The organism is Algibacter lectus (assembly GCF_900112395.1).
Taxonomy (GTDB): domain Bacteria; phylum Bacteroidota; class Bacteroidia; order Flavobacteriales; family Flavobacteriaceae; genus Algibacter; species Algibacter lectus.
Genome location: NZ_FOLN01000010.1, coordinates 1 through 57,671, shown reverse-complemented (window position 1 = coordinate 57,671; position 57,671 = coordinate 1). Strand labels below are relative to the sequence as shown.

The following is a 57,671-nucleotide window of genomic DNA, read 5'->3' as shown; positions in this document are numbered from 1 at the left end:
CATTAATTTAAAATTATTCAGAGTTGAAGTCTTTGTTTTTGAAGATAAGCTTGAAGAAGCAGACCTTTTATTAGATCGACTTTACAGCCTAGATCCTCAAAACGAAGAAATATACATTCAAAAAGCCAATATTTTTTCTAAAAAAGATAATCACGAAAAAGCAATAGAAGTCTTAAAACAAGCTCTAAAATTAGCTGACGATGTAGTTGACCTATACTCGTTAATAGGAATGGAATACTTGTTTTTGGATAAATTTGAAGAGGCAAAAATCAATTTCATGAAATGCTTAGAAAGTGATATTGAAGACTATTCATCACTTTACAATATTATATATTGCTTCGAATATTTAAATCAAAATGAAGAGGCTATCACTTATTTAAACACCTTTTTAGATAAAAATCCATATTGCGAAGTCGCATGGCACCAATTAGGTATTCAATATTTTGCACTAAAAAAACTAAAAAAAGCATTAGCAGCGTTTGATTTTGCAATTATCTCCGACGATACCTTTATTGGAGCTTACATCGAACGTGGCAAAGTATTAGAGAAATTAGGGCGCTATGAAGACGCCATCGAAAATTACTCAATCACTTTAAAACTAGACGACCCTACCTCATTTGCTCTATTACATATTGGTAACTGCTACGAAAAATTAAAAAAGGACGATTTAGCCCTCCAATATTATGATAGAACTGTACACGAAGATCCTTTATTAGATAAAGGATGGATAGCTATTACTAAGTTTTATAATAAACGAAAAAACTATCAGCGTGCTCTCTATTTTATAAATAAAGCTATCAATATAGACTCAGAAAACGTGATGTATTGGAAGCTTTATGCGCAAATAAACGAGCGTTTAAATTTTTATGAAGAAGCAGAACGCGGATACAAAAAAACGCTAGAACTTGGCAATTACGAGCTAAACACTTGGTTAACCCGAGGCGATTTACTTATTAAATTAGGTGAAACAGAAGCAGCTATTGATAATTTTGAACAAGCTGTAGAGTTTTACTCAGATAGCGCAGAATTAGAGTACCGCTTAGCTGGATTGTATTTAGCACTTCACGAAACGGATAAAGGGACATTTCATTTAAAGAATGCTCTAAATATTAATGAAGATTATAGCTTTATTATTGAAGAACTTTTCCCTGAAATCTATAAGAAAGTTGCAGTACAAAGCTTGCTAAAACAAAATTCGAAGTAAGTTTTATATTCTATATAAACATTTTCATTAAAATACATACCTTTGGTTTTTTACGTAAAAAATCAAAAGATGCAAAGACATTTAAAAGACTATTTAATTATTTCGCTTAAAGGCCTTGCTATGGGAGCTGCCGATGCTGTTCCAGGTGTTTCTGGTGGAACTATTGCCTTCATTTCAGGTATTTACGAAGAATTAATAAATTCCATAAGTAATATAAATGCCGATTTAATTAAATCACTTTTCACTAAAGGTATAAAGCCTTTTTGGCAACAACTGAACGGTAATTTTTTAATAGCGCTATTAGCTGGTATTATGGTCAGTTTTGTATCTGTAATGCGTTTAGCAAAATACTTATTAGAAAATCACCCTGTACTTATTTGGTCTTTCTTTTTTGGTCTTATTGTGGCAAGTATTTTTTTTGTTGGAAAACAAATTCAAAAATGGAACTTAGCCGTAATTATTAGTTTAATTGTTGGTGCCTTTATAGCCTTTTACATTACAACACTTCCTGCTTCATCTAATAATGAAAATCCTTGGTTTCTATTTATCGCCGGAGCTATCGCAATTTGCGCTATGATTTTACCAGGAATTTCGGGAGCCTTCATTCTAATAATTTTAGGCGCATACAAAGCTTTAAGTGATGCTTTTCATGATTTTGATATCAAGAAAATATTAATTTTTGCTACAGGAGCTCTTGTGGGTCTTTTAAGTTTTAGTCATTTATTAAAATGGTTATTCAAACATTATCATAATATCACCTTAGCAGTGCTTACAGGTTTTATTTTTGGATCCCTAAACAAAGTTTGGCCTTGGAAAAAAACATTAACATGGCACACCAATTCCGAAGGAATTAAATCTGCCGTTTTACAAGAAAGTGTTTCACCTTTTTCTTTCGATGGAAATAACCAATTACTTTTTGCCATTACCTTAATGATTCTAGGATTTTTAACTATTTTTATTCTTGAAAAAGTGGGCAATAAAAAACAATAATGGAAAGTACCAGAACACTTACCGATAAAATTTTTCTAATCCTAAAAGGATTAGGAATGGGTGCTGCCAATAAGGTACCCGGAATTTCTGGTGGTGTTGTGGCTTTTGTTGCTGGTTTTTACGAAGAGTTTATTTACTCACTAAAAAAAGTAAACGGTAAAGCTTTTAAACTCCTAATTAATGGGCGCTTTAAAAGTTTCTACAATTATATAAATGGTAGATTTTTAAGTTTACTTTTCTTCGGTATGATAGTTAGTTATTTTAGTATATCTAAAATTCTAGATTATCTTATCAAACAATACGAATTATATGTTTGGAGTGTTTTCTTCGGAATGATTATAGGCTCAATTTACTATATAAATAAAGATTTTAAAGACCGTAATTATCAAACCTATCTATCACTAGCTATTGGTATTTTACTAGGTGTTGGTATTAGCTTTTTAAATCCTGCTAAGGAAAACGATAATCTTTGGTTTGTATTTTTCTGTGGCATTATAAGTGTTTCAGGCATGACCTTACCTGGGTTTTCAGGTTCATTTATTCTCATTTTACTTGGTAACTATGTACTCCTTTTAGTCGATTCTGTAAACGCTCTTTACGATACTTTTTCAGAAATAATTAGAAATGATTTCGGTTTTACCAACAATCCAGAACGTTTAAGAATGCTACAAGTGCTCGCTGTGTTTACTTTAGGCTCAATTGCAGGTTTAGTAACCTTTTCTCATTTATTAAGCTATATTTTAAAACGCTACAAAAGCATTACCACCTCATCAATATTAGGGTTTATTATAGGTTCTTTAGGAGTTGTTTGGCCTTGGAAAAAAACAATCTATAAACTAGACCAAAATGGTGGTTTTCTATTCGATTCTACAGGCTCTAAAGTAGTTCACAACTATCAACGCTTTTTCCCTGAATTAAACACCGATACTTATTTAGCTATTGGCTTTATATTACTAGGCATAGCATTTGTTTTAGGCTTAGAGTGGTACGGACAAAAAACAAGACATATACAAGAATAATATAAAAAATTATCAAGTGAAAAAATTAGGACTTTTAGGCAAAGATATATCATATTCATTTTCAAGAAATTATTTCAAAAATAAATTTGAAAATGAAAATATAACAGATACAAGCTACGAAAATTTCGATTTAGAAAACATCGATCTATTTCCCTCAATTATAAAAAACACAGAAAACATAAAGGGTTTAAACGTGACTATTCCTTATAAAGAAGCGGTTATGCCTTTTCTTGATAAAATAAATAAAAAAGCGAAAGCTATTGGAGCGGTTAACACCATAAAAATCACAAAAAAAGGAAAACTTGTTGGCTATAATACAGACTGTTATGGTTTTAAAAACACACTTAAACCTTTCGTGAAACCGCATCATAAAAAAGCTTTAATTCTAGGTACAGGTGGTGCTAGTAAAGCGGTTGCTTTCAGTTTAAAAGAATTAGGAATAGATTATAAATATGTTTCTAGAAAACACTCTAAAGGTGTCACTTTTACCTACGACGATTTAACAGAAACCATTGTTGCAGAACACGAAGTGATTGTAAACTGCACGCCATTAGGGACATTCCCGAACATTGAAGTTTGCGCAAATATTCCATACAACGGTATAACGGATAAACATATTCTATTCGATTTAATATACAATCCAGATCAAACTAAATTCCTAAAACAAGGTAAGGATAACGGTGCCACAACTATTAACGGATTAAATATGCTTAAATTACAAGCAGAAAAATCGTGGGCCATTTGGGATTTATAAAAAATATCCACGCCTAAGCCTTTGTTAATAATAGACTTGTTAGTATCTTTAAAGTCTATAGTAAAAACTACGAACCTAAACATTTTATAATGTCTGACTTAAATAACCCTAACGCAGAAAACGCAGATCATGCTAATCCTGTAAACAGTGAATCTATTACACCAGAAACCACGGCTCCGGAAGCTGTAACTCCTGATGATTCACAAACTTCTGAAACACCAACCACTGAAGTACAAACAGAAGATACTGTAGCCGCTACACCTGCCCCTGTAAAAGGAGACAGTGAAGATGATGAAGTTCTAAATGAAATTGAAGAATCTAACGCAGAAGATGCCGAAGATGAAGGAAACAAAGATAGGCACACCATTGAAGTTAAGGAATATGATAGCATGTCGCTTGAAGCTTTAGCCATTGAGTTAGAAAAACTTGTTCAGGGACAAAAAGTACAGGCTATAAAATCTCATGTAGATGGTATTAATGCCGAGTTTAAAACAAAGCACCAAGCCTTAGTTGAAGAGAAAAAGGAAGAATTTTTAAATGAAGGAGGAAATGAAATCGATTTCTACTACGCCTCTCCTATTGAAAAACGTTACAAAGCAGCTTACAAAGAATACCGAAATAAGCTTAACGATCACTATAAAAGTTTAGAAAAAAACTTAAAGCAAAACTTAACCGATAAGCTAGAAATAATTGAAGAACTTAAAGGTTTAATTAATGTTGAAGAGAATATAAATACAACCTACAAGCATTTTAAAGAATTACAAGAACGTTGGAGAACAACCGGACCAATTCCGAGAGATAAATACAATAACGCTTGGAATAGCTACCATCACCATGTGGAGTTATTTTACGATTTTTTACACCTTAACAGAGATTTACGCGATCTAGATTTTAAACATAATTTAGAGAAGAAATTATTAATTATTGAGCGCGCTGAAGAGTTAGCCCAAGATGATAATGTAATGCGATCGTTTAGAGAACTTCAAGAATTACACAAAATGTGGAAAGAAGAGCTCGGCCCTGTTGGTAAAGAACATCGTGAAGAAATTTGGGATCGTTTTAAAGCTGCAACAAAAATTATAAACGATAAACGCCAAGTTTATTACAAAGAAATTGATAAGGTTTACGATAAAAACCTAGAAACTAAATTAGAAATAATTGCTAATATTGAATTTGTTGCTGCACAACCTGCAGGCTCGCATAGTGAATGGCAAAAGCGTATTAAAATTATTGAAGATTTAAGAAATCAATTTTTTAATGCCGGAAAAGTACCTTTAAAAGTTAACGAAGATACTTGGGCTAAGTTTAAAGATGCTGTTAGAACTTTTAACAGAAACAAAAACGCTTATTACAAAGATTTAAAAAAGGAACAATACACTAATTTACAGAAAAAATTAGAGTTAATAAAAATTGCTGAAGACAACAAAGAAAGCGAAGATACTGCGGTAACAACGCCTTTGATGAAAAAAATTCAGAACGATTGGAAAAAAATTGGTCATGTTCCAAGAAAAGACAGCGACAAAATTTGGAAACAATTTAAAGCTGCCTGTAATCACTATTTCGATAAAGTGCATGCAAAAAGAAATGCTGTAAGTCAAGAACACGTTGATGCTTTCAATAAAAAATCTGAATTACTAGAAACTCTTAAAGCTGTGACACCTACAGATGATAAAGACAAAGATGTTGAAATCATTAAAGGACATATTAATACTTGGAAAGATTTAGGACGTGTACCAAACGACAAACGTTTTATTGAAGATAAATTCCAGAAAACCATTGACGATTTATTATCTAGTTTAAAAATGGATAAAACAGAAATCGAAATGATTAAGTACGAGAACAAACTTGATAGCTTAACTTCTTCTGATGGTGATACAAGAAATTTAGATAACGAACGCTTATTCATTCGTAAAAAAATGGATGAAGTAAAAGCGCAAATTAATCAGTTAGAAAATAATTTACAGTTTTTCACGAATGTAGATGAAGATAATCCGCTAGTTAAAGATGTGCACAACAACATTAAAGGCCACAAAGATTCTCTTGTTCTTTTAAAAGAAAAACTAAGAAAAATTAAAGAGCGTTATTAATTTGTAACACTATTTATTACAATAGAAAAAAGGCAGCTTAGAAAAATTCTAAGCTGCCTTTTTAGTTTCATGTCGTGTTTTCTAAAACACTAAAATATTAAACACGAACATGGCCGTCTCCAAAAACATAATATTTATTGGTAACAAGCTCCTTTAACCCTAATGGTCCGCGATGGTGTAATTTATCTGTACTTATAGCAAGCTCTGCTCCTACACCTATTTGTCCGCCATCGGTAAAACGTGTTGATGCGTTTTGATATACCACAGCACAATCTACTTGTTCCATGAATTTCTTAGCAATATCTGTATTAGTCGTCATGACTGTAGCAGAATGTCCACCAGAGTATTCGTTTATTTTTTCAATAACATCAAAAACCGAATTTACGGTACCAATACAACATTTCATTTCAAGAAATTCTTGATACCAAATGGAATCATCTGTTATAAGTTTTTCATCACTTAAAATAGATTTTGTTTCTTCATCAACTAAAACCTCTACACCACTGTCTTTTAAAATTTCATTTAAATTTAAAATTCTACCTGCATAATCAGGAAGTTTTTTACTTACTAAAATTTTATCTAAAGCATTACATGCCGAAATTTTTTGAGTTTTAGCATTTAAAATCACCTCTATGGTTTGTTTCCAATCGGCAGCCTCATCAATGTATAAAAAGTTATTACCACGTCCGCTCACTAAAACAGCACACTTAGCATGCTCTTTTACAAACTTTATAAGCTGCTCGCCACCTCTAGGCACTATTAAATCGAGTTGCTCGGTAGGGTTTCTTAAAAAAGCTTGAGTTTCTGCTCTATTCATGGTTAACATTTGAATATAATCGGTGCTCAGATTATGCTCTTCTAATGCCATATGCCAAAGTTTTACAATAGCTGTGTTACTGTGTACGGCTTCTTTACCTCCTTTAAGCAGTATTTTATTATTAGCTTTAAAAGCAAGCACTGTAGCCTCTACAGTTACATCTGGTCTAGATTCATAAATAATCATAATAGTTCCAAATGGTGCTGTTTTATTCACAACATCCAAACCGTTATCAAACTGTTTTCTGCTAATTATTTTATTCACAGGATCCTCTTGTTCACGCACTACCTGTATTGCGGTAATCATACCATCGACCTTATCTTTATTAAGAATTAAGCGATCGTACATGGCTTGATCTTCTTGATTAAAAGCCGCTATATCTTTTTTGTTTGCATTTAATAAAGTATCCTCATGTTCCTTTAAAAGAACCTCCATACTTTTTAAAACACTATTTTTTATTTCTTCTGATAATAATTCCATTTTCTCTCTTTTTTTAAAGTGACACCTTAGTTCCTACAGCTTTTCCGTCTATAATATCGATAATGGTGTTATCACTTTTTCCATTAGCAATAAAAGTTGGAATGTTGTTGGCTGCAGTTTGTTGCGCATAATCTAATTTAGATCCCATACCACCACGGCCTTCTCCTTCACCTTTATTATTGTCCTGAATATATTTATTAAGATCGTCCCCCGGATCTACATTTTTTATTAAATCGCTACTTTCCGCTTCCGGATGCCCTGTATAAAGACCATCTATATCGGTTAGAATAATAAGCTTATCTGCGTTAATTAGCTGAGCAATTAAACTCGCCAGCTCGTCATTATCAGAAAACATAGACATGGTTACCGATACGGCATCATCCTCATTAGCAATAGGAATAACACCTTCTGAAAGTAAACCTTCACAACAGTTAATCATATTTTGCCTGTGTACTCCTGGGCTAAAATCTCGCTTTGTAGGTAGTACTTGCGCACACTTCATTCCATAATCATGAAAAATATCATAATAAAGACGCATCATTCTTGGTTGCCCAATAGAAGAATATACTTGGCGCCGTACGGTTTTATCTTTAATTTTAGATTTCCCTAAAACTTCTTTTCCTGCAATGGCAGAACCAGAAGAGACTAATATCGTCATGATATCACGCTCGTAAAGCTCTGCTATTTGTTTTACCAATCGTCTTAAAACTGGTCTTACAATTCTATTATCTTTGTTGGTCATTACATTAGTACCAACCTTAATCACTATTCTTTGTTTACACATTTTAGTGTTCTTTTCCCATTTCTACTGCACGACTAAATGCAGCAAAAGCGGCTTCTTTAATTAATTCATTAACATTATTATCTTCCATAGAGTCTAGCGCGGCACGTGTAGTGCCTCCTTTAGAAGCTACTCGATCCATCCACGAGTTTGGAGATAGATTAGATTGATTAAAAAGTTCTACAGCACCTGTAAAAGTTTGACTTACCAATACTGTAGAGTCGTTTTTAGAAAAGCCCATTTGTAAAGCCGCTTCCATCATACTTTGCATAAAATAGAATACATAAGCTGGTCCACTTCCCGAAATACCTGTAGAGGCATCTATAAAGTTTTCGTTAGAAACTCGCATTGATTTACCTGTGGTATCCAATAAACTTTCTACCGTTAGCATTTCTATTCTAGAAATTTCTGGTGATGTTACGTAAGATGTTAAGCCTTTACCTATTTGTGCCGGTAAATTAGGCATAGCACGTACAACTTTTTCTAAACCTGTTAGTTCTTTTATAGAGGCTATTGTTACACCTGCCATAATAGAGACAATAATTTGTTGTGAGTTTACCAATTTGTTGATGGCTTTAAAAACGCCTTCAGCATGGTATGGTTTTACTGCAATAAAAATGATATCTGCTTTTGGCACGCAGTCTTCAAGCTCTTTAAATGCATCAAAATGTGATATTTGGTTGAGCTCCTCCAATTTCTCTTCAGATTTATCCAAAACCATAATATTTCTCTTTTTAAGCAGTCTAGATTTAGACATGCCTTGTGCATAAGTAAGCCCCATGTTTCCTGCTCCAATTACCAGTACTTTCATTTAATATATATTTAAATTAATTATTAAAAATTTGGTTAAACAAAAAGAATACAATCTTTGTAATCTTTAACTTCACCATAATATGTTTCACGATATTTATGAAGCGTTTTTATAGGTAAACCAAACAAGTATTTTCTAATGTGTGTTACTTTACTTGTAAGTTCGCCCATTTTTACGCTATGTATTTTCTCGTAAGATGTTTTTCTCTTTATTTGTATAATCTTCATGTTCTGTGTGTGTTTTTTAAAATGGATTATCGAACTAATCGCATTTCTATATTTCTTGCTTTAAACCCTTGTTTTTCGAATAATTCTATAACTGGGTTATCTTTATTTACGTGTATAGCGATATCGCCATCACAATATTTTATGGTATGTTCTATTAACTTCTGAGCAATCCCTCTACCTCTATACTCGGTTTTAACAGCCATATATACCAATATGTTTTCTGCTAAATACTCGTTCATACCTGTTCTATTAACAACTATGGCTCCTAAAATTTCTTGTTTCTTTTCCATAATAAAAACATAACCGCCAAGTCCTGGAACTTCTTTTGCAGCATACATAATTGATTTTTGGATGGCACTTTTGGTGTCTGTAAACTCACCAGAATATTCATGCAAAAACTTGGAAATACGTGATATATCATTGATTGACAACCTAGAAAAGGCATCAAAAGTCGTAATAGTCATTAAATGATTATTATTTGTGGGTATACCTAAATTTAGGTAAACATAAAAATGAGGTAAACGCAAAAAACTATTCACTTATAAACTAATAAGTAAATAATTAACGTTTAAAAATTGAGTAAGGAGATTGGCTGAATACTAGAATGCAGGAGGAATGAATTTATCCGACTGATTTCTAAAAACTAGAAAGTTGAAGTTAAAGATTCTGATATTTCTTTTCTCATGTATGCCTTTTACCATGATGCAAATTTAAATAAAATGAACCCCAATAGCAAATTAACCATGTTAAGATAAATACAATTCGTAAAAAACGCTTGTTTTATAATATTATAGTTTTTTGGCTTCTTCCCAAAACACATCCATTTCGGCAAGCGTCATGTCTCTCAATGGTTTATTTAAACTTTTAGCTTTTTCTTCTAGATATTGAAAACGTTTAGTAAATTTTTTATTAGTACGTTCTAGAGCATTTTCTGGGTTAATATTTTTAAAACGTGCATAGTTTACCAGCGAGAACAAAACATCTCCAAATTCACTTTCCATAGCATCTTGGTCGTTTACTTCAACTTCTACTTTAAACTCATTAAGCTCTTCTTCTACTTTTTCCCAAACCTGAGAAGGTTCTTCCCAATCGAAACCTACACCAGCTACTTTTTCTTGAATTCGTCCTGCTTTTACAAGTGCAGGCAAACTTTTTGGTACGCCTTCTAAAACACTAGATTTTCCTTCTTTAAGTTTTAAGTTTTCCCAGTTTCTTTTAACATCTTCTTCGTTTTCAACTTTTACATTGCTATAAATATGTGGATGTCTGTGTATCAATTTTTCACAGATAGAATTACAAACATCACCTATATCAAAATCTTTAGTTTCGCTACCAATTTTAGCGTAAAATACAATATGCAAAAGCACATCGCCTAGTTCTTTTTTTACTTCCTCTAAATCTTTATCCAAAATAGCATCACCCAGCTCATACGTTTCTTCTATGGTTAAATGACGAAGCGTTTCCATGGTTTGCTTTTTATCCCATGGGCATTGCTCACGAAGCTCGTCCATAATAGTTAATAATCTATCGAATGCTGTTAGTTGATTTGCTCTAGAATTCATGAGAAATTGAAATTGTATTCTTTTTTGTAAAAATACAGTTTCTACTAATTATAATTTTAATTTACAGGAAGAAAATAATGCTGGGGTTCATATTGATATTAAAAGAATTGGCGGTAACCTAATACTAATATACAATCAAGCTTACAGTTTAATTTTCTCGCAAAAACGATATAAATTATCTTAATAATTAAAATTTACTTCTACTTTTTATAAAACCTCGACAAAAAACATACACGTAGTCGAAAAACCACTATTATTGTCAGAATTTTATTTTATTTTTTATTATTTTAATCGAATCTTTCTCCCGAAGATCAACCAAAACAAAATATCATGAGGAAATTACATGCTATATTCCCTGTATTATTATTCTTACTGTCTACAGTATCATTTGCCCAAGTAGGAATTGGCACCACTAGCCCCGAAGCTATGCTAGATGTAAATGGTACACTTAAAGTAAGAAGTACTGTAAACGAAAACGATATAGAAGTTATACAAGATTCTATTTTAGTTATTTCTAAATCAGGCATTGTTAACACGGTACTTGCCAACGATATTATAGATGCTGCATTACCAACAATAGTTAAGGCTTCATTTTCTAGTGGAGGCCCTCAAACCTTATCACTTACTCTTGGAAGCTCTAAAATAACATTTGATAGTGAAGAAGTAGACAATAACGATGAATTCGATTTAACTACAAATACATTTACAGCTAAACAGGAAGGTATATATATTATTAACGCGCAAATAAAAGTAGATCCTACATTAATTAGTGTAAGTACAGATTACGGCATCGGTATTTACAAAAATAATATTTTAATAGCTGAGCAAAGTTATACTAGTGTTGTTGTCTCCGTACCTTTAATATTAACAGATGTATCAACTTCGCCGATTAGATCCGTAACCGCTACCACCGATTTAAGCGTAGGTGATACTATTGAATTCAAATTAACATCTTCGCGATTACTCGGATTACCAGCTATTTTAACTGTCGATGTTCTTGGAGGAAAAACAGATAGTAATTTTTCCATCTACCAAATAAGATAGCCCACAACAATATTTAAGTTCTTTTTAAAGAAACTTTTTAAACCATTTTAATATAACTATCGGAGCCAGAACTAAATCTACAAATAAGGTTATAATCACAATAAGCCCTACCAATAAACCGAGTATAAAAATTTCTAACGATCCTGAACTCATTAAAATAAAAAAGCCACCAACCAGAATAATACTGGTAGCCAAAATAGCTTTTCCGCACTCTAAAACCGCCGTTTTTATAGCATAGTCTACAGAGCCTCCCTTTTTACGTTCCCATTGAAATTTACTTAAAAGGTGAATGGTATCATCTACAGCAATAACAAAACCAACTGTAAAAATTAGTGCAATTTCTGCTCTTAAATCGACTTTAAAAAACCCCATAATTCCAGCCGTTATAATCAACGGGATTAAATTAAGGAATACAGCCAAAATACCTAAAGCCATATTTTTATAAACTATTCCTAAAGTAATAGACACAATTATTATGGCAATCAAAAGTCCGAAAAATGTATTTTCTATACTTTTCTCTTGAGATATATCGATAAGCATATCGATACCAGATAGCCTTGCTTCTATTGGTTTATTAGCAATTAAACTATTTACATGTGCCAAAATATCAGTATGGATGGCATCAATATCATGCTTTCCAAAATCTTTCATCTGGGCATTAAATTTAAAAATAGTTCGGTTTTTATTAGCTAAATAATCTTTCTTTAAAAGTGAAGCTAGTTCCTTTTCATATTTTTTAATAGTCTTAATATCTAGAGGTAACGGTCGTTCTTTATAGGTATTTGGATAATACGCCTGACTCATAATTTGATAATAATTTACAGGTGATTTTACATCGTTTAAATTAGGATGTTCCGCTAGGTAATTATCAATAGCATAAACCGTTTCTAAAAGTTCAGGCTCATTTAATTTCTTTTCATTTTTAGATGAAAGCACAAGCTCGAACGTACGAGAACCTCCAAAATTATTTTCGAAGAATTTATAACTGCTGTATAAATCTGTTTTTTCAGGAAACGAATAATGACTCCCATTTGTACTAATTAAAGTCATTCCATAACAACTCAGAGCAAGAACTACAGCAAACCCAACAAGTACCGTATTTTGATATTTATAAATTAAATCTAGCTTTTTAAACAGCTTCGTAGATAATGCCGTAAACGGTTTACTGATGGTAAATAAATTTCTCTTTTTTAGACCACTAAAAAATATAGGCAAAAAGATAAGCGTTAAAACAAAGGTTAAAATCACTAAAATAGCCGACTCAACTCCAAAATTTCGCATTGCCTGCATGGGAGACATATACAATACTAAAAAACCAACTGCTGTTGTAAACGATGTGATTAAGGTTGTAAACCCAATTTCGCTTAACGCATTTTTGGTTGCTTGCTTAGATGATAATCCTTTTTTAGCTTCAATATCATATTTTATGCACAAATGAATAACATCGGAAACCGCTACAATTAAAATAATAGTTGGAAATAAATTAGACATGGTACTTATAGGTCTCCCCAAAGTAACCATACCTCCCAAAAACAAAATAATAACCACAACAACCAACACTATGGGAAATAAAATAGCTGCTGGTTTTTTAAATATGAAAATTAAACTCAAACATAAAAAAATAGAAATCCAAAAACTAAACGTCAGTATCTCTTTAATAAGAATGTTTTTAAACGAAACATCAATAACTTCTCTTCCCCATAAAAACGTGGTAAGTTCGCCGTAATCGGTTCTTAAGGCATTAACATCTCCTATTAATTTATCTAAGGGTTTAGTCTCTAAGTTTGGCTCGGTTTCTATCCATAAAAACAACGCATCGCCTTGTCTATTAATAAAGCTTTTAGGTAACTCATCGCCTAAAATTTTCTTTTTATTATAGGCTAATTTACCGCTATCTTCAATTTTTAAATACGGTACCCCAATAATACCAAACATACTTTTTATTGGGTAAGACAGCGTTAGCAAGCTATTTACCTTTTTTATATTCGGAATCTGTTTTAAGCTATCGGTTAGCGCTTCTATTTTATTAAGAAATTCCAAATTGAAAACAGAATCTTGATGTTTAACGCCTAATAGAATTAAATTATCCTGACTAGAGAATTCCGATTTCATGTCTTGATAAAAAGTGTAATCGGCATCATCTTCATGAAAAAACTGAGATATATCGGTATCTACCTCAATATTCGGCGCTTTTATTGCTGCAAATACTACAAGTAAAATTAATATGACTATGTAGATATATCTGTATTTTAAGAGTTTTTCAATCATATGTAATTGCCTCTATTTAGCTTAGAGCATACAAGATACGAAGCACAATTTTACTTTAATAGCCTTTTACTCTATTCTACTTAAAATAGCAGAAGTTTTGTTGAAAAGAAACCAATAGATTGTTCTAATTTTGAAGCTTAATTTAAATCATGTTATCAAGCAAATGGATATTTTTCTATAACAAGCTTGCAACAAATAAATAATAGTAAAATGATAGAATTATTATTCATAATTAAATTATTAGTGGCTATCGCCTTTGTTATCGGCTTATCAATACTAGCTGAAAATGTAAGCCCAAAAGTTGCTGGTATTTTATCGGGATACCCAACGGGATCTGCTATCACTTTATTTTTCTTTGGCTTAGAAGTTAGTCCTGATTTTGCTGCAAAAAGCGCTGTTTATAATATGATGGGCTTAACGGCTGCTTTAACTTTTGTTTATGTGTATTACATAGCCTCTAGATACTTTAAAAGGTTTAATATTTTGCTATCTTCTTTATCGGCTATAACGGCTTACTTTGCTGTAGTTTCGCTATTACACCTTATAGAAATTAATAAATATATAGCCATATTAATCCCAATTACTTTCTCATTTTTGTTTATTCGTCTTTTTAAAAGTATTGAAAATATTAACATAAAAACTAAGGCTAAACTTAATTATAAAATTCTTTTTGTGCGCGCCTTTTTTGCTGCTTTAATTATTTTAGTAATTACGAGTGTCCCCAAATTTGTTGGTCCAACTTGGGCAGGACTTTTCTCTGCATTTCCGACAACTTTGTTTCCGCTTATGCTAATTATTCATTTTACATATTCTAAAGAACATGTGCATACGGTGATAAAAAATGTTCCTATTGGTATGTTTTCATTAATAATTTATTCGCTTGTTATTTCTATAGTTTATCCACTTCATGGAATTTATGTTGGTACTCTTATTTCGTTTGGAGCAGCTACAGTTTATCTTCTTGTTTATAAGAAAATAAGAAGTGTTTTGGATAAGCGTGAATTAAAAAAAACAGCTATTGAAGGTGAATAAAACTTCGACTAATAAATCCTTTTGGCTAATACGCCCGCGTTAGGGATTGCAGAGAAAAGCCCACAGCCTGACGAAGGAAGTGCGAGGACTTGCAACGGAAAGCCCGACCTAGGTCCTGATTTTTTTTTCAGGACCTAGGTAACGCCCAAATACCAATTCTAAAACAGGAAACCGTTTTAAAACAAAAAATCCAGCTAGAAAGCCGGATTTTTATTTTTTATGATTTTAGAAAACTATGCTCCGTTTTCTTTTTTAATTAAGTTTAAGGCAGAACCTTCGTTATACCAATCGATTTGCGCATCGTTATAAGTGTGATTCAATTTAATAACATCTTTACTGCCATCGGCATGAACTACCTCTAAGGTTAATTGCTTGTCTGGTGCAAAGGCATTTAAATCTGTGAAGTTGAACGTATCATCTTCTTGAATTAAATCGTAATCGCTTTCGTTAGCAAATGTTAAACCTAGCATCCCTTGTTTTTTAAGGTTTGTTTCGTGAATACGCGCAAACGATTTTACAATTACAGCGGCAACACCTAAATGCCTTGGCTCCATGGCTGCATGCTCACGAGAGGATCCTTCTCCGTAATTATGGTCGCCCACAACAACAGTTTTAATTCCTGCGGCTTTGTAAGCACGTGCTGTATCTGGCACGCCACCATAATCTCCTGTTATTTGATTTTTAACAAAGTTTGTTTTTTGACCAAATGCGTTAACGGCTCCAATTAAGCAGTTGTTTGAAATATTATCTAAGTGCCCACGGAAACGTAACCATGGCCCTGCCATAGAAATATGGTCGGTGGTACATTTTCCAAAGGCTTTTATTAATAGTTTTGCACCTGAAATATCGTTACCAAGCGGTGTAAATGGCGTTAATAATTGTAAACGCTCCGAATCTTCGGCTACTTTTACTTGTACGTGGCTACCATCGGCTTCTGGTGCTAGGTATCCATTATCTTTTACTTCGAATCCTTTTGGTGGTAATTCCCATCCTGTTGGCTCATCGAACATCACTTCTTCACCATTCTCATTAATCAACTTATCTGTCATTGGATTGAAGTCTAAACGACCTGCAATGGCAATGGCTGCAGTAATTTCTGGAGAAGCTACAAAGGCGTGTGTATTTGGATTTCCATCGGCACGTTTAGCAAAGTTTCGGTTAAACGAATGTACAATGCTGTTTTTTGGTGCGTTTTTTGGATCGCTATATCTTGCCCATTGTCCAATACATGGTCCGCAGGCATTTGTAAATATTTTTGCATCTAGATTTTCGAAAATCCCTAAAATACCATCACGATCTGCTGTGTAGCGTACTTGCTCTGATCCTGGATTAATACCTAGTTCCGATTTCATTTTTAAACCTTTATCTAAGGCTTGTTGTGCTATGGATGATGCACGAGATAAATCTTCGTAAGATGAGTTGGTACAAGAACCAATTAAACCCCATTCTACTTTTAAAGGCCACTCGTTAGCGGTTGCTTTCTCATTTATATCCTTACCAACTGGCGTAGATAAATCTGGCGTGAAAGGTCCGTTTAATAATGGACTTAATTCTGATAAATTAATTTCAATAAGTTCATCGAAATATTGTTCTGGGTTTGCGTATACTTCAGCATCTCCCGTTAAATGTTCTTTAACGGCGTTTGCAGCATCTGCAACATCGCTTCTATCGGTTGCACGTAAATAACGCTCCATAGACTCATCGTACCCAAAAGTAGAGGTTGTAGCGCCTATTTCGGCTCCCATATTACAAATGGTTCCTTTACCTGTACACGACATTGATGTTGCTCCAGGTCCAAAGTATTCTACAATAGCTCCAGTTCCTCCTTTTGCAGTAAGAATTCCGGCTACTTTTAAAATCACATCCTTTGGCGCTGTCCATCCTGATAATTTACCAGTTAACTTAACACCAATTAATTTAGGGAATTTAAGTTCCCAAGCCATTCCGGCCATAACGTCTACCGCATCGGCTCCACCAACACCAATTGCGACCATACCTAAACCACCAGCATTTACTGTGTGGGAATCGGTACCAATCATCATTCCTCCTGGGAATGCATAATTTTCTAAAACGACTTGATGAATAATACCGGCGCCTGGTTTCCAAAAACCAATACCGTATTTATTTGATACAGATTCTAAGAAATTAAAAACTTCGCTACTCACAGAGTTGGCGTGTTTTAAATCGGTTGCTGCACCATCTTTAGCTTGTATTAAGTGATCGCAATGCACCGTTGTTGGTACAGCGACTTTAGTTTTTCCGGCTTGCATAAATTGCAAAAGAGCCATTTGTGCTGTTGCATCTTGGCAAGCAATTCTATCTGGCGCAAAATCTACATAATCCTTACCTCGCGAGAATGCTTTGGTAGGGTTTCCGTCCCACAAGTGAGAATATAAAATCTTTTCAGAAAGTGTTAATGGTTTACCTACAATGCTTCGTGCTTTGTCTACACGTTGAGCCATTTTGGTATAAACCTCCTTAATCATGTCGATGTCAAATGCCATAAAATATTTGTTTTTTTGTTATTTGAATTTTAATTACTACAATGTACAAAATATTGAATTATTACAATCATATTTTCACATTTTGATAACGTTTAATAATTTCTAAGACCATCATCGCTTTTCGAATACTTAACTTCAAGAATTAATAAATACAAGGTGATGTACGTCTTTTGATATAATTTCGAAATTACCACTTTTACGCTTTTGAACTTAACTTGAAAAAAAATATAATTAACTGTATTAAACAAAAAAATCCCGAGTCTAAAGACTCAGGATTTTAAGATATTATAATAAAACCTTTTAATTAGCTTACTAGTTGCTTTGTAGAAGGTTTAAACTTCGTTAATACAATACCGTCAACAGCAGCTTCATACTCTGCCATAGTTGGTGTTCTACCTAAAATTGTAGATAGTACTACAACTGGTGTAGATGATAATAAAGATTCACCTTTTTTCTCGCCAGTATCTTTTACAACACGACCTTGGAATAAACGTGTAGATGTTGCCATTACCGTATCTCCTGGTTCTGCTTTTTCTTGGTTACCCATACAAAGGTTACAACCTGGACGCTCTAAATACAACATGTTTTCGTATTTAGTACGTGCTAAACCTTTTGGTGCGCTATCATCAAACTCAAATCCTGAGTATTTAACTAAAACATCCCAGTCGCCTTCAGCTTTCAACTCATCAACAATATTATATGTTGGAGGGGCCACTACTAAAGGTGCTTTAAATTCAACTTTACCGTGTTGTGCTTCAATGTTTTTCAACATTTGAGCTAATATTTTCATATCCCCTTTGTGTACCATACAAGACCCTACGAAACCTAAATCTACTTTTTTAGTTCCTCCGTAGAAAGATAATGGACGAATAGTATCGTGTGTATAACGTTTCGATACATCATCATTATTTACATCTGGATCGGCAATCATTGGTTCAGCAATTTCGTCTAAATCAATAACAACATCAGCATAATAGTTTGCATCAGCATCTGGTTTTAAAGCTGGTTTAATACCTGTCTTTAATTCCTGTATTCTAGCATTTGCTTTATCAACTAAACCTTGAAGTACTTTATTGTCATTATCCATACCCTTATCAATCATGATTTGGATACGACCTTTTGAAATTTCTAATGATTCAATCAATGTTTCTTCTTCTGAAATACAAATAGAAGCCTTAGCTTTCATCTCAGCAGTCCAATCTGTAAATGTAAAAGCTTGATCGGCAGTAAGCGTTCCAATATGAACCTCAATGATTCTTCCTTGGAATACGTTTTCTCCACCAAACTGCTTTAACATTTGTTGTTGTGTAGCGTGTACCACATCACGGAAATCCATGAAGCTTCTCATTTCACCTTTAAAAGTAACCTTTACAGATTCTGGAATTGGCATAGTAGCCTCACCTGTAGCTAATGCTAAGGCAACAGTTCCTGAATCGGCTCCAAAAGCAACACCTTTAGACATACGTGTGTGAGAATCTCCACCAATAATAATATCCCAATCATCAACAGTAATATCATTTAATACTTTATGAATAACATCGGTCATCGCGTGATATTGTCCTTTAGGATCACGTGCAGTAATTAAACCAAAATCGTTCATAAAACTCATTAATCTTGGAATGTTAGCCTTAGATCTATCATCCCAAACAGAAGCTGTATGACAACCCGATTGGTAACCCGCATCAACAATTGGAGAAATGATAGTCGCTGCCATCATCTCTAATTCTTGAGACGTCATTAAACCTGTAGTATCTTGAGACCCTACAATGTTTACTTCAACACGCACATTAGAACCTGCATGTAATGTTTTACCTGGAGTATTTCCAACGGCATTTTTGTTGAATATTTTTTCAACAGCTGTTAAACCTTGTCCTTCAACAGATACTTCTTTAGAAGGTGCATATACTTGAGGAATATCGATTTCTAATATTTTACAAGCTAAAGTTTGTAATTTTTTACCAAAAACAACAGCGTAAGATCCTCCTGCTTTGATAAACTCCATTTTTGGTGGCGTTAATGCAGCTGAGATATCTTTTAACTCTTTATCTCCGTTATATAATTTTTTTGTTTTTGTATTAATCGTTAACACCGTACCTGTAGCTACAGAATACACTTCTTCTAAAACTGGTTCTCCATCAGCATCTACAACAGTATTACCTTCTGCATCTTTCTTTTGTACCCAGTTTTTTAAATCGATACCAATACCTCCAGTTACTCCAACAGTTGTTAAAAAAATTGGCGCAATACCATTTGTACCAGCAATTACTGGCGCAAAATTGATAAATGGCACGTAAGGGCTAAAAGGAACACCAGTCCATAACGCTACGTTATTTACACCAGACATTCTTGAAGATCCAACTCCCATAGTACCTTTTTCGGCGATTAACATCACACGTTTATCTGGGTGTTGCTCTTTTAAAGCTAACAATTCGTTTTGCATGTCTTTGTTATGCTCAAACATACATTGACCGTGTAATTCACGATCTGATCTTGAGTGTGCATCTGCACCAGGAGATAATAAATCTGTAGAAATATCACCTACACCTGCGATGTAAGTTACTATTTCTATTTTTTCTTCAACATCTGGTAGTTTTGTAAAAAACTCAGCTTGCGAATAACTTTCTAATAATTCTTTGGCAATTGGGTTTCCTGCTTTGTAAGCATTCTCTAAAAGCGCCATATCTGCCTCGTATAAAAACACTTGTGTCTTTAAAACTTTTGCAGCATCTGTAGCAATAGCAGCATCTTCACCTAAAGCTAAATCAAGTAAAACTTCAATAGAAGGTCCACCTTTCATGTGTGATAATTGTTCAAAAGCAAAAGCCGGTGTAATTTCTTCTACAACAGATTCACCAAGAATAATTTCTTTTAAAAACTTAGCTTTTACAGCAGCAGCACTCGTGGTTCCAGGTAAAACATTATAAATAAAGAAATTTAGAGAATCTTCTCTATATTCATTATTTACATCTTTAATTTGCGCAATAATTTCGCTAAGTAATTCAGCGCCATCTATTGGCTGTGGGTTAAGCCCTTGACCTTTTCGTTCTTCGATCTGCTTAATGTAATCCTTATAAGTATTCATGAAAGAAATATTTACGGTGTTAGTTTAGGCTCGAATTACCAAATTCAGAGCCGGATAGTTTATTTAAGTTTATTTTTTTAAGTCTTGCAAACTTAAAAAATTTAAAGCAAAGTTTTAAAAAGAAACAGCGTAATACAACAACTAATTATAGTTAATTATTATAATACCATTTTAAATTAATATGACTATTTATTTTTCACGTATTTAATAAAAAAAATAGCAATATCTTAAGTAATTAACAAAAATACTTATTAATAAATCGTGAATTCCTAAAAGTCATTATCGGTTTTTCGAAATACGTATAAAGTAAATAAGAAAAAAAGAATGATGCTCCCCAGTAGAACACTAAAATCATCACTTTTTCAATGCTTGAAAAGGTTTCAACATTAAATATTCGCTGTAGCGGAAGTAAAATTAAAGAGTAATTTAAAAGATAGAGCGCGTAGGAAATTAAACTTATAAAAGTAATTTGTTCTTTGAGTAAGAGACCTTTTTCCCAATTAGAAAAAACAGGAAATAATAAGAGTAAGCTTATAGATAAAAACGGTAAGTAAAAAACCGTGTAAAATAATGGATGCGTTTGTGGTTCACTATTAAAAATAAAGATAAAGCCATGCATAGAAAAAAACAAAATAAGCCCACAAATAAAGGCGCTTGTTTTATACCGATTCCATAATAAACGCCCTTTAGTGAAAAAATAAGCCGCTAAAAACCCGTAGTAAATACTATCAATTCTATAAATAACAACCTTTCTAACTTGATGGCTCCATGTTTTATAAGATGTTATATCATTATCAAAATAAAATAACAAACGCGCTAAAAATACGGCAAAAATAACGCCCAAAGTTACTAGGACAAACAATTTAATTTTCGAAGCCGTTTTACTAAAATGAATAGCCGCTAAAAGTAAAACAGGCACCAAAAGATATGCAAACTCTTCTATAGATAAACTCCACGATTCTGTAAAAAAGTCGGGCATTTCTGTTTTAAAATTTTGAATAAAAACAAAAAAATCACCTATACCATCTATAATTTCTTTATTAAAAAGATAAAACACGCTGATGTTTAACAGAAGGACTAGAAAATAATTTGGCAACGTTTTAAACCAACGCCTAACCCAAAATTGAATAAAATCTCTCGGTGTAGTTTTATTATTATCTATGTTTTTGATAATAATACCTCCTATAAGAAATCCACTTAATACAAAAAATAAATCGACACCAATAGCCCCAAAAAATTGGACTATGGTAATAATAAAATGAGATTCATTTGGAAATAATAATAGCGTGGAATGCGAGCATAACACGAGTAATATGGCTGTAGCCCTAACAACGTCTAATCCAAAAATTCTATGCTTTGCATTTATAGACATGGGTTAGAATTCTTGTATAAAACGTTTAGAACAAACTCTTAATAATATCTGTCTCTGAAATACCTTCGGCTTCGGCCTTGTAATTTTTGATAATACGGTGTCTTAATATACCTTCTGCAACGGCTTGTACATTTTCTATATCCGGAGAAAATTTACCATTTACAGCTGCATGTGTTTTGGCTGCCAAAATTAAATTTTGAGAAGCTCTTGGACCTGCTCCCCAGTCTAAATAATTTTTAACTATTTCTGGAGCCTGATCGCTATTTGGTCTTGTTTTACCAACCATAGCAACCGCGTATTCAATAACATTGTCTGCAACAGGAATACGACGAATTAGATGTTGAAAATCGACAATTTGCTTTGCCGAGAACAAAGCATTTACCTTAACCTTATTATCATTTGTAGTCGATTTTACAACCTGTACTTCTTCTTCAAAAGTTGGGTAATCTAAATTAATAGCAAACATAAAACGGTCTAACTGAGCTTCAGGTAACGGGTAAGTTCCCTCCTGTTCAATTGGGTTTTGAGTTGCTAATACAAAATAAGGTAAATCTAGTTTATAATGGTGCCCTGCAACAGTAACAGCACGCTCTTGCATAGCCTCTAAGAGTGCGGCTTGCGTTTTTGGAGGTGTTCTATTTATTTCATCTGCTAAAATAATATTAGCAAAAATAGGTCCTTTTATAAATTTAAAACGACGATCTTCATCTAGAATTTCACTACCTAAAATATCACTAGGCATTAAATCCGGAGTAAACTGAATACGTTTAAAATCTAGACCTAACGCTTGTGCAATAGTATTTACCATTAAGGTTTTTGCTAATCCAGGCACACCAATAAGTAAGGCGTGACCTCCAGAAAACACAGAAATTAAAATTTGGTTTACAACAGCATCTTGACCAACAATTACCTTGGCAACTTCGGTTTTTAATGCTTTAAATTGTTTTACAAATTGTTCAATGGCAGCTACATCGGACATAGATTTATTTTTTTAACCAGTTACCAGAAAAATCGCAATCTCTATATTTAGATCCAATCTTGATATAAGTATCTTCAATTTTCTCTGTTTGCCAATCTTCGATCGCTTTAATTTTCTTTTCGTCTAGAGCAAGTTCTCTAATTTTTAAGTAATCGCGAGCATAATTTGCTTCATGCTCATTGATTCTATCGGTTACTCTTAATATTTTAAACTTAACATTTCCGGTTCTGTCTTGCTCTGTTAAAACTAAACTAACTTCTCCTTCTTTTAAATCTTGAATTTGAGAATATAATTCTGTGTCTAATTTAGTTAATTCGAAGTTGTAATCTTGAGTCGCTGGGTTAATTAATTGCCCACCATCATTTCTAGTTTCTTTTTCATCACTAGCCTCACGAGCAGCATCTGCAAAAGTAATTGCACCACTTTCAATACGTTCTCTTACTTTTTCAAGGCGTTCTTTAGCTTCTGTTATAGCTTCACTTGACACTTTAGGCGTTAGTAAAATATGACTTACATCGTACTCTTGACCTCTAATTTTATCTACAGTAATAATATGGTAACCAAAGTCTGATTTAAATGGCTCTGAAATCTCTCCTTCTTGAAGTGCAAAAGCCACTTGACGGAACTCTTTAACCATTCTTGGTTTCTTCTTATTTAGCGTATATTTTCCTCCACGACTCGCAGAACCAGGATCTTCAGAATACAATACCGCCTTAGAACGGAAACTTGCACCTTTCTCTATAATATCTGCTTTAAACTGTTTCAATCTATCTATAACACGTTGTTCTTCTTCTTCAGAAACTTTAGGTTCCGAAACAATTTGTGCTACTTTAAGCTCCGTTCCAAATGTTGGACGATCTTCTTTAGGTATTTTAGAGAAAAATAAACGAACTTCCTCGGGAGTCACTTCAATTTCCGAAACAATTTTAGCTTGCATTTCTTGAGCTAACTTATTCTTTTTATTAATTTCGAACATTTCTTCACGAACTGCTTTCTCTGTATCCTTTTCATAAAGCGCTAATAAACGTTTCATATCACCATTTAGTTCAGCTAAAAACTGTTCCATTTGGTAATCTACCATACTACGAATTTCAGCATCTGAAACTATAATACTATCCTGTATAGCGTGATGCGCATACAATTTGTCCTCTAGTAACTTACCAAATAATTGGCAAGGTTCAATATCTTTGACATTAACACCTTGTGCTTCTAATTGTAAATAGGTTTTATCCACATCAGATTCTAACACAATAAAATCACCAACTACAGCAGCAACTGCATCTACTTTTTGCTTTTTGTAATTGCTTGGCACATCACTTTTAGTGTTTTGTACTAAGGTTGTAGAGTCTACTTTTGCAACAACATCCTCTTCAATAATTTCTTGTGCAAATGCTGCGTTTCCTAAACATAGTAAAGCAACAGTAGTAAATTTTAGGTTATTTATAAATTTCAAATTCTTTATTTTTAATAGCATCCTTAGTAATGTCTTTTTCTAATTTTTTAATAAGTTCTAATTTACGCTTATTTCTAACAATTTGATTAATTGTTGGCGTTACAAATTCTAGCGGCGCCGTATCATTTCGTAATAAAACATCATTAATTTGCATCAAATATACTCCTAATGAATCTTTGAGCTGTACAAAATTAGATTTTTTTAACAGTTGATTTTTATTTTCGGGCGTAATCGCAGGAATTTTACTAATAACTTGGCTTGCTTTTATCCAAATAGAGTCGTTTAAAGAATAAGATTTAAACTGAATAGACATAGAATCTAGTTCTCTTTTATCCTTTTCATTAAAACGCTTAAATTTTTTCTCAATACCACTGTAGTCAATAATGTTTTCGTCTACATGAATATATCGAAACTGCAGCAACTCTTCATTCAACTTAAAAACGTCCTTATTTTTATCATAATATGCCTCTGCCATGCTTCGATTAACAACCGTATCTAGATTTCTACTTACTAAGGCTTCAATATAAGCCTTTGTGTATAAATCTGTTTTATACTGCGCCACCAACTTATCGAATCCTGCTTGTTTTTCTTCACTTAAATTAAGCAATGCACCATCTAAAAACAACTGTTTTGTAGCCCAATTATTGATATAGTTTTGCACTAAAACAGCACTATCTTCTTTTGTAACTGCTTCAGAAACCAATTCCGACACATCCTCTTTGTATAAGTAAGAATTATTCACCCTAGCAATGGGTTCGAGATTCCCCTCTTCTTTTAACGAGAAATCGCAAGACACCATAATTGATGATAAAAGAACTAAAATTATAATTTTCTGCATCTATTGTTTTTCTATTTTAGACTTCACCTTTTTCAAGATATCTTTATTAACCACTACTTTGTATTTATCGGCTAGTGATTTAACCCATTTGGCTTCTTTTTCATTTTGATAATCTGAAATTACAGCCCCTTTTGCTTCTTCTAAAGTTTTTTCAGTTTCCGGAAGAATATCTTTTACCTGAACCACTTCGAAAGCATCATGATGTTTAAAAATTTTAGAAATACCTTTCTTGAACTTAAATCCTTTTGGAAGTGCTTGATGTTCGGCATCCATAATACCTGATGTGAAAATAACTTCTACACTATCGTTACTATTCACTAAGTTTTTAATACGATCTAAAGACATATTTTCCTCTAGCAATTTAGAAACCTTTTTTAACGTTTTTTGTTTAGTTGAAGAAGCAACAACAGCATCAATTCTTTCGGGTAAAATATATTCTTTTTTATTCGAATTATAGAACTCCTGAATATCTAAAGAATCTGTTTTTGAAGCATTCCAAATGGTATTTTCCATTAAATCGAAAAGCAACAACCCATCTCTATACTCGTTAATAACATTTGCAAATTCTGAATTTACTTCTTCTAAATGCGCTTCGTGATACTCCACTAAACTTTTATTAAAAAACTCAGTATATTTTTCTGAAACAATATGATTAAACGGTACACTATCACGAAGATTACGTTGTGTTTTTACAAGATAATTCCCGAAATCTTTATAAGTGTAATTTGTTTCACCAATAGTAAACAATATCTTATCGGCTTCAAAATTTGATGGCAATTTCCATTTACGCTTGTAGTAATCAGCCTTTAAAACCGAAACAAAATAATCGAGATTAGGTTCCTCATTATTTAAATTATACATTTTCTTTAGCTTACTATACAAAGCATCATCAATGCGTTTAGAGCGCTCATCGCGCTGAACTTTTTGAACCAATTCCGTTTTAATATCTTTAAAATCTGCAACTGGCTTTTTATTATATAGTTTAACAATATGCCAGCCGTACTGTGTTTTAAATGGTTTTGAAACCGCCCCAACATCTTCCAAACTAAAAGCAACATCTTCAAATTTTGCAGCACTTAACTGTCCTCCAGAAAACGGAGGCATCACCCCACCTTTTGAAGCAGAACTTTTATCATCTGAAAACTGTTTAGCCAAAGCCTCAAAATCTTCACCTTGGTTTATTTTTTTATAAATGTCTTGAATTCTAGTTTCCGGATTCTCGGCAGTAGCATCATCTTCCTTATCTACAACCATAATATGGGCCACTGTACGCTCGCCACGTGATTCACGTTTATCTTGTACATTAACAATATGGTATCCAAAACGTGTTCTAAAAGGTTGAGATGTTTCGCCTACTGCAGTATTAAAAGCAGCATTCTCAAAAGCATAAACCATTTTAAAGCCATTGAACCAACCGAGTTGTTCTGCTATTATTGTTTTACCATCGGCTTTTTGCGTCATTACATTTCCAAAACCCTCAATTAAAGTAGTTTCGCGCAATTTGGTTATTTTATTAAAAGCCGCTAAAGTATCTGTCGCAGCAGCATCTTCAGATAATAAAACTAAAATATGCTGTGCTTTTACATCATTAGAAATACGATGGTAAGCCTCTTCAACTAAAGCTTCGGTAACCGTATTATCGGTCATGAAATTTTTAGCCAATTGTTTTCTATAAGTTAATAATTCGCGATTATAACTGGGCTTTTTATCTAAGCCAAGTGTTTTTGCCTCTTTTAACTTTAGTTTGTAATTTGTAAAAAGTTCTAAATAAGCATCGACATCTTTTTGAGATTCATCTTGAACTAAATCTAAGTTCTTATTATAAACATTCATAAATTCAGATACATAAACCGGATCGCCACCAACTTCTAGTAACACCTCTTTATCTACTGTTTGAGCATTTAAAAACAAACAAAAAAAGAACGGAATTTGAATAAAAAAATATTTAAACCTCATTTGAAAATATCAATTTTTAATAAAAACAAAAATAGTAATATAAAGCTATAAAGCAAGTTGCTTTAACAAACGTTTAAAAAACATAAATATTACAGTTTTTGAAGTATATTTGAACCAGAAAACCACAACAATAAGCATGCGCAAACTTAAACTTATCTGGGATTTTAGAGGGCCAAACGGACAAAGAACAGCAGAACACCACCTTATTCATTTAAAAGAATACATTAGTATAGAAAAACTAGATATTACAATAACTGGTGTTGAAATTTTAAGCGAAATGCACGCTATTGCCTTTTTAGTTGTTGATGAGGCCGATATGAAACCCATTCGCGATGCCCTAAAACCGCACCGAGGACAAGTTTATATAGCTTGATAAAACCTTCTAATTATTGTAAAACCCTTTTGGATTAACATTCTCGTAATTGTGGGTTAAAAATCTAAGCGTATTTTTTAAAATATCACCCATATTTTTACAGTTTTTAAACTCAATATCTTGAGTATAATCGAATATTTTCGACTTTAATAAAGCAATATTCTCTTCGTTGGAAATAGTATCTTCATACATACAGTTTAGCAACTCTTCTATTCTATCTTTAAAACTTTTTAGTCGTTTTACTAAAATAGAACGCTCTTCAATTTTATATTGATCGATAGAGAATTTCTGTACGCGCTCGGTAACTAACTCTACCATTTTAAAATTCTCTTTAAAAAACTGAGGTCTGTATATATTTAACTTTCCTTCGTAAGATTGCTGATCGAAATCGATGGCACGAATTTTATACACCACATGGTCAAAATCGTGCGTTGGCACAATAACGTAATTGTAAGATCGCATATCTCCTAAAAGCCTAATCATACAACGTTCATTAAACTTTACAAACTCTTTAGCAATCTGTGTTTTTTCTGAATTACTACATTTTGGTAAAAAGTTTTTTATAAACTCATCTCCAGGAATTCCGGCAATATGCTCTTCTATTAATGTGTTCTCGTAAACTAAAAAATTCAAATTATATGGCGAAAGCATATGCTCCAATTCTAAACCATAAACACGAGAGGCATCGGCAGTTTTAATATAAAAATAAGTATAATTATCGTTTAAAATATTACGAATTTTAATCCGAAAAGGCTTCGAATTTCCGAAGGTGCAAAAATCTATAGCATCAACACTAAGGAATTGAAAAATATTTTCATTTCCATCAGAATGCAGAATGGTATATACTTTCTTTAGAGATTGCTCAATTTCCTGACGCTCAAACTCATTATAATATACGCGAATCCATAACGTATCATTATCATCCTTATCATAAACTACTATCGAACCTTGAAAACGTAACAAATCATCATAAAAAATTGGAATTTTTGTGTTTCTATTATATTCCAAAAGATAATTATGTAATTTTTCAGTAATCGGAAACGATGGTTTCCTCTTCGATATTTTTAAATCTTCCATAGCATGTAAATATATCTAAAAATAAAATATTTTCGGCTAATTAAAATAATCTCCTCATTTTATTATTTATTCATCTTAAAAATAATCAAAATTAATATTGACAATACTATTCCTTATATATTAATCTTTTATTTCTTTTCTTGTAACAAATTAGAAAACGGGTCGTCGTACTAAAAAACTAACACATGCCGGCGTTTAAAAAAATGCAGGCTTTAAAAACTACATAGTTTGGAATCTATATTAACCATCAAGAATCTCACCAAAAAATTCGGTTATTTAACAGCCGTTAAAGATTTATCTTTCACCATTAACAAAGGCAATGTTTACGGCATTTTAGGACCAAATGGCAGCGGGAAATCGACCACTTTAGGTATTGTTTTAAACGTAGTAAATAAAACGGAGGGGAGCTTTCATTGGTTTGATGGTAATACCTCAACACACGATGCTTTAAAAAAGGTAGGCGCCATTATTGAACGCCCAAATTTTTATCCGTACATGACGGCTGAACAAAATTTAAAACTGGTTTGTAAAATAAAAGGTGTTGGTTTAAATAAAATTGAAGAAAAACTAGAAGTTGTTGGACTTTTAGATCGAAAAAATCATAAATTCAGCACCTATTCTTTAGGTATGAAACAGCGTTTAGCCATTGCCTCTGCCTTATTGAACGACCCCGAAATATTAATTTTAGACGAACCTACAAATGGTTTAGACCCACAAGGTATTCACCAAATTAGAGAAATTATAAAGCAAATTGCTGCTAAAGGCACTACTATTTTATTGGCTTCGCATTTATTAGATGAAGTTGAAAAAGTTTGCTCGCACGTTGTTGTTTTGCGTAAAGGTGTGAAATTATATTCTGGCCGTGTAGATGAAATGATTTCTAGCCATGGCTTTTTTGAATTGAAATGTAATAAAGAAACTGAACTGCTTGCTTTTATTGAAAACCATCCATCATTCTCGAATACAAAAACCGATAGTGGTTTAATAACGGCTTTTCTTAAAGAACCATTGAGCTCGGAAGATTTTAATAAACAACTTTTTGAAAACGGTATAATTCTTACCCATCTAGTGCAGCGTAAAGAAAGTTTAGAAGAGCAATTTTTACAATTAACAGATAATAACTAAAACAACCAAAAGCAAAACTCATGTTCAGACTTTTAAACCTAGAATTACAAAAGCTTTTACTAAATAGAACCAGCAAAGTTTTAATTTTTGTGTCGTTTATTTTACCGTTTTTCGTTATTCTTTTATCCTCTATAAAAATTAATGTTTTTGGCTTTTTCACTTTAGAACTTGGTGAATTAGGCGTTTTCAACTTTCCTATAATTTGGCATTTAACCACATTTTTTGCTTCGCAATTTAAATTCTTTTTCGCGATTGTTGTGGTAAGCATGATCGGGAACGAATACAGCAACAAAACCATAAAACAAAACCTAATTGACGGCTTAAGTAAAAAGGAGTTTATTTTATCTAAATTCTATGCTATTGCTTTCTTTTCGCTTATTTCCACTGTGCTTATTGGTCTTATTTCATTCTGTATTGGCATGTATTATTCAAGCTATGACCAGATTGACATTATCTTTAGAGAAACAAATTTTTTATTAGCTTATTTCGTGAAATTATTAGGCTTTTTTAGCTTGTGTTTATTTTTCGGAATGCTTGTAAAACGTTCTGCTTTTGCATTGGCTTTCTTATTTATTTTATTTATTTCTGAATGGATTATTTTCGGATTAATTACCTGGCAATTCGATCATCATGTGGCTACTAAAATTCAAAATTTCTTTCCGCTACAGTCTATGTACAATTTAATAGAACAACCTTTTCAACGTGTGGCCATGTCCAAATTCCCTGAAAAGGCAGAATTAGCATACGATTATTTAGTGCATTGGTATGAAATTGCCATTGTTCTTGGCTGGACCGCTCTATTTGTATTTTTATCGTTTAAATTATTAAAAAAGCGCGATTTGTAATATATTTGATAGCTATTGCTATTATTTAGATGAAAAAAAATATACTACTCGCTTTATTCTTGTTAATTGGATTTAATATCTATGCTCAAAGTGAAGCATCTACCTGGTATTTTGGTTATAACAGCGGCATTAAATTCGATTTAGCATCTAACAGTATTACCACGCTTACTGATGGAAATTTAAATACTTTTGAAGGTTGCGCAACCATTTCGGATGAATTCGGCGATTTACTTTTCTATACCGATGGTACAACCGTTTGGAATAGAAACCACGACATCATGAACAACGGTAGTGGTTTATTTGGAGATCCTTCTAGTACGCAATCGGCTATTATTGTCCCAAAACCTAACGACGAAAATATCTTTTTCATCTTCACCGTAGACGACCACAATAATAATGAATCCCATTTTGGATTAAACTATTCTGAAGTTGATATCACTCTAGATGGTGGCTTAGGTGAAGTAACTACTAAAAACGTTAATTTATTAAACGATTGTTCTGAAAAGATCACCGCTGTTTTAAAAGATTGTATCACCAATTCTATTTGGGTAATTGCCTATGCATCAATCGATGGAAACCCAGGAGATTTAGACACCTTTTATGCCTATGAAGTTGATAGTGCTGGTGTACAAAACAAACCAATTAAATCTACTTTTAAATTACCATCTTCCATTTTTATAGATTATCGAGGCTATTTAAAACTATCGCCAGATGGCACCAAGGTAGCCATTAGCCATGTATCAAATGGTATGTATTTATACGATTTTGATGTAGCTACAGGTATTGTTAGCAACCAATTGCCTATACCCATTACTGGTTTTGCAAACAAAGCTTACGGACTAGAATTCTCACCAAATAGTGAGTTACTTTATGTAAGCACATACAACGACTTCTCGGATAACAGCAATCCACAAGCTAGCGAAGACCCAAGCAATCACGAGTCTAAACTTATACAATACAACTTACTTGCAACAGATATTGTGAATTCCGCGATAACGCTAGACGACAGGCGTCTTTTTAGAGGTGGTTTACAGCTTGCTCCAAACGGAAAAATATACAGAGCATTAAGTGCCACATACAGACAAGGCTTACCATATTTAGGTGTAATAAATAACCCAAACGAATTAGGCCCGGCTAGTAACTATCAGCATAATGCTGTAAACTTATCCCCTAATTTATCCTCGCAAGGTTTACCTCCATTTATTCAGTCTTTTTTCAATACAAAAATTGATATTATAAAGAATTCAAAAAGTACTATTAATTTAGATTTATGCGAAAACGACACCTATACCCTTGCTGCAGATGATATTGCCGGGGCCACCTATACTTGGTCTATGAATGGCTTACCACTTGCAGAAACAAGTGCTAGCCTATTTATTAATGCCAGCGGACATTATGAAGTTTACATAGACCCGAATAATGGCGATTGTGCTTTAGAGGGAGAAGCTTACGTTAATTTTAACGAAAACCCCGAAGCCTTCGATTACACGCTACTACAATGTGATGAAGATGGATTAAAAGATGATAGAACAACGTTTGTTTTAACTCAAGCCAATGAAGCCTTAACAGGAAATGTAGCCGACTTAGAAACTCGTTTTTATTCAGATAGTGCGAGAACTTTAGAAATAGATGGCACAAGCTACAACAACACCTCAAACCCTCAAATTATTTATGTTGAAGTTTACAATCCAACAACCACTTGTTTTGACAATTCTGAATTAACTATTGCCGTAAGCTCCACCGACTCTAAAGATGCAGAATTAATTTTATGTGATGATGATGGCACTGAAGATGGTTTTCAATCCTTTGATTTAAATAATGCAGATGCACAACTTACAGATGGATTACCTGCTGGTTTAACCATTTTGTATTTTGAAAATTACAACGATGCCTTATTAGAACAAAATGCTTTAAATAACATTTACACTAATACAACGGCTTACTCACAAACACTTTTTGCACGTATAGAAAATGCTAATAATTGTTACGGCATAAGCGAAATTAAACTTACGGTTAATGAACTGCCACAAATAGAAACCGAAGCTTTATTTTACTATTGCATTAATAAATTCCCGGAAACTATTGCTATAAACGCTGCCTTAACAAACGGTTTCTCTAGTAATTACACATATAACTGGTCTACATCAGAGAACACATACAGCATAGACATTAACGAAATTGGCACTTATACTGTTACCGTTACCAACGCCGTTGGATGTTCTAAAACTAGAACCATAACTATTGAAGGCGCCAATATTGCCACCATAGATAACATTGAAATTAAAGATGTATCTACAAATAATAGCATAACCGTTATGGCTTCGGGTGAAGGCGAGTATGAGTATAGATTATTAAACAGCAATAATGTGGTAATTGCTCCATACCAAAGCGAGCCGGTTTTCGAAAATGTATTCCCTGGGGTTTACACGGTTTCTGTTAACGATACAAAAAACGATTGTGGTGCTGTTAATCAAAAAGCCCATGTTATAGGGTTTCCAAAGTTTTTCACACCTAATAATGATGGTTTTCATGACACATGGAAAATCTACGGCATATCAAGTGACAATCAACCTAATTCGGAAATTTTAATTTATAACCGCTACGGAAAATTATTAAAAACATTAAGTCCAAAAGATACCGGATGGAACGGTCGCTTCAATGGCGCATTATTACCTGCCGATGATTATTGGTTTGTTATTCAACTGGAAGATGGTCGTATACATAAAGATCATTTTACTTTAAAATATTAACTTTTGAAAATAAAATTACTATCCCTTTCTATCTTGATGAGCCTTGCTTTTCAACTAGATACCTATGCCCAAAACCCAACCGATTGTAGCGACGCTGTAATAGTATGTGGAAACTCTAATATTAATTTAAATGTTAATGGAATTGGTCGACAAGAACTCGGCTTCGGTCAAAACTGTAGCAGTCAAGAAAATAATAGTGTTTGGTTAAAAGTAACTCCAGTAACCGATGGTACACTCGGCTTTACCCTTAAACCATCTAGTAGTTCTATAAACGAAGATTACGATTTTTTTGTTTTTGGTCCAAATGCCGATTGTAATAATTTAGGTTTAGCTATTAGATGCTCTACCACCAACCCGTCTTCTTCTGGAGCCAGCAATAATCATACAGGTATGAATGGTACTGCTAATGATACTTCTGAAGGGCCTGGCGCAAATGGTAACAGTTTTGTAAGCTGGCTTAATGTATCGGCCGGAGACACCTATTTTATTGTTATAGATAGACCTATTGGAAACAGTGCCTTTAATTTAGAATGGACTGGAACTGCTGAGTTTTCAGACCCTCCAACAGATGCTTCTATAACAAGTTCGACCTCAAAGAACCTTGAAAATTGCGATGTCACCTTACCTTATAATGACGGCTTTACGTTTTTTAATTTAGAAGAAAATACGCCTATAATTACGGGTAGCCAAACCGATGCCGCAATTACTTATCACGCCTCAGAAAGTGATGCGATAATAGGTATTACCCCAATTAGTTCGCCATATACCAACATTGCCAATCCGCAAACCATATATGCTAGAATCACAAACAACTCTACGGGCTGTTTCGAAATATCAGAATTTAATCTTGTTGTAAACACAGGTCCTGATTTTTTACAACCTGCAGATTATGAACTTTGTGATAATATGGATGATGGCAATGACAAAAACGGACGCACCACTTTCACCTTATCTTCAAAAAACAGCGAAATATTAGATGGTCAAGATCTAAATGATTTGAATATCACTTATTATGAATCTTCAGCAGATGCTGAATCAAAAAATAATCCACATCCTGATTTATACTATAACACTACTGCTTTTAACGAAGTTGTATTTGTGCGTATTGAAGATAAAATAAATCCTCTATGTAGAAGCATAACGTCTTTCAATTTAGTTACAAATCCTAATCCGGAAGCGTTTGACACTACTTTGCTTCAATGTGATGAAGATGGCATAAGCGATGGTTTTACAAATTTTAATTTAACTGAAGCCGAAGCTAATTTAACAGGTAAAACGCCAGATAGATCGGTACGTTATTTTACTGATAATGCCAGAACGATAGAAGTGAATGGTGATGCTTTTTTAAACAGCCAAAATCCACAAATTATTTATACCGAAATCACGAACACGGTAACAGGATGCTTTAGCTTTGCTGAATTAACATTAGCGGTAAGCACAACCAACTCGAACAATGCAACACTTACTTTATGCGATAATGATGGTGTTGAAGATGGCTTAGAAACCTTTAATTTAAACAATGCCGATAGCCAAGTTGTTAACGGGCTTCCTGTTGGTTTAAATATCTATTATTATGAAACTTACAATGATGCGTTGCTAGAAACAAATGAATTAAACTCAGACTACACCAACACGATACCCTATAACCAAACTATTTTTGCAAGAGTTGAAAATGCCAATGATTGTTATGGTATTAGCGAAGTTGAACTTACAGTGGCGAAATTACCCGAAATAGATTCAGTTGCCCTATTATACTATTGCTTAAACACCTATCCGGAATTCATAGAACTTAATGCAGGTGTAGTAAACGACTTACCAAGTAATTACAGCTATAGTTGGTCTACTGGAGCAACTACCTATGCCATAAACGTAAACGAACCTGGGATTTACATGGTTACCGTAACAAACACAACAGGTTGTTCTAAAACAAAAACAATTACAGTTGAAGCGTCCGGCATTGCTGAAATTAACGATATAAAAGTAGACGATATCTCTAACAATAACACTATTACTGTATTAACTTCTGGAGAAGGTGTTTATGAGTATCGATTAATTAACAGCAATAACGTGGTTGTTGCACCATACCAAAGTGAGATTTTATTTGAGAACGTCCGCCCTGGAGATTATACCGTATCTGTTAAAGACACCAAAAACGATTGCGGTGTAATAAATAAAAAAGTATACGTTATTGGGTTTCCTAAATTTTTCACACCAAACAATGATGGCTTTCATGATACTTGGCAAGTTTATGGCATTTCGAGCTCAAACCAACCAAACTCAGAAATCACCATTTACAACCGCTTTGGTAAGTTAATTAAGACATTAAAAGCTACTGAAGATGGTTGGAACGGATTATTTAATGGAGAGAAATTACCAAGTGACGATTATTGGTTTTCAATTAAACTTGAAGATGGCAGAATATTTAAAGATCATTTTACGTTAAAGTACTAATCTGGTGGCCTAAAAACCTTATTAAATGGTATTTTACCTTAATTTTTTAAATTTCAATTGAAAAACAAATACTTTTAGCACATTAATAGCGACAATTCAAACACTGATAATAGCCTACGAACCATGAGATTTTTCTATTCATTCTTAATTGCTCTCTTATGTTGTAGCCAATTTACTAATGCACAAAAAATATCGGTAGACAGTAGTGTACCTGTACAATCTTTAGTTGAAGATAACCTTGTAGATGGTTGTGTAGATATTTCTAATGTTGAGTCGGCGATAAATGGAACACCACACGGTTTTAATAGTTTTGGTTATTTTGAACGTGCGAGTTCTAATTTTCCTTTTGCAAGTGGTATCATGCTTTCTACAGGAGCTGCAAATTCTGGAGGAAACTCTCTTATTACACCTACATTAAGCGAAGGATCTTCCGTTTGGGGAACAGATCCCGATTTAGAAACCGCTCTTGGTACAACCAATACCTTAAATGCAACTTCAATAGAGTTCGATATTGTTTCAATTTCGGGACAATTTCAATTTAATTATTTATTTGCTTCCGAAGATTACGATGGTATTAATCCTTGTCAAGTTTCCGATGGTTTCGTATTTCTTATAAAAGAAACAGGAAGCACTGCACCTTATCAAAACATAGCTCTTCTCCCAGGCACAACAACACCGGTAAATACTAGAACAGTTCACCCTAACTTATTACCCGCATGTGCTGCAGAAAACGAGCAATATTTTGCAGGCTATAATATTGGAGACACCAACTACATTGGTAGAACAACTGTTTTAACAGCTGCTACAACTATTACGCCTTATGTATCTTATCACGTAAAGCTAATTATTGCAGATCAAACCGATGGCACTTACGATTCTGCTGTTTTTATAGAAGGTGATAGTTTTAAAATATTAGATTTAGGTGAAGATATTACAAGTTGTGAAAGTTCTGCACTGTTAGATGGAGATATCAATAACAGCTTTGCTTCTTACAAATGGTTTAAAGATAACGTTGAAATTACAGGAGCTATTACTCCAACATACACAGCTATTGAAAGTGGAACCTATAGAATTGAAGTAAGCGTTTCTTTAAATGGAAATACTTGTATAGAAGAAGATGAAATTATTGTGGTATTAAATACCGAAGAACAAATTACACCAATTACAGATTATCAATTATGTGATGACACCAGTGGTGATGAAATTGAAATTTTCGATTTATCCACAAAAACCGCCGAGTTAATTGCTAATATTCCGTTTACAAACTACACCTTTTCGTATCACTACAATGAAACAGAAGCACGTACAAACGTAAACCGAATATTAACCCCAATACCAAATGCAGCATCTAATCCTCAAAACATTTTTGTTCGTATTGAAGATTCAGATTCTGGTTGTTTCGCCTATACTAATTTCGACTTAATTGTTAATCCGTTACCTGTTATAAACACACCTACGGTACTAGAAATTTGTGATACTGATAATTTACCTGATGGTTATGCCATAATAGATTTAACTCAAAAAGACTCCGAAATTAGTGCAGGAGACAGCATGCTTATAGTAACTTATCACTATAGCCAAGCGGATGCTGATACTGGAGCTAACCCAATACCAACTCCATACCAGAACTTGAATACACCAAACGAGCGTGTTTATGTTAGAGTCCTCAACCCTGCTACAGGTTGTATAAGCCAAACGCAACTTGATATTGAAATAACAATTAGCCCAATTGTAAATCGAGACACTCAATATTTGGATGCCTGTGATAGTGATCAAGATGGATCAGCTAATTTCGATTTAACAGAAGCAATAGACGATATTATACAAGGCTTAACAGGTGTTACAGCAACTTTCCATGAAAGTATAGACGATGCCCAAACAGGCAGCAACCCTATTGCAAACGAAACCAATTACCAATACACAAATGCTGCAGGAGAACCTGGATTCCGTATTCTTTATGTACGTATTGTAGACGATTCTACTGGTTGCCCTACCATTGTGCCTTTAGAAGTTCACACGAACTTGCTTTTAACAGGTACAGACACTGGCTTTTTTGCTCTTTGTGACACCAATGAAGATCCAGACGATTTACTTCAATTTAATTTAAACTCTGTTGAAACTTTTATTGCTAACGAGTTACCAAACCCGATTAGTGTAAATTTTTTCGAAGATGAATCAGACCGAGATGCAAACATAAACATGCTAGATAAATCTGTTTTATATACAGCAGAAAACCCAACAACGTTATTTATTAGGATAGAGGATACAGATAGCGGATGTTCAGAATTATCAGATATTACACTTGTCATTAATCCGGTATTATTATTTAACCCTGCCGTACCACTTCCCTATTGTGATTCTGATGATGATGGTTTTGTTAGCATTGATTTACACTCATTAGACAGTACAGTATTAAACGGTAATCCCGATTTTGAAGTTACTTATTTCGGAGAACTTACCGATGCAGAAAATAACACCAATCAGTTACCGCCTTTCTATACTAACACCAATAGCTTAGAAACTATTTATGCGCGTATACAACATGTTGCAACAGGTTGCGCAACTATTAATCCTTTTGAAATTGAAATTCTTTTAGCTCCTGCCGCTACAACTCCTTCAGATTTTGTGGTCTGTGATAATGATGACGATGGATTCTCTATTATTAATTTAGAAGATAAAAATTCCGAAATTGTAGCAGATCCTTCCGTTAATGTATTCAGTTATTACACCAATGTTGACGATGCTAATAACTTTATAAACTCAATAGACACACCCACCGCTTACAATGCAAACACGCAAACCGTATATGTAAGAGTAGAAAGTAGCGCTAACACTTCGGGGTGCTATAATATAGTAGAACAACAAATTATTGTAAATACGCTGCCAACCCCACCTACTATTACCAACTACCAAATATGCGAAGTTGATGGAGATAGAACAGCCGATTTTTTATTATCGGAAAAAGATACTGAAATTTTAAATGGCCAAACAGGTAAAGAGGTTTACTATTTTGAAGATGTGGCACTTACAATGCCAATCGACAAAACCAATATTTACAACAACACAACACCCAGCCAAACCATATATGTACGTGTTGAAAACATTACGGACGCTAACTGTTTTGCTGAAACCTCGTTTACTATACAAGTAGCTCCAGACCCTATTTACAATACGCCCGCACAATATTTAATTTGTGATGATATTAGTAATGATGAAATAGCTGTTTTTGACTTAGATACAAAAACACAAGAAATCACAAACGGATCTCCCGATGATTTAAATATTTCTTATCATACAACGCAATTAGATGCGCAAGACAACACAAACCCTATTACAGATTCTAATTATACCAATGTTGTAAACCCACAAACTTTATTTGTTCGTATTGAAAGTGATGATTCTTTATGCTATGTAGTTGAAACATTAAGTTTAAACATTATTTCGGCACCAGACATATCGCAAGTTACAGGTCCATTAATTAGTTGTGATGCCGATTATGATGGTATTACAAATTTCAACCTCGAGGATGCGCAGTTTGATATATATGATAGAATTCAATCTAACATAGCTATCAATTACTTTGAAAATCTAGATGATATTAGTGATGATGGTTTCGATAATACTAATGAAATTACAACCCCAACCGCTTTCAATTCTCCAGCGCAAACAGTATATATAAAAGTAACCAATACACTAACAGGGTGTTTTAGTGTTATACCACAAGAATTAGAGGTTAACTTACCACCAGAAACCTTAACGGTTGGTACTATCGCCATTTGTGATAATGATACTGATACTTACGATTTATCTCAAGTAGACCTTCGATTAGTTGATGATACTAGTGCTGTAACCATTTCTTACCATGAAACAGAAATGCAAGCCGAGAACAACACGGATCCGTTAGACCCAATGTACAATTACACCAATCTAAATCAAACCTTTTATGCTAGAGTAACAAATATTGATAATACCTGCCACATTGTGACTTCGTTTAACTTAAGAGTTTACATTAACCCGCGTGCTTCTAGTACTCCTGCAGATTTAACAGAATGTGACGACGACGACGATGGCTTGTTAGAGTTCGATTTAACCAATGCCAACACCATTATTCTTGGAGGTTTAAATCCAAATACACACAGTATTACTTATTACAATAACGTTACCGATGCGGATGAAAAAATAAATCCTTTAAGTAATTTATACGTTGCTGAAAACGGCGAAACTATTTACGCTAGATTAGAGTCTACAGCCACCACATGTTACGATATTACACAATTTAACACCTACATAAACGCTTTACCTGTTATTGATTTAGAAGAAATAATCCCGATTTGTAATGGCATGCCTATTACTGTTAGCGCAGAAACAGGTGTAGCTGGGGATACGTATTTATGGTCTACAGGAGCAACAACTCCAGAAATTACAATTCAACCAGAAAACCCAGGAAATTATAGTGTTACCGTAACTAGAGATTACGCTTCCGCAAATTCTTGTTCGAGTTCGGCCAATTTTGAGGTTGTTCTATCTGATGCTGCAATAATAGACATTGCACCTCCAACAACAAACTTTACCGATCCAAATAGTATTATCGTAAATATTCGCTCTGGCGGAACAGGAGATTATGTTTATATCTTAGATGATGGAGAACCACAAACTTCTAATATTTTCACAAATGTTCCTTATGGGGAACATTTGGTTACTGTTAGAGATTTAAATGGCTGTATGGACGAAACCCGCCCTGTGTTTATATTTGATATCCCTAAGTACTTTACACCTAACAATGACTTGTTTAACGACACTTGGCATGTTGTTGGCGCTGCTCAATTACCAGGAACAGTAGTATATATTTATAATAGATATGGAAAACTATTAAAAACACTTACTCATGAATCAGATGGTTGGGATGGCACCTTTAACGGACAACATCTTCCTGCTGATGATTATTGGTATTTAGCACAAATTATTCAAGATGGAAATGCCTTCGATTTAAGAGGACACTTCGCTTTGAAGCGTTAAAACGAAGGCATTTCAACTTAAATATTTAACTCTTTAAAGTTTTCTTTTTAACTAATAACCTTTAGGTTTTTACCCACTTTAATAAAAGCATTAACGGCTTTATCAATGTGCGCTTTAGTATGCGCAGCAGATAGTTGTACTCTAATTCTAGCTTTATCTTTTGGTACTACAGGGTAGAAGAAACCAATAACGTAAATCCCTTCATCTAAAAGTTGATTTGCCATATCTTGAGAAAGCTTAGCATCATAAAGCATAACTGGCACAATTGCTGCATCTGCCCCTACTAAATCGAAACCAGCAGCTTCCATTTTACTCCTAAAATATTTTGTATTTTCTTCTAACTTATCTCGAAGCGAAGTATCTTTTTCTAACATTTCAAACACTTTTAAAGAAGCCCCAACTATAGCTGGAGCTAAAGAGTTTGAAAACAAATACGGACGCGAACGTTGGCGTAACATATCGATAATTTCTTTTTTACCCGTTGTAAAACCACCCATCGCGCCACCTAAAGCTTTACCAAGCGTACCTGTGATAATATCTACACGGCCTAATACATTTTTAAGCTCAATAGTACCACGACCCGTTTTACCAATAAAACCAGAGGCATGGCATTCATCAACCATAACTAAAGCATCATACTTATCGGCTAAATCACAAATTTTATCCAATTCTGCAACTACGCCATCCATAGAAAACACACCATCGGTTACAATAATTTTAAAACGATGATTTCGTTTATTAGCTTCAATAAGTTTAGCTTCTAAATCCGTCATGTCATTATTAGCATAACGATATCTTGCAGCCTTACATAAACGTACACCATCGATAATAGAAGCATGATTTAATGAATCTGAAATAATAGCATCTTCATGATTTAGAAGTGGTTCGAAAACCCCTCCATTAGCATCAAAAGCAGCAGCATATAGAATAGTATCTTCACAATGAAAAAACTCGGCTATTTTAGCTTCTAATTCTTTATGAATATCTTGAGTTCCGCATATAAAACGTACTGAAGACATACCAAATCCGTGCGTATCCAAAGTATCTTTAGCTGCCTGAATCACGTCTTTATTGTTTGATAATCCTAAATAATTATTCGCACAAAAATTAATAACCTCATCGCCTGTTGATACTTTAATAACGGCATCTTGAGAACTTGTAATAATGCGCTCCTCTTTGTACAAACCTTCATTTTTAATGGCTTGCAACTCTTCTTGTAATTTGTCTTTTATGCTTCCGTACATCGCTTTATTTTTATGCTATTAATTTATTATTATAATATATTCTCAACTTTTCAATCATAACTTCCGTCATGTTTTCCAAGTTGTATTTTGGTTGCCAACCCCAATCTTTTTTGGCCTGAGTATCATCAATACTATTAGGCCATGAGTCTGCAATACCTTGTCTGAAATCGGGTTTATAAGTTATTTCAAAATTAGGAATTGTTTTTTTAATAACATCGAACACCTCTTGTGGCGCAAAACTCATTCCTGATAAGTTATAAGATGTTCTCACTGAAATTTCTTCGGCAGGCGCATCCATTAACTCTATAGTTGCTCTAATGGCATCGTCTATAAAAATCATTGGTAAATGAGTTGAAGCTTCTAAAAAACACTCAAAAGATTCATTTTTAACAGCCTTATGATAAATATCTACAGCATAATCTGTTGTACCTCCGCCTGGCATAGATTGATATCCAATAACTCCTGGATACCTTAAAGAACGGACATCTAAACCATATCTTTTATGATAATAACTAGCCCAGTTTTCACCAGCTACTTTACTCATACCATAAACAGTTAAAGGCGTTAAATTAGGATTTTGAGGTGTATTATCTTTTTCTACATCTTCACCAAAAACAGCTATGGAACTTGGGTAAAACACTTTATTAATACCGTGTAACCTTGAAACTTCTAAAACATTAAATAAAGATTTCATGTTAATATCCCAAGTATTTAAAGGGAACTTCTCACCATTAGCAGACAAAATAGCGACTAAATGAAATATTTGAGTGATCTTATATTTTAAGACCACACTTTTAAGTGCTTCAAAATCGGTAGCATCCAAAACCTCAAAATGCCCCACAAAATCAGGGTTTAATCTTAAATCTGAAGCGATAACATTATCCGCTCCATATTTTTTCTGTAATTCAACTGTTAATACGGTACCAAGTTGGCCACCTCCTCCAGTAATTAAAATTCTTTCGTGTTTCATAACTCAATGTATTACAGAACAAAATTACCAAAAACAACAATTACTCCATTAATTAAATGCTATATAAACAATAAATAAGTATTTTTATCTTTTAAAATAAAATAACACCATATTATTAACTAAAGCAACTCCTTTTAATCTTTTTAAACAGTAAAATTACCTGCACAAATGGAAAAATTAGACGACATAGACCTACATATTTTAAGAATTTTACAAAAAGATTCTAAAAAAACGACTAAAGAAATTGCCAAAATACTCAATTTAACAGCCTCACCAGTTTACGAGCGTATTAGACGTTTAGAAAACAAAGGCTACATAAAAAAGTACGTTGCCTTACTTAACAAAACACATTTAAACAAAGCTGTAACAGCGGTGTGTATGGTTTCTCTTCGTTACCACAACGAAGGTTTTATAGAAAAGTTTGAAAGCCAAATTAAAGCTCTAAAAGAAGTACAAGAGTGCTACCATATGGCTGGAAAGGTTGATTTTTTCCTGAAGATAAATCTTGAAAGTCTTACCGATTATCATGAATTTGTTCGGCTTAAACTTTCTAAAATTGAAAATATTGGTGTACTAGAAAGTTATTTTGTTTTAAAAGAAATACACTCTACTACAGAGTTTTACATTTAAACTAATTTCAGAAAAAGATAAAGCCTCTGATTATCTCAAAGGCTCTACCAACAACTTAACTAAAAAATTAACATCAAACTACTGATGTATAGTCAAAACTGGGTTGTTATGAAGTTTCTCTAAAGTTGAAATAACTCTAGATTTACACAACCCAATTTTTCGAAGTAGATCTGGTTTCTTGTCTACCACACACATAATGCTACTTAAATGAGAAATAGCATAAGTTTTTAAATTATCAGATTTTGCTGTAAACTCTAAGGCCACAGTTTTATCCGTTTGATTTTCTAAATGATTACACAGTAATTTAATATGTCTACTAGTTTCATCTGGCATGTCTTTCTCGTTTGTGAGAGCTAAGACAGTAATGATGAAATTGGTGTTTTTAAAGATTTCTAAAAAGCTATCAATTTCATTGGTTCTTACTTCTTCAGTAAAATTTGATGCTATAGCTAAATTTATTTTTTTGTTCATGGAAGCATACGGTGGAACAATTAAAACGGGGCAGGTTCTAATTTTACCAACAATAGATTCTATGTTTTTACTAATTTTCGCATTCCCCTTTAGCACAATTAAATCGACATCGATACTTTCTATATGTTTTTCCATAGCCTTTACCAGGCTTAAACTTTCGGAAATAACATGATATTCATGCTTTTCATTGTTTTTATTTACAGTGTATTCATCGAGTAAATCTCCCAAGTGTAGTAAAGATTCTTCTTTAGGTTTTTCAAACCATTCATCATCGGCCTGCAACATTTCAATAGCGCTTAAACCACCTGTTCCGTAATTATAAACATTAAGAAAGTAAAACGCACAGGCTTCATTTTTAAAGAGCTCTGTAATGTAATCTATAGCTTTATAGCTATTTGTAGAGAAATCTGTGGGAATTAAAATCTTTTTCATGTTTTCTAATTATTTAAGTTTATATCGCATTAACAATTTATAAATATGCGTTTCAAAAGCTGTACATTCCTGTAAAAGGAGTTTGTATTGTTCTCGCTTTTTTTCGTGCAATTTTGATCTTACTTCATTGTACTCTGTTTTACCGTATTCAAATTCAATTTTTAAATCTTGGCTATACTTGCAAAAAGTAGCCATAACCAAAACATTTTTTCGTCGGAGTGCTTTAATTAGATTTTCAACCGATGGACTTTTAATAAGCCGTTTTTCTAAAACACTAAAGCAATCTAATTTGTTATTAAACTGCTCGAGTGTATAGAGCCAAAGATTTAATTCTTTTAAATCTTTTTGAATGCAAAGTCGCCTTTGATTATCTATTCTATGTAATAAAATATGGTCCAAAAAATTATATAAATTAAGTAGTATTACCTGTTTACAAAGTTAGTTTGGCTTGTATTACACTATATACCTCATCTTTCAATCTTCGGTATTTATCAATATGGTAGAGGTAAGTTCTTCTATAACTTTCGTGTTCTGTTATGTACACCATATCGCATTGCATATCATCACACTCAATTAAATTAGAGCGTAATAGCACATACTTATTAAGTGCATTTAGCAAGATTTGATTTTCTGCTTGCTTTTTAGAAAGCTTATTTAAAACCCCATCCTCTTCTACGGTTTGGCTTATTGCACTATATATGCCAGTTAAATTATCCAATTCTTTTTGAATGTATTTAATATGGCTTATCCAATTATCGAGTTCTGTGGTGTTGATTTTATGTGTAATATCAACATCAGAATCATGGTCGTAAATTTCTAAATATTCTGTTTTCATTTTTAAAGATTTTTTAAATTACTAGATTTAAACCTTTAACGGTTTCTTCCTGATTTACATGGACTATTTTTAAATGATGCCTTCCTCCCGGAAAATCCCAAATAATAGTATCGCCTTCTGCATAACCAATTAACGCTGCACCCATAGGCGCTAAAATTGAAACTTTATTCTTGTTTACATCCCTTTCGGTTGGAATCACCAATTGCAATGTTTTTTCTATGCCATTCTCAAAAATTAAAGTCGCCTTACTATTAAAGCGAATAATGTCGCTTGGCATTTTTTCATTATCCACTATTTGAGCTTCCTTTAGCTCTTCACTTAGTTTTTGCAGAGACTTTTGAATTTCAAAATCTCCTGCATAACCAGACACATTCAGTATACGCTTTAAATACACGTATTCTTTTTTCTCTAATATTAGGCTTCCGTATTTCATTTTTATTCTGTTTTATCAATTCTATTTATGGAAATATTCCTCTTAACACATAGGCTTTCTCTATGCGTTCTATGGCAATACAGTAGGCGGCTGTGCGCATATCCATAGATTCTTTTATAGAATATTCATAAACTTTATTAAACGATTCTTTTAATTTTTTATCGAGTTTTGCAACCACCTCATCTAACTGCCAAAGCTCGCCGTTTCGGTTTTGTAACCATTCAAAATAACTTCCAATAACACCACCAGAATTACATAAAATATCGGGTATTATGGTTACACCATTTTCAACTAAAATTTGCTCACCTTCTACATTTATTGGTCCGTTTGCACCTTCGGCAATAAGGGTCGCTTTAATATCGTGCGCATTATCTTTTGTAATTTGATTACCCAATGCCGCAGGAATTAAAATATCGCAATCTATTCCAAAAAACGTATCATTCGAAGTATCATTAGCTATTGGGAAACCAACAATGCTCCCTACGTTAGATTTTGTATAATTAAACAGGCTTTCAACGTCAATCCCTTTTTGGTTTTCAATGCTACCAAACGCATCTTGCACAGCAACAAGCACAGCGCCTTCTTTTTCTAAAAAATAAGATGCCCAGTACCCAACATTACCAAAACCTTGTACTATAAACTTTTTATTTTCTAGGTTGATTTTATTTTTATCGGCCCAAAACTTAATGGTTAAAAACACACCGTAACCCGTTGCGCGATCTCTGCCTTCCAAGCCACCGCTTCCTGCGGGCTTACCTGTTACCACATGTAAATTAGCCGAACGTTCTGCTGGCGGACGCGTACTCATGTACGTATCTGAAATCCATGCCATCGTCTGGCTATTCGTGTTCACATCTGGGGCAGGAATATCGTGTTCTGGCCCAATATTATCGGCTAAAGCAAAGGTGAAACGTCTTGTAATACGTTCTAATTCTGAGGTAGAATATTTAGAAGGATCTATCTGAATACCACCTTTACCTCCACCATAAGGCAAACCAGCCAAAGAGGTTTTCCACGTCATCCACATCGCCAATGCTCTTGCGGCATCAATATCAACTGTTGGATGATAACGCAAACCGCCTTTATAAGGTCCTAACGCATTATTATGCTGTACGCGATATCCAGTAAATATTTCTACTTCGCCATTATCCATCTTAACCGGAAAATGCACAATAATTTCGTTATTGGTTATGCTCAGTATTTTACGAATATTAGGATGTAAATTAATTATATCAGCAGCATGATTAAACTGATTCATGACGTTCTCCATCATGCCTTTTAACGGTTTCTTATGCGCTTTCTTATTTAATTCTGCTACTTCTACCATTACCTTCGATTTTTAATGAGATTAGGTACTATATTTTAATTTCGTTAGCCTCTATAGCTTTTTCTAAACTTATAGAAACGTTGGATACTGTATTAAAAAAACGTCGACCATCCTTACGCTTTACGCTAATTCTAGTATCACCTTCTTTAAGCGTTTCTACTTCTGTTACAACAACTTCTTCGCCTAAAGCGCTTTTATAATCTGCAACGCCATTTCTTTTAATGATGAAATTTGCACGCGGAAACTTAATGTGTTTGTATTTACTTGTTGAAGGATTCCCGATTTCAATAACATCGCCTACTTTTAAAGTTGCCGATGCATTTACATCATCTTGAGCATTGATGCTTAAACTTCCTAAAACTATAAAACTTGCTAATACATACTTTTTCATGGATACTTACTTTTAAAATTAAAACTATTTAAATTCTTTTTTTGGATATTCTGTTTTTATCAATTACTAACAACACCAACTTAAGCCAGCGTCATTAAAGATTTTTTACTTCTATTTTTATCTATTCGATTTGCTAATGAAAAACTCGGTTCTAAGACTTCTTCTTCGTACTCGCTACAAGACCAAACTTTATCCTTTTGAGACGTTAACACACATGTTTTACAATGCACACAACTCGGACAGATATTAAATTGATTGACACTCATTTCTATTACATTTAGTATTCTTAAACCATAAAAGGCAACGTTTGTGCCATTTGGAATTACGTAACACGTAGAAACACCAAAACCCTTTACGAATAAAGGGTTTTGGTGATATTTCAATAAAAGACCTATATTTTAAACTGGTACAAAATTACCCAGTTGGGAGAAAATGCCTCAGTAAAAAGGCCTTATTCTGATAGTTTTTGACGAATGGTTTTTCTATCTATTTGAAGAATTTCGGCGGCCTTCGTTTTATTATTACCTGTGGCACGCAATACTTTTTCTATATATTTTTTTTCAATAACTTTTAGCGGTTCCAAGCTGGTATCACTAAACTCTAAAGTGTATTTTAAATGCACTGGCAAATGCGCCACATCTATAATTTTATCGCACATAATTACAGCGCGTTGCACGACGTTTTCTAATTCTCTAATATTCCCTGGCCAATTATAGCGGTTTAAAATAGCCAAAGCTTCGGGTGTTATTTTTATAAATCGATCTTTATATTCTACGCCATATTTAAACAGGAACTTATCCACCAAAACCAGAATATCCTCTTTGCGTTCTCGGAGTGGCGCTACATGTATTTCTACAACGGTTAATCTGTAAAACAAATCTTCTCGAAAGGTTTGTTTCTGGATCATGTCGCGCAAATCGCTATTGGTTGCCGCTATAATTCGAATATCAATTTTTTCGGGCTTTTGTGCACCAACTTTAATCACTTCCTTTTCTTGCAACACACGCAATAAACGCAATTGCACAGCTAAAGGCGCATTACCTATTTCATCTAAAAAAATAGTACCACCATTTGCCGCCTGAAAAAAGCCATCTCTATTTGTATCGGCACCCGTAAAAGCACCTTTTACGTAACCAAATAATTCGGCTTCCAATAAATTTTCGGGTATAGCACCGCAGTTAACCACAATAAATGGCGCTCTAGCAAATTTACCTTGGTAATGTATCGCACGTGCTACAAGTTCTTTTCCTGTACCACTTTCTCCGTTAATAAATACAGTGGCTTTGTTATCTTTAATACGTTCAATAATTTGAATAACACTCTGTATTTTTTCAGATTCTCCAATAATATCGCCGTAAGCTTTATTTTTTTCTTCGGAAGGTTTAATCGTTTTTTGATTGTTTTCATTAGAAATCGCCAACGATTTATTCACCGCATTTTGAAGTTCCTCTCTCGTGAATGGTTTCGTTAAATAATCAACCACTCGAGATTTTATAAACGATAGCGAATCTTGAACCGAAGGATAACCTGTAACGACTAATTTTGGCAATTTAGGATAATGCTCGGAAACAAATTTGATGAGTTCTGCCCCATCAATTTCAGGCATTTTTAAGTCTGTAATTAGCAAATCTATTTTAGTATCGCGCAAAATAGTAACCGCTTCTTTTACAGAAACCGCTTTGTAGGTATGATAATTCCATGACTGTAAATGCCTTTGCAAGAGCTCTAGAATATCAACATCATCGTCTACAATTAATATGTTTTCTTTACGTAATAGCATGCCTTAGTTTTTTGGTAAAGTAATTGTAAATATAGCACCTTTACGTGTTCTATTTTCTGCTTTTATGATGCCTTTGTGAGATGCCACAATACCATGCACCACGCTTAACCCAAGACCAGAACCATCTTCCATAGGTTTTGTGGTAAAAAATGGTTGAAATACTTTTTCTAATGCTTCGGGTGTAAAGCCAGAACCTTCATCTAGAATTTTTAGAATAATATCGGTTTCTGTTTGTAGAGCTTCCATGGTTACCAATCCATCTTTTGGCGAGAAGTAAATAGCATTCATCAATAAATTGAATATTATTTGAGTCAGTTGAATAGGGTCTGCTTTTAACCACAGCGTTTCATCTTCAATTTTTACAACATATTTAACCTGTTCTTTTCTAAAAGAAGCATCGAGTAAATCAATAGCACTTTTAATAATAGGCACGAGATTAACACGTTTCATTTCCTGAGGCATTTCACAAGCAAAAAACATTAATTTCTTTAAAACCTCTCTAGAAAAAATGGCATTATCAATAATTTTATTTAAATCGCCCGATATCTTTTTATCATCTTCAAAATCAGATTTCAGTAATTCGGCAAAGCCTAAAATATTGGCTAATGGTGTATTGAGTTCGTGAGCAATTCCTGCTGTTATTTCACCAAGAATTCCTAATCGATCCGCATGTTCCATACGTTTTTTTAAAGCGGCTTCACTGTTTTGAATTTCAATACGCTCCAACAAATCGCCAACTTTTAAAGCGACATTATCTAACAAGAGTTGTTCTTCATTTAAAAAATCGTCCACCTGAAAAGAATCTGCATTTAAACTACAAACAATATGGCCTTTAACCACATTAAAAATTTTGATTTCAGATTGAATTGAAACCGCATCTTCAGGGTCTGTTCCGGTATGTATCTCTAAACGATTCACTAGAATACGAATGCCTATTTTTTTAGGATATAAAAATGCTTTTTGCAGGCTTTTAGCAATAGCCTCTAAAGTGGCTTCAATATGTTCGGGATCGGCATTACTAATGCTCGACGACACCTCGTAAAGGCAGGTAAGTTCTTTAATACGTTCTTCTAATGCCTTATCGGTTACTTTGCTCATCGCTACTTTTTCTTTAGAAAACCTTTGTAATTCTTCTTATTTACAAACTTTATTTTAATCTATTAAAATACGAAATTTAAAACCTATTGTAAAATAATATCGACCTGAAATTTGCTTTAATTAAAATAAATTTTCAACTAAAAAAACAAAACCCTAGCCACACTTTTAAACAAAAAAAGACTGCTTTTTCAAGCAGTCTTTTCTTCATATTAAAAAATATTTTATAATACTCTTAGTTATAGTTTGAAGTGCTTACCTCAAAAGAAGAGTCTTTAGCAGCTAAATAACGCTCTGCATCTAAAGCAGCCATACATCCCGTACCTGCAGCTGTAACAGCTTGGCGGTATACGTGATCTGCAGCATCTCCACAAACAAATACGCCTTCAACATTTGTTAAAGCACGACCTGGTACATTTTTAATGTATCCTGTTTCGTCCATATCAATAAAGCCTTTAAAGATATCTGTATTTGGTTTATGCCCAATAGCTACAAAAAATCCTGTAGCAGGAATATCTTGAGTTTCTTTCGTTTTATTATTTGATACTCTTACTCCTGTAACAACTTGACCGTCACCTAAAACTTCTTCTGTTTCCGTATTGAATAAAATTTCAATATTTTCTGTGTTTTTAACACGAGTAGCCATTATTTTAGACGCTCTAAATTCGTCTCTACGCACTAACATGGTAACTTTTTTACAAAGTTTAGATAAATAGTGAGCTTCTTCACAAGCAGAATCTCCTGCTCCTACAATAACAACCTCATGGTTTCTATAGAAAAAGCCGTCGCAAACTGCACAAGCAGAAACACCACCACCTAGTTTTAAATATTTTTGTTCAGATTCTATACCTAGATATTTAGCAGAAGCTCCTGTTGAAATAATTACAGTATCACAGTGAATTTCTTTAGTATCATTTACCCAAACTTTATGTACATCACCAGAGAAATCAACTTTAGTAATCCAACCGTCGCGTACATCAGTTTCAAAACGTTCTGCTTGCTTTTGTAATTCCATCATCATTTGAGGTCCTGTAACACCTTCTGGATAACCTGGAAAATTCTCTACTTCATTGGTTGTAGTTAATTGTCCGCCTGGCTGTATTCCTTGATATAACACCGGATTCATGTTGGCTCTAGCCGCATAAATTGCTGCTGTATAACCTGCAGGTCCTGACCCTATAATTAAGCATTTTAACTTTTCAATTGTATCAGACATAATTGCTATTAAATTTTGATTAAGACCAATTTAACTATGAAATTGGTATAACAAAAGTAGAATTTTTGATTGAATCCTTACATAGAAGTTATCAACAGTTTTTATAGTTCAATAGTTAGTTACTATAAAACAGCTTATGGCGTTATCTTTAAAAAGGTATTGATAAACCTAATAGATTTTTAATTATTATCAACAATTAGCCCATTTAATAGCACATTAACCAACTCTAGTTTCTGCTTAAAATCACAATTAACAAAACAATAGCAATATTATTTTTGCCGGATTAAACCTTTTTCGTTATTTTATGTCTATTAACCACCACCTATACTAACTTTAATAATGAAACTGCACCTTTTAGATCGTAGTAACCTCACCAATAGTTCGTTTACCACTAAAATTAACGAATATCCTTATTTTTTAAAAATATGGCATTACCATCCCGAGCTGGAGCTTGTAGTGGTTTTAAAGAGTGAAGGCACCTGCTTTATTGGCGATAGTGTAGAAAAGTTTGGTATTGGCGATGTGGTACTTATTGGTAAAAACTTGCCGCACATGTGGTTGAACGACGACGGGTATTTCGAGCAAACCTCGGAACAAACAGCCAAAGCGATTGCTATTCATTTTAAAGAAAACTATTTAGGACCTAAGTTTTTCGAAACGCCCGAAATGATTCATATTTTAGAATTATTTAAACGTGCTAGCTACGGACTCAAGTTTTTAAATGTTAACAAAAAACTGATTAACAGTATTAAAAGCATGCTAGAACTGGAAGGTTTTGAAAAAACCATGGCCTTTTTGCATATTCTACACGCTCTAGCTAAGCACACCGACACTAAAAAATTATCGAGCCAAGGCTTTATAAACTCCTTTAATTCCTCTAAAAGTGATACCCAAGATAATGTGCAAGCTTATATTTTTAAAAATTTCAACTTAGATATTTCACTAAATAAAGCTGCCGAAATTGCACACATGAATCCTTCGGCCTTTAGCCGCTACTTTAAGCGTGTTAACAAAAAAACGTTTTCTAGATACGTTACCGAAATCCGTATTGGCTATGCTTGTAAGTTACTATTAGAGAACAGATTCAATATTTCAAAAATTTGTTACGAGTCTGGTTTTAATAACATTTCTAACTTTAACAGGCAATTTAAAATCGTGATGAATTACACACCTTCAGAGTATTTGGAGAAGCACAAAACAAAGCACGATTAATTGCATTTTTTAAGTAAATAATCAATACAAGGCAAAAAAAGTATCACACACGATCAAAAATTAGGCAGACTGGTATACTATTTCCTTCTAATTTTGTCCTGCGCTGTAAAACGGTTTTAAAACTTCATTTTAAACCATTTTAGAAGCCCAAGTCATTTAAATTAGAAATTTTATGAAAGTAGGTTTATTTATTCCTTGTTACATCAATCAACTCTATCCGCAAGTTGGTAAAGCAACTTTAGAACTTTTAGAAAAACTAAAGGTTGATGTTGCTTATCCGTCGGGACAAACCTGTTGCGGGCAACCCATGGCCAATTCGGGTTACGAGTACGAATCGGTTGGGGCTTGCAATAATTTTGTAGATAATTTCAAAGACTTCGATTACATTGTTACGCCTTCTGGAAGTTGTGCTTATCATGTAAAAAAGCATTACAACATTATTCCACAAACCGACGAGGTTACTAAGGTTAGAAACAATGTTTACGAGTTGTGCGACTTCATATTAAATATTTTAAAAGTTAAAGATTTAGGCGCATCATTCCCCTTTAAGGTTGGTGTACATAAAAGTTGCCACGGTTTACGAGGTTTACGTTTAGGTTCTTGCTCGGAAGTGGTAGGACCGCGTTTTTCTTACATTGAAGAATTACTACAAGAAGTAAAAGGTGTAGAATTAATGCCTGTAAAACGAAGTGATGAATGTTGCGGATTTGGTGGCACATTTGCCGTTACCGAAGAGGCGATTTCCGTTAAAATGGGGAAAGATAAAATTAAAGATCATTTAGAAAGTGGTGTTGAAGTTATGACGGCCACCGACACCTCCTGTTTAATGCATTTAGAAGGTTTGGTTAACCGAAACCAACAGCCTTTAAAAATCTTGCATATAGCCGAAATTTTAAACAGTAGTCTTTAATTTTAACCGCCAACAGGTGTTGTAAAACAAAACATTATGAGTCATCCAAAACTAGCTAGCATATTTAATAAAGACGAAAAAAAAGTCGATTGGCATGATAAAGCCTTGTGGTTTGTGCGCCATAAACGCGACAAATCTGTACACCATGTGCAAGGTTGGGAAGAACTGAGAAATTTAGGGCATGGCATTAAAGCGCACATGCTTTCTAATCTCGATATTTACTTACGTGAGTTTGAAGCCAATGCTAACAAAAACGGTGTAGAAGTACACTGGGCAGCCAATGCCGAAGAGCACAACCAAATAGTACATAAAATTTTAAAAGATAACAACGCTAAAAAAGTTGTAAAAAGTAAGTCGATGCTAACTGAAGAATGCCATTTAAATCCGCATTTGGAAGCCGATGGTATAGAAGTTATCGATACCGATTTAGGTGAACGCATTGTGCAATTGGCCAAAGAGCCGCCTAGTCATATTGTATTGCCAGCCATACATAAAAACAAACATGAGGTAGATGAGTTGTTTCAAGAACATTTAGGCACTAAACCTTGTGATGGCGATCCGCAATATTTAACTGGAGAAGCGAGAAAACATTTAAGACAAAAATTTATTGAAGCCGATGCTGCAATTACCGGTGTAAATTTCGCCATTGCAGAAACCGGAGGCTTTGTAGTTTGTACCAATGAAGGTAATGCCGATATGGGTGCACATTTAGCGCCTGTACATATTGCCTGCATGGGTGTCGAGAAAATAATACCAAAGCAAGAACATTTAGGTGTGTTTTTACGCTTATTGGCAAGGTCGGCTACTGGACAACCGGTAACCACTTATTCATCGCATTTTAAAAAACCTAGCGATGGCAGAAAAATGCACATTGTAATTGTAGACAACGGCAGATCGGAGCAATTAAGTCGTCCGGATTTTAGAGCTTCTTTACACTGTATTCGTTGTGGTGCTTGTATGAATACTTGCCCAATTTACAGACGTAGTGGTGGCCATAGTTACGATGCCACAATACCAGGACCAATTGGTTCTATACTATCGCCAGGTAAAGATTTAACAAAACACAGCAGCTTACCCTTTGCTTCTACCCTTTGCGGATCTTGTTCGGATGTGTGTCCGGTGAAAATAGACATCCATGCGCAACTTTATAAATGGCGACAAATTATTACTAAAGAAACGCCACAGCCTTTTATAAAAAAGAAGTCTATGCAAGTTATGGGAAGCATTTTTGCTAAACCTAAACAGTTTGAAAAGGTTGGAAAAATTGCGCGTTGGAGTTTAAGAACCTTACCAAAAGCGGTAATAAATTCTAAACCCAATGCCTGGGGAAAAGCCCGTGATTTACCAACAGGTCCAAAAGAAAGTTTTGATGATTGGTACAAAAAAAGAGAAGAAAATAAAGGTAAAAACAACTAAGCTATGAGCAGTAGAGATAAAATATTAAGCCGAATAGAAGCTAATAAACCAGACGCTCTAGCGTTACCAAATATCGATTTATCGCTTTTTGATGAAGGTTTAGACTTAGTACAGGAGTTTACCAAGAAAGCTGAAGTTGTTGGCGCTAACGTTATCGATATGGTGTCTAACGATGTTGTTGCAAAGGTTGAAAACTTGTTTCCGGATGCTAAAATTAAATATTCGGCCATAGAGAACACCAGTGCTTTTAACACTATAGATTTAGCAAACATTGAAAAACCACAAGATTTAGAAGATTTAGATATTTTAATTCTTGAAAGTGAATTGGCTGTAGCCGAAAACGGATCGGTTTGGGTAACCGATAAACAATTACCAATGCGTGTTTTACCGTTTATTACAAAACACCTCGTTATTGTAACCAGTAAAGACAATATAGTGCCTTACATGCACCAAGCATACCACAAAATAAATGCTGGCAATGCTAACGATTTTGGAGTATTTATTGCTGGGCCATCTAAAACAGCCGATATTGAGCAATCGCTTGTTATTGGCGCACATGGCGCTTTAAGTTTAACTTTATTATTGAAATAAAATAAAAAAGCTCAAAAGAAAATATCTTTTGAGCTTTTTAAATATATCTTTTACCAAGTTACTATCTTGGTTTGTAAATAGCGCCTGTTGCAAAATCTACTATTACGCTAGGTGCAAAAATAATAATATCGGCTATTAAGGCCACAACTCTTATTTGGCGTTGTTGTTCACCTCCAGCTGGTTTTCTTTTTTGAGATGCCGTTACAGGGCCTCCAAATAGAGTGGCACAACTAGACATCATAATCGCTACTAATACTAAAGCTACTGCATTTTTCATTTTCTTCATCGTGAGAATTATTAGAGTGTTAAACAAACAATTTAAGCAATATTTACTTAAAAGCAAATTTTTAAAACATGAGCTTTCATTAGCTTGTGCTTTATTAGAAAGCTAAATACTTACTCTAAACCAATTTCATCGATCATTACATCGGTGTTTGGCTTGTTCTTCTCCCACGTTTTCTCTAAATATTTGTACAGTAAATAGGTGCTTAAAAGTCCAAAAGGAAGCATCATAATGCCTAACAACGTGTCGTTAACACCATCTATAGCGCCTGGAGCTACAAGTTCTGCTATTATGCCTATAGCGAACGCAAAAACGACTATACCTGCGTAATATACCACTATGCCTAAAATGGCAAAGCCCCATTGGCTTTTATTGTAGACTTCTGCCAATTTGTAAAAATACTTGCCTATCCAATACAGTAATACTAATCCTAACATGTTTTTCGGTTTTAATTGATTTGGTTAATGGTTTTAATATTTTAACAATTTAGGTAAAATATTTATAATGGGGTTTGGGGTTGAAAAAGTTGGTGATTTTATTTTAAGAAAAACTGAGTCTTTTGTTGTTTGAACTAATATTTAACTGAATTACAATGACCGTTTTGGTTTTTAGCTCAATTTTTCCAAGTGAAATTTATTATTAGGCAAAACGGTTAAATTAAATTTATGATTTTCACCTTTTTTCCAAGGAGCAAGATTATTCATAATCATCCATTCTCCAATTCGTTTGTCCCTAAATTCAGTACAATTTCTCCAAAATCCATTTGTTATTTTGACTTCAAAAAAATCAGAATTTTCAATTGATAGATTAATTTTAGTAATATTTTTCTCAAAATATTCACGACCTTTTACTCCAACTCTAATGCCATAACCATTTCCATTTGGATTTTGTTTTCCGTCATTCCATGAACTTACTTTTAACTTTTTCATATCTATTTATATTGAAGAATCTAATAGGTTCAACTTACTAATGTTTTTTAAGCTCATTTTCTCCTTTCACGCATTTCTATAGATTCATTAAAATTCAGTGATTGTGTTCTTTTAAATTCTTTTTAAATGAATGTTAATATTCTTCTTTCGAACTCGATTTTTCTTTAATTACATACAACAGTAGGTATAAGAATAGTACGAAACTAAAATATACTTACTTTCGGATTTGGCACTTAACCCCTATTATTTTTTTATACTTCTTAAGTTAGCATTTAAATAAAAAAGACTAATTTAAACATATAAAATAGAAAGCACAAAAGAGAGGAATAAGGTTAATTTATACGGAGAGACTACAGATCTCGTCAACATTGTAAATCCCCTCTCTTTTCTACACAGATTTCGAACAGTTCTGTGAGGCTTTTAGACCTCGATTTTAAGTCGTTGAAACTCGCGTAGTATGTCCTTTCAAAAAAATAATTTGTTATGAATAAAGATATTAAATATTTTGGTATTGACATTAGTTATTTAGTTTTTGATGTCACAGATTCAGATGGTAATTATTATCAGTTTAAAAATAAGGTTTCAGGCTTTAAAGCATTTAGAAAACTT

General features: G+C 33.6%; 47 protein-coding genes and 1 pseudogene (1 of these 48 running past the window's edge). 19 read left to right on the top strand and 29 right to left on the bottom strand.

Annotated elements, in window-relative coordinates:
- The 5 genes from BM246_RS15755 to BM246_RS15735 form a co-directional block, all read left to right on the top strand.
- A protein-coding gene (locus tag BM246_RS15755; protein WP_042498179.1) for a tetratricopeptide repeat protein crosses the window boundary here: on the top strand, positions 1-1,204 show its 3' portion. The gene continues 188 nt to the left of window position 1, outside the view; the window shows 1,204 of its 1,392 coding nt (coding positions 189-1,392); its start codon lies off the left edge, out of view; its stop codon occupies positions 1,202-1,204.
- Between the two features lie 69 nt (positions 1,205-1,273).
- On the top strand, positions 1,274-2,194 hold the full coding sequence (locus BM246_RS15750; RefSeq protein ID WP_074939194.1) for a polyprenyl-phosphate transporter: 921 nt from the start codon (positions 1,274-1,276) through the stop codon (positions 2,192-2,194).
- Positions 2,194-3,213 carry a DUF368 domain-containing protein gene (locus BM246_RS15745; RefSeq protein ID WP_074939191.1) on the top strand — a complete coding sequence of 340 codons (1,020 nt, stop codon included), beginning with the start codon at positions 2,194-2,196 and terminating at the stop codon, positions 3,211-3,213. The genes BM246_RS15750 and BM246_RS15745 overlap by 1 nt, the downstream gene beginning before the upstream one ends.
- A gap of 16 nt (positions 3,214-3,229) precedes the next feature.
- Complete coding sequence (locus tag BM246_RS15740; RefSeq protein WP_042498171.1) at positions 3,230-3,967, top strand: shikimate dehydrogenase family protein; 738 nt, start codon at positions 3,230-3,232, stop codon at positions 3,965-3,967.
- An 89-nt stretch (positions 3,968-4,056) separates the two neighbouring features.
- Positions 4,057-6,054, top strand: coding sequence for a DUF349 domain-containing protein (locus BM246_RS15735; protein WP_074939189.1), 1,998 nt, complete (start codon positions 4,057-4,059; stop codon positions 6,052-6,054).
- Between the two features lie 97 nt (positions 6,055-6,151).
- Here BM246_RS15735 and BM246_RS15730 read toward each other — a convergent pair whose 3' ends face one another.
- The 6 genes from BM246_RS15730 to mazG form a co-directional block, all read right to left on the bottom strand.
- Positions 6,152-7,351, bottom strand: coding sequence for a glutamate-5-semialdehyde dehydrogenase (locus BM246_RS15730; protein WP_074939186.1), 1,200 nt, complete (start codon positions 7,349-7,351; stop codon positions 6,152-6,154).
- A gap of 13 nt (positions 7,352-7,364) precedes the next feature.
- Positions 7,365-8,135, bottom strand: a complete 771-nt coding sequence (gene proB, locus BM246_RS15725; RefSeq protein WP_042502920.1) for a glutamate 5-kinase — start codon at positions 8,133-8,135, stop codon at positions 7,365-7,367.
- A gap of 1 nt (position 8,136) precedes the next feature.
- Positions 8,137-8,943, bottom strand: a complete 807-nt coding sequence (gene proC, locus BM246_RS15720; protein ID WP_042501064.1) for a pyrroline-5-carboxylate reductase — start codon at positions 8,941-8,943, stop codon at positions 8,137-8,139.
- 35 nt (positions 8,944-8,978) lie between these two features.
- Positions 8,979-9,170, bottom strand: a complete 192-nt coding sequence (locus BM246_RS15715; RefSeq protein ID WP_042501061.1) for a hypothetical protein — start codon at positions 9,168-9,170, stop codon at positions 8,979-8,981.
- 26 nt (positions 9,171-9,196) lie between these two features.
- Positions 9,197-9,634 (bottom strand): GNAT family N-acetyltransferase, encoded by a 438-nt coding sequence (locus tag BM246_RS15710; protein ID WP_042501076.1) that lies wholly within the window; start codon positions 9,632-9,634, stop codon positions 9,197-9,199.
- Positions 9,635-9,958: 324 nt separating this feature from the next.
- Positions 9,959-10,732, bottom strand: a complete 774-nt coding sequence (gene mazG / locus BM246_RS15705; protein ID WP_042501059.1) for a nucleoside triphosphate pyrophosphohydrolase — start codon at positions 10,730-10,732, stop codon at positions 9,959-9,961.
- A gap of 330 nt (positions 10,733-11,062) precedes the next feature.
- Between mazG and BM246_RS15700 the strand changes: the two genes are divergently transcribed.
- Positions 11,063-11,776 (top strand): hypothetical protein, encoded by a 714-nt coding sequence (locus BM246_RS15700; RefSeq protein WP_042501056.1) that lies wholly within the window; start codon positions 11,063-11,065, stop codon positions 11,774-11,776.
- Positions 11,777-11,800: 24 nt separating this feature from the next.
- Here BM246_RS15700 and BM246_RS15695 read toward each other — a convergent pair whose 3' ends face one another.
- Complete coding sequence (locus BM246_RS15695; RefSeq protein WP_074939184.1) at positions 11,801-14,044, bottom strand: efflux RND transporter permease subunit; 2,244 nt, start codon at positions 14,042-14,044, stop codon at positions 11,801-11,803.
- Positions 14,045-14,254: 210 nt separating this feature from the next.
- Here BM246_RS15695 and BM246_RS15690 point away from each other — a divergent pair, with 210 nt between their 5' ends.
- Complete coding sequence (locus BM246_RS15690; protein WP_052415211.1) at positions 14,255-15,076, top strand: hypothetical protein; 822 nt, start codon at positions 14,255-14,257, stop codon at positions 15,074-15,076.
- Positions 15,077-15,309: 233 nt separating this feature from the next.
- Here the strand turns inward: BM246_RS15690 and BM246_RS15685 are convergent, their stop codons facing one another.
- From BM246_RS15685 to BM246_RS15655, 7 genes are all read right to left on the bottom strand, one after another.
- Positions 15,310-17,580: an aconitate hydratase gene (locus tag BM246_RS15685; protein ID WP_074939182.1), complete on the bottom strand. Its 2,271-nt coding sequence runs from the start codon at positions 17,578-17,580 to the stop codon at positions 15,310-15,312.
- Between the two features lie 304 nt (positions 17,581-17,884).
- On the bottom strand, positions 17,885-20,662 hold the full coding sequence (locus tag BM246_RS15680) for a bifunctional aconitate hydratase 2/2-methylisocitrate dehydratase (RefSeq protein WP_074939180.1): 2,778 nt from the start codon (positions 20,660-20,662) through the stop codon (positions 17,885-17,887).
- A 235-nt stretch (positions 20,663-20,897) separates the two neighbouring features.
- Positions 20,898-22,034 carry an acyltransferase family protein gene (locus tag BM246_RS15675; RefSeq protein WP_074939178.1) on the bottom strand — a complete coding sequence of 379 codons (1,137 nt, stop codon included), beginning with the start codon at positions 22,032-22,034 and terminating at the stop codon, positions 20,898-20,900.
- Positions 22,035-22,059: 25 nt separating this feature from the next.
- Positions 22,060-23,013 (bottom strand): AAA family ATPase, encoded by a 954-nt coding sequence (locus BM246_RS15670; protein ID WP_042502932.1) that lies wholly within the window; start codon positions 23,011-23,013, stop codon positions 22,060-22,062.
- A gap of 4 nt (positions 23,014-23,017) precedes the next feature.
- Positions 23,018-24,487: a peptidylprolyl isomerase gene (locus BM246_RS15665; RefSeq protein WP_074939175.1), complete on the bottom strand. Its 1,470-nt coding sequence runs from the start codon at positions 24,485-24,487 to the stop codon at positions 23,018-23,020.
- Entirely contained in the window at positions 24,450-25,304 is an 855-nt protein-coding gene (locus BM246_RS15660; protein ID WP_042502933.1) for a hypothetical protein, read from the bottom strand. Before BM246_RS15660 ends, BM246_RS15665 begins: the two co-directional genes overlap by 38 nt.
- Positions 25,305-27,260 (bottom strand): peptidylprolyl isomerase, encoded by a 1,956-nt coding sequence (locus BM246_RS15655; protein ID WP_074939173.1) that lies wholly within the window; start codon positions 27,258-27,260, stop codon positions 25,305-25,307. It lies immediately after the preceding gene.
- 136 nt (positions 27,261-27,396) lie between these two features.
- On the opposite strand from BM246_RS15655, the gene BM246_RS15650 reads away from it, so the two are divergent.
- Positions 27,397-27,633 carry a hypothetical protein gene (locus BM246_RS15650; RefSeq protein WP_074939170.1) on the top strand — a complete coding sequence of 79 codons (237 nt, stop codon included), beginning with the start codon at positions 27,397-27,399 and terminating at the stop codon, positions 27,631-27,633.
- A 9-nt stretch (positions 27,634-27,642) separates the two neighbouring features.
- Here the strand turns inward: BM246_RS15650 and BM246_RS15645 are convergent, their stop codons facing one another.
- Positions 27,643-28,710 carry a hypothetical protein gene (locus BM246_RS15645; RefSeq protein ID WP_042502937.1) on the bottom strand — a complete coding sequence of 356 codons (1,068 nt, stop codon included), beginning with the start codon at positions 28,708-28,710 and terminating at the stop codon, positions 27,643-27,645.
- 228 nt (positions 28,711-28,938) lie between these two features.
- Between BM246_RS15645 and BM246_RS15640 the strand changes: the two genes are divergently transcribed.
- From BM246_RS15640 to BM246_RS15620, 5 genes are all read left to right on the top strand, one after another.
- Positions 28,939-29,835 carry an ABC transporter ATP-binding protein gene (locus BM246_RS15640; RefSeq protein WP_042502939.1) on the top strand — a complete coding sequence of 299 codons (897 nt, stop codon included), beginning with the start codon at positions 28,939-28,941 and terminating at the stop codon, positions 29,833-29,835.
- Between the two features lie 20 nt (positions 29,836-29,855).
- Positions 29,856-30,680, top strand: a complete 825-nt coding sequence (locus tag BM246_RS15635) for an ABC transporter permease (protein ID WP_074939168.1) — start codon at positions 29,856-29,858, stop codon at positions 30,678-30,680.
- A 29-nt stretch (positions 30,681-30,709) separates the two neighbouring features.
- Entirely contained in the window at positions 30,710-33,430 is a 2,721-nt protein-coding gene (locus BM246_RS15630) for a T9SS type B sorting domain-containing protein (RefSeq protein ID WP_074939165.1), read from the top strand.
- Positions 33,431-33,433: 3 nt separating this feature from the next.
- Positions 33,434-35,881, top strand: coding sequence for a T9SS type B sorting domain-containing protein (locus BM246_RS15625; RefSeq protein WP_231961870.1), 2,448 nt, complete (start codon positions 33,434-33,436; stop codon positions 35,879-35,881).
- Between the two features lie 123 nt (positions 35,882-36,004).
- Positions 36,005-40,897, top strand: coding sequence for a T9SS type B sorting domain-containing protein (locus tag BM246_RS15620; RefSeq protein WP_074939161.1), 4,893 nt, complete (start codon positions 36,005-36,007; stop codon positions 40,895-40,897).
- A 47-nt stretch (positions 40,898-40,944) separates the two neighbouring features.
- Here the strand turns inward: BM246_RS15620 and kbl are convergent, their stop codons facing one another.
- Both kbl and BM246_RS15610 read right to left on the bottom strand, forming a co-directional pair.
- A complete protein-coding gene (kbl, locus tag BM246_RS15615) occupies positions 40,945-42,141 on the bottom strand; it encodes a glycine C-acetyltransferase (protein ID WP_074939159.1) in 1,197 nt (398 codons plus the stop codon).
- Positions 42,142-42,151: 10 nt separating this feature from the next.
- On the bottom strand, positions 42,152-43,111 hold the full coding sequence (locus tag BM246_RS15610; RefSeq protein ID WP_074939156.1) for an NAD-dependent epimerase/dehydratase family protein: 960 nt from the start codon (positions 43,109-43,111) through the stop codon (positions 42,152-42,154).
- Between the two features lie 168 nt (positions 43,112-43,279).
- Between BM246_RS15610 and BM246_RS15605 the strand changes: the two genes are divergently transcribed.
- Complete coding sequence (locus BM246_RS15605; protein ID WP_074939152.1) at positions 43,280-43,741, top strand: Lrp/AsnC family transcriptional regulator; 462 nt, start codon at positions 43,280-43,282, stop codon at positions 43,739-43,741.
- Between the two features lie 78 nt (positions 43,742-43,819).
- Here the strand turns inward: BM246_RS15605 and BM246_RS15600 are convergent, their stop codons facing one another.
- The 9 genes from BM246_RS15600 to trxB form a co-directional block, all read right to left on the bottom strand.
- Positions 43,820-44,644, bottom strand: a complete 825-nt coding sequence (locus tag BM246_RS15600) for a universal stress protein (RefSeq protein ID WP_074939150.1) — start codon at positions 44,642-44,644, stop codon at positions 43,820-43,822.
- A 430-nt stretch (positions 44,645-45,074) separates the two neighbouring features.
- Positions 45,075-45,479, bottom strand: a complete 405-nt coding sequence (locus BM246_RS15590) for a hypothetical protein (RefSeq protein WP_074939144.1) — start codon at positions 45,477-45,479, stop codon at positions 45,075-45,077.
- A 13-nt stretch (positions 45,480-45,492) separates the two neighbouring features.
- Positions 45,493-45,912, bottom strand: coding sequence for a GreA/GreB family elongation factor (locus BM246_RS15585; RefSeq protein WP_074939141.1), 420 nt, complete (start codon positions 45,910-45,912; stop codon positions 45,493-45,495).
- 25 nt (positions 45,913-45,937) lie between these two features.
- Positions 45,938-47,239, bottom strand: coding sequence for a Glu/Leu/Phe/Val family dehydrogenase (locus BM246_RS15580; RefSeq protein WP_074939138.1), 1,302 nt, complete (start codon positions 47,237-47,239; stop codon positions 45,938-45,940).
- Between the two features lie 28 nt (positions 47,240-47,267).
- Positions 47,268-47,630 (bottom strand): hypothetical protein, encoded by a 363-nt coding sequence (locus BM246_RS15575; protein WP_074939135.1) that lies wholly within the window; start codon positions 47,628-47,630, stop codon positions 47,268-47,270.
- 80 nt (positions 47,631-47,710) lie between these two features.
- The gene (locus BM246_RS15570) at positions 47,711-48,013 is read right to left on the bottom strand and encodes a hypothetical protein (protein ID WP_074939133.1); all 303 of its coding nucleotides are present in this window, start codon (positions 48,011-48,013) and stop codon (positions 47,711-47,713) included.
- A gap of 68 nt (positions 48,014-48,081) precedes the next feature.
- Entirely contained in the window at positions 48,082-49,410 is a 1,329-nt protein-coding gene (locus BM246_RS15565) for a sigma-54-dependent transcriptional regulator (RefSeq protein ID WP_074939130.1), read from the bottom strand.
- A gap of 3 nt (positions 49,411-49,413) precedes the next feature.
- Positions 49,414-50,508 carry a sensor histidine kinase gene (locus BM246_RS15560; RefSeq protein WP_074939126.1) on the bottom strand — a complete coding sequence of 365 codons (1,095 nt, stop codon included), beginning with the start codon at positions 50,506-50,508 and terminating at the stop codon, positions 49,414-49,416.
- Between the two features lie 232 nt (positions 50,509-50,740).
- Complete coding sequence (gene trxB / locus BM246_RS15555; protein ID WP_074939123.1) at positions 50,741-51,721, bottom strand: thioredoxin-disulfide reductase; 981 nt, start codon at positions 51,719-51,721, stop codon at positions 50,741-50,743.
- A 339-nt stretch (positions 51,722-52,060) separates the two neighbouring features.
- Between trxB and BM246_RS15550 the strand changes: the two genes are divergently transcribed.
- The 4 genes from BM246_RS15550 (at position 52,061) to BM246_RS15535 (ending at position 55,850) form a co-directional block, all read left to right on the top strand.
- On the top strand, positions 52,061-52,933 hold the full coding sequence (locus BM246_RS15550; RefSeq protein WP_042502974.1) for an AraC family transcriptional regulator: 873 nt from the start codon (positions 52,061-52,063) through the stop codon (positions 52,931-52,933).
- Between the two features lie 172 nt (positions 52,934-53,105).
- Positions 53,106-53,843, top strand: a complete 738-nt coding sequence (locus BM246_RS15545; RefSeq protein WP_042502976.1) for a (Fe-S)-binding protein — start codon at positions 53,106-53,108, stop codon at positions 53,841-53,843.
- A 36-nt stretch (positions 53,844-53,879) separates the two neighbouring features.
- Complete coding sequence (locus tag BM246_RS15540; protein ID WP_074939120.1) at positions 53,880-55,259, top strand: lactate utilization protein B; 1,380 nt, start codon at positions 53,880-53,882, stop codon at positions 55,257-55,259.
- A gap of 3 nt (positions 55,260-55,262) precedes the next feature.
- On the top strand, positions 55,263-55,850 hold the full coding sequence (locus BM246_RS15535) for a LutC/YkgG family protein (RefSeq protein WP_074939116.1): 588 nt from the start codon (positions 55,263-55,265) through the stop codon (positions 55,848-55,850).
- 61 nt (positions 55,851-55,911) lie between these two features.
- Here BM246_RS15535 and BM246_RS15530 read toward each other — a convergent pair whose 3' ends face one another.
- The 3 genes from BM246_RS15530 to BM246_RS15520 form a co-directional block, all read right to left on the bottom strand.
- A complete protein-coding gene (locus BM246_RS15530) occupies positions 55,912-56,136 on the bottom strand; it encodes a hypothetical protein (RefSeq protein ID WP_042502979.1) in 225 nt (74 codons plus the stop codon).
- Between the two features lie 110 nt (positions 56,137-56,246).
- Positions 56,247-56,570 carry a hypothetical protein gene (locus tag BM246_RS15525; RefSeq protein ID WP_074939109.1) on the bottom strand — a complete coding sequence of 108 codons (324 nt, stop codon included), beginning with the start codon at positions 56,568-56,570 and terminating at the stop codon, positions 56,247-56,249.
- A 171-nt stretch (positions 56,571-56,741) separates the two neighbouring features.
- Positions 56,742-57,062: a hypothetical protein gene (locus tag BM246_RS15520; RefSeq protein WP_074939106.1), complete on the bottom strand. Its 321-nt coding sequence runs from the start codon at positions 57,060-57,062 to the stop codon at positions 56,742-56,744.
- A gap of 483 nt (positions 57,063-57,545) precedes the next feature.
- Here BM246_RS15520 and BM246_RS20270 point away from each other — a divergent pair.
- Positions 57,546-57,671, top strand: a pseudogene (locus BM246_RS20270) (IS110 family transposase); the annotation flags it as partial.

What these genes read in the sequence shown, in the direction of transcription:
- BM246_RS15590 (WP_074939144.1), bottom strand. Translation starts at nt 45,479, where the DNA reads ATGAAAACAGAATATTTAGAAATTTACGACCATGATTCTGATGTTGAT.
- BM246_RS15610 (WP_074939156.1), bottom strand. Translation starts at nt 43,111, where the DNA reads ATGAAACACGAAAGAATTTTAATTACTGGAGGAGGTGGCCAACTTGGT.
- mazG (WP_042501059.1), bottom strand. Translation starts at nt 10,732, where the DNA reads ATGAATTCTAGAGCAAATCAACTAACAGCATTCGATAGATTATTAACT.
- BM246_RS15565 (WP_074939130.1), bottom strand. Translation starts at nt 49,410, where the DNA reads ATGCTATTACGTAAAGAAAACATATTAATTGTAGACGATGATGTTGAT.
- BM246_RS15630 (WP_074939165.1), top strand. Translation starts at nt 30,710, where the DNA reads ATGAAAAAAAATATACTACTCGCTTTATTCTTGTTAATTGGATTTAAT.
- BM246_RS15665 (WP_074939175.1), bottom strand. Translation starts at nt 24,487, where the DNA reads ATGCTATTAAAAATAAAGAATTTGAAATTTATAAATAACCTAAAATTT.
- BM246_RS15545 (WP_042502976.1), top strand. Translation starts at nt 53,106, where the DNA reads ATGAAAGTAGGTTTATTTATTCCTTGTTACATCAATCAACTCTATCCG.
- BM246_RS15680 (WP_074939180.1), bottom strand. Translation starts at nt 20,662, where the DNA reads ATGAATACTTATAAGGATTACATTAAGCAGATCGAAGAACGAAAAGGT.
- BM246_RS15750 (WP_074939194.1), top strand. Translation starts at nt 1,274, where the DNA reads ATGCAAAGACATTTAAAAGACTATTTAATTATTTCGCTTAAAGGCCTT.
- BM246_RS15575 (WP_074939135.1), bottom strand. Translation starts at nt 47,630, where the DNA reads ATGAAAAAGTATGTATTAGCAAGTTTTATAGTTTTAGGAAGTTTAAGC.
- BM246_RS15560 (WP_074939126.1), bottom strand. Translation starts at nt 50,508, where the DNA reads ATGAGCAAAGTAACCGATAAGGCATTAGAAGAACGTATTAAAGAACTT.
- proC (WP_042501064.1), bottom strand. Translation starts at nt 8,943, where the DNA reads ATGAAAGTACTGGTAATTGGAGCAGGAAACATGGGGCTTACTTATGCA.
- BM246_RS15690 (WP_052415211.1), top strand. Translation starts at nt 14,255, where the DNA reads ATGATAGAATTATTATTCATAATTAAATTATTAGTGGCTATCGCCTTT.
- BM246_RS15620 (WP_074939161.1), top strand. Translation starts at nt 36,005, where the DNA reads ATGAGATTTTTCTATTCATTCTTAATTGCTCTCTTATGTTGTAGCCAA.
- BM246_RS15605 (WP_074939152.1), top strand. Translation starts at nt 43,280, where the DNA reads ATGGAAAAATTAGACGACATAGACCTACATATTTTAAGAATTTTACAA.
- BM246_RS15730 (WP_074939186.1), bottom strand. Translation starts at nt 7,351, where the DNA reads ATGGAATTATTATCAGAAGAAATAAAAAATAGTGTTTTAAAAAGTATG.
- BM246_RS15650 (WP_074939170.1), top strand. Translation starts at nt 27,397, where the DNA reads ATGCGCAAACTTAAACTTATCTGGGATTTTAGAGGGCCAAACGGACAA.
- BM246_RS15715 (WP_042501061.1), bottom strand. Translation starts at nt 9,170, where the DNA reads ATGAAGATTATACAAATAAAGAGAAAAACATCTTACGAGAAAATACAT.
- BM246_RS15635 (WP_074939168.1), top strand. Translation starts at nt 29,856, where the DNA reads ATGTTCAGACTTTTAAACCTAGAATTACAAAAGCTTTTACTAAATAGA.
- BM246_RS15525 (WP_074939109.1), bottom strand. Translation starts at nt 56,570, where the DNA reads ATGTTAGGATTAGTATTACTGTATTGGATAGGCAAGTATTTTTACAAA.
- BM246_RS15670 (WP_042502932.1), bottom strand. Translation starts at nt 23,013, where the DNA reads ATGTCCGATGTAGCTGCCATTGAACAATTTGTAAAACAATTTAAAGCA.
- trxB (WP_074939123.1), bottom strand. Translation starts at nt 51,721, where the DNA reads ATGTCTGATACAATTGAAAAGTTAAAATGCTTAATTATAGGGTCAGGA.
- BM246_RS15695 (WP_074939184.1), bottom strand. Translation starts at nt 14,044, where the DNA reads ATGATTGAAAAACTCTTAAAATACAGATATATCTACATAGTCATATTA.
- BM246_RS15745 (WP_074939191.1), top strand. Translation starts at nt 2,194, where the DNA reads ATGGAAAGTACCAGAACACTTACCGATAAAATTTTTCTAATCCTAAAA.
- BM246_RS15540 (WP_074939120.1), top strand. Translation starts at nt 53,880, where the DNA reads ATGAGTCATCCAAAACTAGCTAGCATATTTAATAAAGACGAAAAAAAA.
- BM246_RS15700 (WP_042501056.1), top strand. Translation starts at nt 11,063, where the DNA reads ATGAGGAAATTACATGCTATATTCCCTGTATTATTATTCTTACTGTCT.
- BM246_RS15520 (WP_074939106.1), bottom strand. Translation starts at nt 57,062, where the DNA reads ATGAAAAAGTTAAAAGTAAGTTCATGGAATGACGGAAAACAAAATCCA.
- BM246_RS15655 (WP_074939173.1), bottom strand. Translation starts at nt 27,260, where the DNA reads ATGAGGTTTAAATATTTTTTTATTCAAATTCCGTTCTTTTTTTGTTTG.
- BM246_RS15660 (WP_042502933.1), bottom strand. Translation starts at nt 25,304, where the DNA reads ATGCAGAAAATTATAATTTTAGTTCTTTTATCATCAATTATGGTGTCT.
- BM246_RS15530 (WP_042502979.1), bottom strand. Translation starts at nt 56,136, where the DNA reads ATGAAGAAAATGAAAAATGCAGTAGCTTTAGTATTAGTAGCGATTATG.
- BM246_RS15685 (WP_074939182.1), bottom strand. Translation starts at nt 17,580, where the DNA reads ATGGCATTTGACATCGACATGATTAAGGAGGTTTATACCAAAATGGCT.
- BM246_RS15710 (WP_042501076.1), bottom strand. Translation starts at nt 9,634, where the DNA reads ATGACTATTACGACTTTTGATGCCTTTTCTAGGTTGTCAATCAATGAT.
- BM246_RS15600 (WP_074939150.1), bottom strand. Translation starts at nt 44,644, where the DNA reads ATGAAAAAGATTTTAATTCCCACAGATTTCTCTACAAATAGCTATAAA.
- kbl (WP_074939159.1), bottom strand. Translation starts at nt 42,141, where the DNA reads ATGTACGGAAGCATAAAAGACAAATTACAAGAAGAGTTGCAAGCCATT.
- BM246_RS15675 (WP_074939178.1), bottom strand. Translation starts at nt 22,034, where the DNA reads ATGTCTATAAATGCAAAGCATAGAATTTTTGGATTAGACGTTGTTAGG.
- BM246_RS15580 (WP_074939138.1), bottom strand. Translation starts at nt 47,239, where the DNA reads ATGGTAGAAGTAGCAGAATTAAATAAGAAAGCGCATAAGAAACCGTTA.
- BM246_RS15535 (WP_074939116.1), top strand. Translation starts at nt 55,263, where the DNA reads ATGAGCAGTAGAGATAAAATATTAAGCCGAATAGAAGCTAATAAACCA.
- BM246_RS15550 (WP_042502974.1), top strand. Translation starts at nt 52,061, where the DNA reads ATGAAACTGCACCTTTTAGATCGTAGTAACCTCACCAATAGTTCGTTT.
- BM246_RS15585 (WP_074939141.1), bottom strand. Translation starts at nt 45,912, where the DNA reads ATGAAATACGGAAGCCTAATATTAGAGAAAAAAGAATACGTGTATTTA.
- BM246_RS15645 (WP_042502937.1), bottom strand. Translation starts at nt 28,710, where the DNA reads ATGGAAGATTTAAAAATATCGAAGAGGAAACCATCGTTTCCGATTACT.
- BM246_RS15735 (WP_074939189.1), top strand. Translation starts at nt 4,057, where the DNA reads ATGTCTGACTTAAATAACCCTAACGCAGAAAACGCAGATCATGCTAAT.
- proB (WP_042502920.1), bottom strand. Translation starts at nt 8,135, where the DNA reads ATGTGTAAACAAAGAATAGTGATTAAGGTTGGTACTAATGTAATGACC.